Source organism: Pseudomonas sp. LBUM1663 (assembly GCF_059695905.1).
Window position 1 is genome coordinate 686,125 of sequence record NZ_CP166792.1, and the last position, 57,671, is coordinate 743,795.

Sequence of the window (57,671 nt, forward strand, 5' to 3'; positions counted from 1 at the left end):
TGAATCGCTGATGCCAGGACGCGACCCCAGTCGATACCCTGACCGCACAATGAGTATTCCTGAACAACACAGGACCGCATTAAACGAATTTGCACTTCAACGTCCGACGCCCTCCGACATATTTTCTGTGCCGGAGAATAGTCAAACGCCAATGGACGGCATGCGCATGGCAATTCAGATCAACAGTGAAATGAACTCCCATATCGTGGCGCATGCCGGCGCGGGCTCGACCCAGGCGATTATCGAGTTGATCAGGTTCAACTACGACTTCCTGTCAGCGTTTGAGTCTCGATTGAGCACGACGGGTGTCGACTGGAGCGACAGCGGTGCCGTACAAGATATTCTCGTGATGATGGTGAATGAAAAAACGGCTGAGGTACCTGGGCTGTCAAAAACGCGTCGAGGGTATTTAGGCAAACTGGTTAGCGCCATCGGCGCTTATTACAGTGACGGTATTCGCTATGAGTCCCGAGGAACCATTGATTTGACCGGACCCGGGGCCGCAATCACGGGCCTTGAGGAGTACGTGGAGAAGCATCTCCTGGTTGATGGAAAAAACGAAATACGAGATCGGTTGAAATTGTCGGATGGCTACAACGTGGCCACCGAAGAAGAGAAGGTTTCTGGCTGGACGATCAACGCAACACCGCAAGAATGGCTGCAAAAGGAGCAAGCAAACTGGAGCGACGGTAAATTAAAAACACGCTATCAGGGAAAATTTTCCGAGCTGTTGAAAGGGCAAACCATAAGCTTCGAAAAAGGCTGGCCGATCATTGAGGGACGACCGGTTTTGCTGACCGCCATCCTGCAGCGCGGGATGGATGAGTTGGGGGAACCCTTCATCCGTGCGATGAACGAAAAGCTCAGCGGTGAGCTGAACTTCGATAAACCTTTTTCCCTGAACTTTGATGAACGCCAAAAGATTCTGGCCCAGTCCGCAGCTGAGCTTCCCGTTTCCCTTGGTTTCTATCCGATTGGCAATCTGAATGAAATGCTCGTTCGCATCGGCCATGGGGTGCTGCCGCTCGATCAGTTGAGCCCGGTACATCGGGTGGTGCTCGGTGGCCTGTTCGGCGCACAGACGCTGGACGAAGCCGGTTTCGCCGCCGCCTGGCAGCAGCTCGGCGCGCTCGCGAAAAGTACGGCTGACCGGGGTATATCCGAGCGTTACATGGCTATCGAGCAGGTGTTGCTCACGCACAAAAGCCCCGAGTTCGAAACAGCATTTGCCGCTGTCAAAACGCCGATTGAACCCTCCAGGGAGAGCGCTCAGGTCCTCAAGATTCTCTCATTCGAGAAACCGTTGACGCTTCGTCAATGGGGCGAGAGCGTGGCTCGCATCAGGCACCAGACGGAGTACGAACTACGCCAATACATTCTCCAGCGCAGTGCCTCGGTGCGTAAAACGCTCCTGGAGGCGGGCGCGTCAATGACTAGGTTAATGCCTCAGGGATTGCTGGTCAGGGGCGATGGCGACCCCGGCAGACGCTGTTATCCACTGGCGTTGCTGATGGCTGCGGCGACTCATCAAGGCCGCGATGCAGTACAGGCACTGAGCGGCAGACTGGCCAATGCGCATTTCTCGCCCAGTGAAAGTGATACCCATGCCTTTCTTCAGGCGCTCGACGAATTGCGCGCCATACCCCAGGCCGATTTTGGCGACAAGCTCGGTGCGTTGAGTTTCGATGGCGTCTTTGAGGTGTTGGCGGCTAAACCTGCACCTTGCACGTTGATGCTCAATACCGAAAACCATTCAATGATGGTGGCCAGGACCGGGACGGCCGAACACAGTCGCTGGTCTTTCTACGATCCCAATTTTGGTGTCTTTGGTTTTGACCGGATAGACCACCTCAAGCTTGGGATGAAGAGCCTGTTCAGCACTTCCGACCTGGCCAGGCAGTATGCAATCGAGTCGACGGATCTCTCACCCTTCAACGTGATTGAGCTTGATGGCAATCGCCTCGCCAGCAAGCACCTGGCTTCGGAACTGCAAGTGTCGAAGCTGTTGGGCAATGAATCCCTGAGCTCAGGAAAAAATATCGCGCCATGGACCCATCACGCCCGGTTGCGCTCACGCGCGCTGTCTGAAAATGCCCGATTGGGACGTGGTCTTTCCGAACGGGATGCCAGTGTCTGGGCGACCAAAATGGATCAGGTCACAAACCGGGTGAGATCGGCGAATCGCCTGGGCAGAGAGTACGTTCCTGTATTCGCAACCCTGCAGGCTCAACCGGATGACGGTTACACACTGTCGTTCATGGACGTCAAGACGCAACAAACCCGCGTGGTGACAACCAAAGAACCGTTTCTCAGGCAAATCAAGTCGTTCCTGAACAAGAGTATCGAGTACCTGGCAGGCAGCAACGATGGACATAAACCTGTTGATCCAACGGATGTGTCCGAGGGTAGCAGGCTGAGCTTTGCGTTTGGTTTCCAGGCGTTGATCACCGAACTTCGCAACCGCGATCAAATGGCGCAGCCTGGAACAGAATCGAACCTGGCCGTCGCCGTTCGTCTTCATGGCTACCTGGGCCATGCTCAATTAGTCCACGGTATCGGCCTCGACACGCTGCAAATGGCGAACCTGGTTCGACAGCTGGTGAACGCCGAGCGAGCGATAGCGGTCAGGACCGCTTCGGCGGGCGGACGACTCCTGGCGCGTATCGCTGGCCCGGGGTTGGGGCAGGTATTGGGCGTGGTCAATATCGGGTTTGACCTTTACGAGTTCTACAACGCAGAAAACCACGAGCAACAAGCGCGTTTCGGCACTCAGTTGCTGTTCGATGTCAGTGCGCTTGTGCTCGACGGCGTTGCGCTGGTGGTCGGCGGAACGGCGGGCGCGGTCGCGGGTTTTTTGTCGGTGCCACTGTTGGGCATCGGAATTGGCGTCACGGCGATTGCCGGCAATCTCGGGCAAATCATGGACAAGGCAGAAAAAGTTGCCGAATTGTTTACCCGGTTCAAAACCGCGTACAGCCCGCAGGCTTTCTCGGTCAAGCAAGGGGTCGTGTCGATCATGCCCGAGTCGGTGGTGGACACGCTCGATCTTCGCGATGGGGTCATCGAGTTTGGCAGCCAGGGGCTCTTTCGCTCTTTGGGTGGCTCAGGGCTCCCGCGGCCCGATGGGAACAAGCACAACGCCATTGTTGTTCGCGAAAGCATGGGGCTGCCAAAACAGGTCGCGATTCCCGGCCCGCGTGTTCATGGTCGATTTAACGCTGTACCGGCAGATTCGGTCTTGCTGCTTCCGGGTACTCCAAAGTGTTATTACGGGTATGAGTATCAACTGGGTTCCGATCCGCAGGCCTTTGAGTGGAGCGACCTGCTTCTGAACGTTGTCGGCGGCTCGGTCTTTCTGCCTCGCAAGGTGTATCCGCAATATGACGTGTTGCGTGAACTTGAAGCCAGGGAGGAAGGTTTTTTCTTCACCCACGCCAGACCTTTCCCGCACATCCTCTACAAACTCAATCCTGTCTATGAGCCCACGACCATTAACGTGCGCATAGGAACCGAAACGCGGGCGCTGTACGTTCCTGAATTGCCGCGAGAGATGCGGGGCAGGGTTTCTTACCGCATCGACACGATGAGGGGGGCTTACTCTCTCGCCTTAAGGCCAGGGCTCGTGGCGGTCCACCTCAGCGCACTTGTGGGTGACGAGCAAGTGAGCTGGGTGTTGATCGCCGACTGGGTCACGCCACAACACATCAGTGTCGGCGATGCGGGGTTGAACATCGACGGTATCGAGCTGAGCATCGAGACCGACATCGACGTGTATGTTCGAACAAAAAACCTCGAAACGTACCGCGTTGATCGTGACCGTCGGCAATTGAACCTGGCTTCTATTCAAGTCGTCGACGGACATTTTTCGCAGGCGGAGCTAGACCGTTTGAAAGTGCTTCACCGGCAGCAGCGCATGGGCAGTGCTTTAATTCCTGCGGGCAAGTTTTTGCTGCCGTTTGGCAATCCAGAAAAGCCGCAATTCACCGTGGGTTGGTACGAAGTGGCAAAGGAACGGTTCGTCTATGGCCGTCAATTCCTGGGCTCGGTCAGCGAAAAACTTCAACTGGCAGCGGTGCAAGAAGATCACGCTTACTTCTATCACCCGGATCAACCCCTGATATGGCGCGTCGATGCCATCACGGGTTTGACCACCTGGCGCTACAGCGTTTTCAATCGTGGAAACGAAGAGGCGCAGATCATCGGTTGCCTTGATCGGGGAGCTGGCGTTGTTCAGGTCACCCAGCGGGTACGCCTGAACAAGACTCAGCGGTACCTGGTGATTTATCTGATTCACGGCGAGGAAATCTCATTGGTATCGGTGTCGAGCGAACCGCCTGACTATTTCGATACCTTGAAAGACGTCATTGCCCTGTTAAAGCAGGTTGATAGTGCGGTTGTTGCTGATGACGCCGAACGGCAAACGTCCTGGAAACCTGCGTCCTTTGTTACGGTGACGTCCGGCGACCTGGCCAAGCCGTCGCTGCCGCGATGGATCAACGGGCAGACCCACCAGCTCCTGACGCCGCGCTTGCCCGTCAGCGAAACCGCCTCGGCGCTGCCTCAGTTAAGCCTGCTGCCACCGAATGATCCTGATGTTGCAGGTTTTCTGGTTCACGACGCACACAGTCAAAACCTCTATCACCAACCCTTTGCCGGCAATGAGGCACAACGGGTTCCATTGCCAGGCAAGGTCAATCTCAGGATCAGCGACGGGGGGTACCTGGTCGTCAATGAGTCCGGACTGATGTTTGACGTTCGTCAGGACGCGAGCTTTTTCCTTAACGGCGTGACGGGGGAATGGCTGGATGCTCATCCGCTGTGGATTAGCGATCTGGAAGCCCTTGGCAAGGAGCATGCGGTTTCGCTGATTTCGCTTTCCGGATTATCGGACGTCACCGGCCAGATCCCTGTCTACGCGCGCTACTTGAACAATAAGCTGTTGATAACCGATCTGAGCGCCGAAAAGGGTTGCCGTCTGTTGTCCGTCACTCGTGATGGCAAGCATGCCTGGCTACTTGGCTTGAGCAGCGGCCACCTCTATCGCCAGGCGTTTATCGAGCCTGAGCAGCTGAGCCGTGCGTTCGGCAGCGGCAGGCTGTTGATCAAAGCCGACGCGCTGCCACGACCGGAAAAGGTCTGGGAGCCCTGGACATTTTCTGAAGTGCTGCCTTACGGCACCGGCTTGCGTGGTCGCACCCGGGACGGGGTCAATCTTGAACTGATTGAAGGTGAGCCGGCTCGAATCATCAGTGTCGAGAACGCCTGGTCGTATCGTGACAGGGAGTCGCCTGAAGCGCTGACGGAACGTCTGAACGATTTGGTGTCCGGTCAGGCTCATGCGCCTTACTTGCCAATCGGGCAGTCGGCCGACCGTTACGCTTACTACGTCCCCGAACTCAATCGTGTCTTTGAGGTTAACGGCAGAGCGGATGGGCAGTGGGCAAACTTCCTCGGCACAAAACAAGGGCGAGTTCCGCTGTTGTTTGATCCGGTGGACGGCTTGATCTTCAACCGCAATACCAAAGAGGTTTTGTGGGTTGCGGCGAACAAGGCCAGCCGAGAGGGTGACGTCATGACGCTGGAGGTCGCGGGAGAGGTAAAAGACCTGCTGGCCCTGGTGCCCGACGGTGTCAGTACATTGATTCTGGGTGGCGCTGAAACGGGGTCGATTTATCACGTGTCCGAGACCGTCTGGCAGCACCTCGATTGCATCGTGGTCGATTGCACTGACTGGCCGGACATTGACGCAACACCTTCGCGATTGATTCTGGCGGCCGGAGCGCAGGATGACTGGCGTGTCGATCGGGCAGACAACCATCTGCTGCTCACCGACCCGGAAAACGGCAACAGCCTGGTTTTTCGTTCGGCGCAATCTGAGGATTGGGCATTGACCCAGTCGCTGAACCTGAGTGTGCAAGTGCTTGGCGATACGCTTGAGGTCAGCGTCCATGAACTGTGGCAAACCCTGTTCGATCAGGGGCAAAGCAGCCTTGAATTCAAAGTGCTCGTCGAGCAGTTGAACTCGGTCTAAAAAAACCGGGGATAGCAAGTTCTGTATCAGTCTGATTAGTACGACGAGACTTCATCTTCGTGAGAGTCGGCGGCCTCTTTCTGTGGCCGCTTTTTATAAGCGTTCTGTCGTTTTTTATTTTTACAGGGAAGTATCTTTATGGGTGAGCAAGTAACTCGTCATGTGGACGTCTACGTCAATTTTATTGATTTATTTAAACTGTCCGATCTTGAGCAAGCGTTACAGGAACATAAAGGCACAGACGAATACGACGCGGTATTCCGATATTACTTTGCTTGTATCGCAGTGCTCGACTTTCCGAGGATGCTCGCACCGCTGGGTTTGCTGCGTGAGGCCCTCGGGTCTTTTGTTGAGCCAAAGCGCCGGCGTCGACGCGCGGCGGGCACAGAATTGCCAACGGCACAGCCGGTTGACGTAGCACCGGGGCTGAGCGAGATCCGCGACAGGGTCGAAGGCTTCCACTCGCGCCTGTCCAATAGCATTGAACAGTTGAGTATCGTGGCCACCGAAGTACCAAAAAATCTGCACTTCGTCTGGCTTGGCGGTGGCTTGGGGGCTATCCAGCACGACTATATTAATGTCTGGCTCAAGGTGTTGGCCGGTCAGGGCTATACCGTGAAACTCTGGTACGACAGCGATGCACTCCTGGCTTATGAAACCAACCGGATCATTGTCGAAGCCGCGAAGGCCGACGCAATGGTTAATGGCGGACATAGCAGCGAATCGTATCTTGATCTTGTTGATAAGTATGAGGAACGGGCCATTGTTCTAAAAAAGCAGATGTTCGCCCATATCAACAAAGCGGTAGCGCACGGTGTTAATGCGGATGAGGCACGCATTGATCTTCTGGTTCGTGGGTATGGCCAGAATGAAACGAACTTGAAAGCCTTGCGGGACAAGAATAACCAGAGTATCTCGGCCATGGCCGAGGGTGGTTTGGAACTTCGTAATATTGCAGCGAATGAAACACCGATGCACTTACAGGCCATTTACGAGCGGGAAATCAGTTTGCGAGGCAACTTTGCCGCGGCTTCCGATGTGGTGCGCATTGAGGCCTTGATGGCTGAAGGCGGTAGTTATGCAGATGTCGATAACCTGCCGCCGTTGCAGGAGAGTCTGGGCGATGTCGACATTCGTCAATTCAGAACGGATGCACGCGTGGGTGTATTGCAATTGTTGCTGGATCAGAACCCCGAGTGGATGCCGGGTCGTGAGGCATCAAGAAGCAAGTACACAAGTTACTTTGAGCGCATCCCTGAAGAGCATCGCGCGGAGCTGGAACGGTTCGCCAAAAGTCGTCCGCTGTTGGACAGTGTTTTTCGCGCACCCTTAGAACGTCTTGTTCGGGCGGACGGACTGCGAGCGGTTGCCGAAGGGAGCAGCCTGAGTAATGCGTTTCTGATGGCTCATGCCGGGTCGGCGATGGTCAACGCCGTGATCGATCGCTTCAAACTCAACTATGAAATCGTTGATGCCACGGCCCGCTTGGCTATGGAGAAGCAGGTCTCTGGCGATGTTGAGGCGGTAGGTCGTATTGCGCTGGAGGTCGTCGAAAAACAATTCGGTTCGTTGCAAACACTGCCAATGGATGTAGAGCTCGCTCTGTATTTTCTGGCAAAAGCTGCGACCTTTTACTACAGCGACGGCATTCGCCCACAAAGCGAAGAGACCATCTATCTGACCGGGCCCGCTGCGATGCGTGATGCGCTCGCGGATTACGCAAACACGCATTTCACCCCTCGCGCAGCGGGTGCCTGGCGAATGGATGTGGCGATTGACCCCACGGCAACGGTGAACCGGGCCACCGAGGAGGAGCTGGACCACTCCTGGAAAGAAAATGAAAGTGACACCGAGGCGTGGCTCAAGAACGAAAAACAACGGTGGGAAGCCGGGCAATTCAAGGCGCGTTACGTAGGTAAAGTGGATCAGTTGCTAAAGGGGCAAACGATTCATTTCGACCATGGCTGGCCAGTCATTGAAGGACGACATGTGTTGTCGACTGAATTGCTGCAATCCCTGGCGCAGCAGCTTGGCGAACCCTTTTTGCTAGCGATGAGTCAGCGGACCACCGGTGAGGTGACTTTCGACCTGCCGTTGCAGCTGAGTTTTGATGAGCGTCAATCCATCCTTGCGCAGGAGATCGTGCTACCGCCATCGCTGGTCGGTGAGCCGGCCACTGCGGATCTGGCGCTGGATGAATTGCTTCACCGAATTGGCCGAGGGACCTTGCAGATTGAGCAGCTTGACCCCCGGCAGCGGTTGCTGATCGGATCGTTGCTCGGCGCGCGGGCCATGGATCAACACCACTTTGATCAAGTCCGCGCGCGCCTGGAAAACCTCGCCAATAACGTGTCTGAATTGGGCGTGTCACACCGTTACGGGGCCATTGAGCGGGAGCTGTTCAAAGAAAATCACCCGGCGTTCGTTGACGGTTTGGCCAGCGCTTTGACACCTTCCGTAGCGCTGTCCGAGACAAGCATAGAGCTGAAAAAGCAGGCGCTGGAGCAGTCGCTGACCTTGCTGCAATGGGGACGCCAGGTTGCGCGGATTCAGCAGGTCGCAAAACTCGAGTTCCGTGACCGCATCAGCGAGCGCATGACCGATGTGCTGGAAAGCTTCGACCAAGGCACCTTCAAACTGGTGCCGCAGGACTTGTTGCTGCAGGGCGCCGGTGACCGGATCGCCGGGCGTTGCTATCCGTTGGCCTTGGCCATGGCGGCAGCGATCAGCAAGGGCAGTGAAGCGGGCAACCTCCTGCGTGAGCGTTTTTACCTGGCGGTCATTGAACCCGGTAGCAGCGATTCGAATGCATTCGTGAGCGTTATCGAAGAGCTTCGTGACGTCGACGTCCATGACTTCGGCGGGCCGGTGGTGCGCTCGGATCTGGCAGAGGTGATCACGACGCTTGAAGCGAAAACCGGCGGCAGCACGTTGATGCTCAACTCGGATAACCACTCGATGCTGCTGGCCAAAAGTGTTGTGGGCGAGCGCAGTACCTATCATTTCTACGATCCGAACTTTGGTGTTTTCGAGTTCGATACCGCGCAAGCGCTCAGCGTAGCGCTGAACCATTTTTTCGTTAGCCAAGAGATGGCCGGGCCTTATGCCGCTTATGGAGAACCCAGTCGTCCGGCCTTTGACTTGATTGAGCTCGACGCCGGCCGCCTCAATGCAAAGGTGTTGTCATCGGGTGTCCGGGTGTCGAGTCTTTCCGATTTGGGCAACCTGCCAGAACAGGCGCCTCGGGTCAGGCAGCGGCTGGCCAGCGCGCGAGGGCAGTCTCTGGTCAACAATGGGGTGCTGGGCAGTTCGTTACTGGAACTGGACGCGCACTGGTGGGGTAGACAGATCGCGCAGGCGACACGGCAGTTGCAGGCGCAACACGGGCTGTCGTCCGGCGCCGTTGCGTTGTTCGATACGCTGGAGATCACCCCGGCAGGCGAGTACAAAATCAGCCTGGTCGATACCGATCCAGCGCGGACCGTTGTGCGCGTCACCACCGATGATCCGCGATTCCTGAGGATCAAGAACTACCTCTCGGAGACCTTTCATACGCTGGCAGCGCAACCGCATGAGTCGGCCAGCTTGTCTGACCCCACGGAGGCCAGCAGCGTCCATACGCTCAATGCCGGTTTCACCGTGCAAGCCTTGATGAACGCACTGCGTCATCACGAAGGCGCGGCCAGCGGGGGTGACAAGGCACTGACCACGGCCATTCGCTTGCATGCCTACGTCAATTACGCCCAATTGGTCCACGGCAACGTGGTGGATGTGGTCGGCGTTGTGACACTGGTGCGTCAGGCACTGGACGATGAAAAGCTGATCGCCCGCACCAGCGCGCCGTTGGTGCAAAAGGCGTTGGGGCATGTCGCCAATGAAGGCGTCGGTACGGTGCTGGGGATGGTGAATGTCGGGTTTGATATTTACCAGTTGAGCCGTGCCACCAATGACATTGAGAAGGCGCAGTTCGGGACGCAATTGGCGTTCGACTCCGCGAGCGCTGTGTTGGGCGCCGCCGGGCTGGGTGCGGCATTGGCCGGGGCGGGTACCGTGGCGGCGGTGCTGGGCGGTGCCGGGGTGATTCTGGGCGGGTTGGCGGTGGGCGTCGCTGCGCTGGCCGAAGGGTTTGCCACCATTGCCGAGGAAGCCAAGGAGGTCGCCCTGTTTTTTGAGGGGCTGGAAAAGGCTTATCTACAGGGCGGCTATCATCTGGACAAGGCCTCGAATGCCTGGATTGCGCATCCCTTGCCGGTATTCGCCGAGCTTGATTTGCGCGCATCGACGGTCCGTTTTGACAGCCCGAAACTGTTCCCGCTTCGAGACCATTTCGGGGTACCTGATTTCGATGTCGATTACGTCCGCGCCATCGATATCCGCCGGGGCCTTGGGTTACCCGACTCGGCGCCTTTCTCGCCGCAGCCCGGGCAGTCGATCGTTTTGCCCGGCACACCCAAAACCTGGTACGGCTATGACTACAAGTTGCTGCCGTTTGTCACGTTTCGTCATGCCGGTGGCTTCGATACGGCCCGTCGGCTGGAGAAAAAAAATGAGCAGGGGCAATGGCAGTTTCTGTTTTCGTTTTACTCGTTTCCCGGCGAGTACGTGGTCAACCGGCTGAACCCTGTCTACAAGCCAACGGTATTCAACGTGCGTCTCGACAACATCGAACGCTCGCTGGTGGTGCCGGCCCTGCCGAAGGCCTGGCATGGCCTGGTTTCCTATCGCATAGAAGGTGCCGGTGCCCAGTGTTCCGTTCTGCTCAACCCCGGGGTGAACCTTGTCCTCGAGGCGCCCGGTCACACGGCCATGCGCTGGGTGCTGCAGGCTCCCTGGCTGGCGGAGGCAGACCTGCGGATAGCACCTGGCGGCAGGCTCGATTCGGGCACGTTGGGTGTGAAGTTCAGTGGCGGCGGCGTTCACGATGTGTTGCTCAAGCTTGCGGGTAACACCATCGTGCGCGTTGATCTTGTGGGCCTGAAATTGGAGGTGGTCGAGGAAGAGGCCGATCCGGCGCTCGGGGAGCAGGCGCTGCTGGATCACTTCAAGTCATTGGCCCGAGAACATCGACTGGCCATGCCGTACACCCCGGTTCACAACTTCGTGGTGCCGTTTGAAAAGCCGGACGAACCGAGGACGGTGGCTGCGTATTACGACTCGGCTCAGGATCGCTTTCTGTATATCCGCGACCCGAATGTCCTGCTGGCCGATGAGGCCGTGCTGGGCGCCGTGGTCGAGGGCTCGGCCTATTTCTATCACCCCGAGAGTTTCGATATCTGGCAGGTCGACGCGACCACCGGTACGCTGATTCGGCGCTATCGTCTGCTGGCCAAGGATGGCTTGAGCATTGCCCGCTGTGAGGCCGTGGCCAACGGCGGTATTCAAATTGTGCAGCAGTCCGTTCCAAAGGACGGTCAGCGCGATGAACTGACTTTCCTGATCCATGGGCAAGCCGTGTTGCTCAGCTCGATCACCCTTGGTCAGGATCCAGCGCTGCAGGCTGTTTTAGAGGCTGACACGCTGACGGACTGGAAACAGGTACTGGGCAATTATGTGGTGCCGGCAGCGTCCATCGATACCGTGGATTGGCGCCTTGGTGCGCTGGCTTCGATCTGTTGGCAGCGCGAAGACAAGTCCCGTGATCTGGTCTGGGTCCGCGATGTTGACGGGTTGATCATCCGTGCACCTGCCCGGCGTCACCATGTACGGGGTTGGAAGGATTCGATCAAGGCCTTGAACACCCTTTTACTTATCGCTCCCTACGGTGCCGAGGGCGAGGTCTTCGTTACATATGACAAGGACATTCAAAGCCTCGTGCGACAGCAAAGATCGATGGTCGAGGGGCGCGTGCAATGGTCTTCCACAGAAATTGCCCCCACAGGGCTGAAAAATGTTGTCGCGGTTGAGCAGGGTCATCTCGCTGTGACCGACTCGGGCCTGTTTTTCAATCTGACGCCGGACGGCTATTTGCACTTGGGCGGATTGACCGAAACCTGGTTCAAGGGTCGAGCCCAGTGGTGGTCCGAACTGCCGGCGGTGTCGACGCAATATCCGGTGTCGAGTTTCGCCCTCCTTGGGTTGACCCTCTTTACGGGGGCCGCCGGTTTGTGCGCTTGGTACCTGGAAGATCGGCTGTTGCTCGCGGACCTTGGCCATGGCAAAGAAGTGCGGTTGCTGAGTATTGTTCCGGACAATCAGGCCGCTTGGTTATTCGATCTTTCAACGGGCAAGATTTTCAGCCAGCGCTTTATCGAAACGACACACTTGAACGCCGCATTCGGCCAGGGGACTCGACTTTTGCAAGCCGAAGCATTGCCCGTTCCGATGCAGGAGTGGGCGCCCTGGACCTTTACCGACGTGAAAGTGGAGGGCGCTGGCCTGAGGGCAACAACGCTTGATGGTCTGGAAGTGGATTTACAGCACAACGCCCCGGTACGGATTACGGGTGTGGGCAGCCGCTGGGTCGCGGCACTGGAAGGGTCATTGAGTGAGGGGCTGGCGGCGCTGGCGAACGAATATCGCTGCGCCGATTTCCTGTCCGTCAAAGACCCTGACAACCTTCAGTGGTATGTGGTCCGCAGCGGGCGATTGATCCGGGTTCCGAAAGCCGCCGTTACTGCGCACTACACGCTGGTGGGCACCCGGGATCAAACCAGTGTGATGCTGCTCGAACGCGAAGATGGTTTGTTGCGCACCTATCCGCAAAAAAGCACGGTCGGGCCGCTCGACTATGTCCAGCGAAACGCCGAAGTGCTGGTGGTGGAGGGGCCGAAGACGGCCCATGATCTTCTGCCGTTGATTGCCGACGATGTCAGCATCCTGGTGCTCAAAATGGGTCAGGGGACCACGACAAGCCGACTGACCCGAGCGGCTTGGTTGAAACTTGAATCGGTCATCGTCGATTGTCGTTATCCACTTGAGCGCCCGCCGTTGATCCCGGGGAAACTGATTCTGGACGCTTCAATCATGGATCAGTTATGGGTCAGTCTGGTCGATGAACACTTGGTGATGAACGGCCTGGACAGCGGGCGTAGCCTGATTTTTCGCGGTGTTTACTCCGCAGATGTGGCGTTGCGAGGTGACGTGTTCCTTTCGCTCAATGGCTATCGATCACGTGCGGTTTCGGAAATTGTGACCGAGTTATTGAGGCGAAAAGGCGTTTCCGGCAGCGCAACGTTAGCGGAGCTGATGTCGAACTCTCAGGTCGAGGTGGTCGCAGAGCCGGCTATTCAGGACGTTGCGCTCCCTGGCTGATCAGGGCACCAGGTAACCTTTCACGCCCGTGAAGATAATCTGTGCCGCCAGCGCGCACACAAACAAGCCCATCAGCCGGCTGACAATCTGCAAGCCCTGGTCACCGAGAATCCGTTCGATGCGGTTGGACAAATAAAGGACCACGCCAACCGTAAAACTGGCCAGGGCAATGCTGAGAATGGCCGTGAGTTTGTCGTCCCAATGCGGCTGGCTCACGCCCATCACCAACAAGGCACCGATGGTGCCGGGGCCGACCGTCAATGGAATCGTCAGCGGGACGATCGTCACGTCCTGCTGCACATTGTCGGTCTGCACCGCCGACTTGCCTTGGGCCATGCCCAATGCCGAGATAAACAGCACGCTGCCTGCGCCGATTCGGAACGCGTCCACGGTGATGCCGAAGACACTGAAAATCACCCGTCCGAACAAGTACAGCAAGACGCTGGACACCAGCGTGGCGGTGGCCACTTTCCAGGCCAGCCGACGCTGTTCCTTGCGTGAATAACCGCGGGTCAGGCTGATGAAGCAGGACAACACGAAGAACGGGCTGTAGAGCACCAGCATCTTCAGGTAAACGCTGAATAACACGTGGAGCATGGTGCAGGCTCACAGTCTGGGAAGGTCGAGGAGGAGTCTATCAGGCGTTACAAGGTCTGTCGGCTCAAGAGGCCGGTGCCGCTGCCCGGTTGTGCTGATCGCGCTGGGCCACCCAATGCTCGATCAAGTCGCGCAACTGCGACAGCTCGACTGGTTTGGCCATGTGCCCGTCCATGCCGGCCTGGCGCGCGCGCTCTTTGTGCTCGGCAAGGATATGCGCGGTCAACGCCACCACCGGGGTGCGAATCCGTTGGTTGCCGACTTCCCAGGCGCGTAACTGCTGGGTAGCAGAGAAGCCATCGAGTATCGGCATTTCACAATCCATCAGGACCAGGTCATAACGTTGGGCTTTCATTGCCTGCAAGGCTTCTTCGCCATTGCTGGCGGTGTCCGGTTGCAGGTTGAGCTTGCCGAGCATGCCGCGGATCACCTTGGTCGAGATGTTGTTGTCTTCGGCCACCAGAATGCGGAAATCACTCGGGACCTTGACCGGAAGCGTCGGACCGGAGGGCAGGTGCGGCGAGACAGCCGGGCCCTTGTTGCGCTGATTCAGCTCGTCCGCCAGAGTGGTCTTGAGGGTGTAGCCGGCCACCGGTTTGGCGAGGATGCGTTTGATCCCGCAATTGCGCGCGATGATCTTGCTCGGCGCGTTGCTGATACCGGTGAGCATGATCAGCAGAATGTCGTGGTTCAGGCTCGGGTCTTCCTTGATCTTGGCCGCCAGTTGCATGCCGGTCATGCCGGGCATGTTCTGGTCGAGCAGGACCACGTCGAAATAATCGCGCAGGTGAGCCTTGGTGCGCAGCAGCGCCAGTGCCTCTTTGCCGGAAGGCACGGCGCTGACATTCAGGCCCCAGGCGCTGCACTGCTGCACCAATACTTTGCGGCAGGTGTCGTTATCGTCCACCACCAGCACACGCGCACCTTGCAGCGGCCCGTCGAGGTCGGAGGTCGGGTGCTCGAGACGATCAGGGTCCAGCGGCAGGGTCAGCCACAACGTGCTGCCTTGGTTGGCGCCACTCTTGATGCCGAATTCGCCCTGCATAAGGCGGATCAACTGACGGGCAATCACCAGCCCCAGGTTGCCGCCCAGGCTGGTTGCCGAGAGGAAGTGCTTGCTGTGCAGCTCGGCGTGCATCAGTGCCTCGCGTTCTTCGGCCTCCATCGGCACGCCGCTGTCCTGCACGGCGATGCGCAGGCGCGGTTGGGCGCTGCGTTCGTCGAGGGCGACGACGATCAGGATTTCGCCCTCGTCGGTTTTCTTCAGGGCGTTTTCCAGCAGGCTCAGCAAGGTCTGGCGCAGTCGCGTCGGGTCACCGCTGATGACGCGCGGCACTTGCGGCTGGATGAAACTGATCAGCTCGACGTTCTGCTGTTCGGCCTTGGCGCGGAAGATGCTCAGGCAGTCTTCGATCAAGGCATTGAGATCGAATTGCACGTCGTCCAGTTCGATCTGCCCGGACTCGAGCTTGGAGATGTCGAGAATCTCGTTGATCAGGGTCAGCAGTTCGTTGCCGGCGCTGTGGATCGTCTGCACATAGTCTCGCTGCTTGACCGACAGCGGTGTGCCCAGCAGCAGTTCGGTCATGCCCAGCACGCCGTTCATCGGGGTACGGATTTCGTGGCTGATCTTCGCCAGGAACTCGGCCTTGGCGTTGATCTCGGCGTTGCTGGCCGCCAGGTCGCGACTGACGCTGAAACGATCTTCGGTGATGCTGCGCTGGCGTTCGCTCAGCGCAATGCTCATCAACACGCCGCTGATGCAGATCAACCCCAGCAGCGTCATGATCAAGCCCTGCGGCGCGACCAGCGTCAGCCCCAGCAGGGCCGGCAACATGATCAGCGTGCCAATGTTGAACACGATCATCGCCGCGACGAACAGGCGCGCCGGGCGATAACCTTTTTGCCAGTGATAGGCACTGACGAACAACATGCTCAGACCTGCCAGGGCGACCAGGGCGTAGGTCATGATGTTCAGCGGCAGCGTATTGACGAACAGCAGCAGCAAGCCGCACATCACAATGAACAGAATGTCCCCCAGCAGCAGCTTGTTCATCGGGTGCGGGCCGAGTGGCGCGAAGAAGCGATAGGCGAACATCAAGCCGCACGGCGCCGTCAGCAGCAGGGCGAGGTAGGCGCCGGGTGTCTGCACCGCGTGCCAGTTTGGCAACCAGGGCCCCGCCAGATTCAGCAACAGCAACAGGCTAAGCATCAACAGTGCTTCGCATCCGGCCAGCCAAAGACTGCTGCGCGAGCGGGTATAGGCGTAGCGGACGAGGCTGTGCAGGATCAGCATCCCGAGGCAACCAAACAGAAGGCCGTAAATCAGCATCTGGTTCTGATTGGCCGCGGTCATGATCGCCGATTGCAGGGTGATATACGGCCGCAACTGGTGTTCGGACACCAGCCGCAGGTAGACGTCGAGGGGTTTGTCGCTTTGTGGCAGCGGCAACATGAATTCGCTGCTGGGCAGGGGACGGTCAGCCTGGGGCTGCTCGGTGCCGGTGTTCAATTGATCGATCAGCGTGTCGCCGTCGAGCACGTACAGATTGAGGTGCGACAGGTCGGGGGCAAATACTCGCAGCAATTGCTCGTGCTTGCCGGGTGCGAGCCGGAAGCGCAGCCACAACGCGCCTTCGGGCTCGGCCGCGGTGAGGCGGTCGAGTTCGATGGGGCTGAATTGATTGGTGTAGCGCGCGGAACGGATGTCGCTCAGCTGCAGGTCGCCCTGTTCGTCAAGCAATACCGCCCAGCCACTGCCTTGCGCGGCCTGGGCCGGAAGCATGCAGAGCAAGGTCAGCAGCGTGACAGTGAAACCTATGGCAATCCTGAGCCAGCGCACGGCGAAATCCCTTCGTAGGTTGATGCCAGATTATAACTATGCGCGGCGCCGGAACAGTCCGGCAAGGGCCTGAAGCACAAGCCCTGCCGAACGGATCGCTTATTCCTGATTTTCGCCACGTTCGCGGGCAATGGCACGGTAGCCAATGTCCTTGCGATAGAAACAGCCTTCCCAATCAATCTTTGCCGAAAGTTTGTAAGCTTGTTGCTGGGCAGCATCAACGCTGGCGCCCATGGCGGTAGCGCAAAGCACGCGACCACCGGCGGTCACCACTTGACCGTCCTTGAGCGCAGTGCCGGCGTGGAAGACTTTGCCTTCCAGTGCGGCGGCTGCATCCAGACCGTTGATGGCGACGCCTTTAGCGTAGTCGCCAGGATAGCCGCCAGCCGCCAGCACGATACCGACGCTCGGACGTGGATCCCATTGCGCTTCGACCTTGTCCAGGGCTTGCGCCAGGGCCGCTTCGACCAGCAACACCAGGCTCGACTGCAAACGCAGCATCACCGGTTGGGTCTCAGGATCACCGAAACGGCAGTTGAACTCGATAACTTTTGGGTTACCAGCCTTGTCGATCATCAGGCCGGCATACAGGAAGCCGGTGTAGACGTTGCCTTCATCGGCCATGCCGCGCACGGTCGGCCAGATCACCAAGTCCATGACGCGCTTGTGTACTTCAGCGGTCACGACCGGGGCAGGGGAGTAGGCACCCATGCCGCCGGTGTTCGGGCCGGTGTCGCCATCGCCGACGCGTTTGTGGTCCTGGCTGGTGGCCATCGGCAGCACGTTCTTGCCGTCGACCATGACGATGAAGCTGGCTTCTTCGCCATCCAGGAATTCTTCGATCACGACGCGCGAACCGGCGTCGCCGAACGCATTGCCCGCGAGCATGTCGCGCACGGCGTCTTCGGCTTCGGCCAGGGTCATGGCAACGATCACGCCTTTACCGGCGGCCAGGCCGTCGGCCTTGATCACGATCGGCGCACCTTTTTCACGCAGATAAGCCAGGGCCGGCTCGATCTCGGTGAAGTTCTGGTAATCGGCGGTCGGGATCTTGTGGCGCGCCAGGAAATCCTTGGTAAAGGCTTTCGAACCTTCCAGCTGGGCCGCACCGGCCGTCGGGCCGAAGCAATCCAGGCCACGGGAGCGGAACAGATCGACGACGCCAGCGACCAGTGGCACTTCCGGGCCAACGATGGTCAGGGAGACGTTCTTCTCGGCAAAATCGGCCAGCTGCTCAAGGGCCAGCACGTCGATAGCGACGTTCTCGCACTTGGCTTCAATGGCGGTGCCGGCGTTGCCCGGGGCAACGAACACTTTCTGTACACGCGGATCCTGAGCCACTTTCCAGGCCAGTGCGTGTTCACGGCCACCGCTGCCAATGATCAAAACATTCATTTCAAAAACCTCGGATGACGCTAATTCTGTGGAGCACCGCAGAGATGCTTTTCTGTGGGAGCTGGCCTGCCGGCGATGCAAACAACTCGGTTTATCAGCTAAGCCGAGGGGATGCTATCGCTGGCAGGCCAGCTCCCACAGTTGATCGTCGTATCAGTGACGGAAGTGGCGCATGCCGGTGAAGACCATGGCGATGCCGGCTTCATCAGCAGCGGCAATCACTTCCGCATCACGCATCGAGCCACCCGGCTGGATAACCGCGGTGATGCCGACCTTGGCCGCGTTGTCCAAGCCGTCGCGGAACGGGAAGAACGCGTCGGAGGCCATCACCGAGCCTGCCACCTGCAAGCCAGCATGTTCTGCCTTGATCGCGGCGATACGGGCGGAGTTCACGCGGCTCATCTGGCCAGCGCCGACGCCGATGGTCTGACGGTTCTTGGCGTAGACAATGGCGTTGGATTTAACGTACTTGGCGACTTTCCAGGCGAAGATCAGGTCGTGGATCTCTTGCTCGGTCGGGGCGCGCTTGGTCACGACTTTCAGGTCATCGGCGCCGATCATGCCGATGTCGCGGCTCTGAACCAGCAGGCCACCGTTGACTCGTTTGTAGTCCCAGGCAGCGGCGCGATCAGCCGACCACTCGCCGCAGGCCAGCAGGCGCACGTTGGCTTTCGCCGCCACAATGGCGCGGGCTTCTTCGCTGACGCTTGGGGCGATGATCACTTCGACGAACTGACGCTCAACGATGGCCTTGGCGGTTTCAGCATCCAGCTCGCGGTTGAACGCGATGATGCCGCCGAACGCCGACTCGGTGTCGGTGGCGTAGGCCAGTTCGTAGGCCTGGCGGATACCGCCTTCTGCGTCCGGGCTGACCGCAACGCCGCACGGGTTGGCGTGCTTGACGATCACGCAAGCCGGCTTGACGAAGCTCTTCACGCATTCCAGCGCGGCGTCGGTGTCGGCGACGTTGTTGTACGACAGCTCTTTGCCTTGCAGTTGGGTCGCGGTGGCGATGCCGACTTCGGCAGGCTTGGCTTCCACGTAGAACGCCGCACTCTGGTGCGGGTTCTCGCCGTAGCGCATTTCCTGAGCCTTGACGAACTGGCTGTTGAAGGTGCGCGGGAACTCGCTGCGACCTTCGGTGCTGAGAGTTTCAGCAGCCTGGTTCACGGTGCCCATGTAGTTGGCGATCATGCCGTCATAGGCCGCGGTGTGTTCGAAGGCCTTGAGCATCAGGTCGAAACGCTGAGCGTAGGTCAGGCCGCCGGCCTTCAGGCTTTCCAGCACGTTGGCGTAGTCGCTGGCGTTGACCACGATGGCCACGTCTTTATGGTTTTTTGCGGCCGAACGGACCATGGTCGGGCCGCCGATGTCGATGTTTTCGATGGCGGTCGGCAGGTCACAGCCAGGCTTGTTGATGGTGGCTTCGAACGGGTACAGGTTGACCGCGACCAGATCGATCGGCTTGATGCCGTGCTCGTTCATGATGGCGTCATCGATACCGCGACGACCGAGGATCCCGCCGTGGATTTTCGGGTGCAGGGTTTTCACTCGACCGTCCATCATTTCCGCGAAACCGGTGTAGTCCGCGACTTCCACTGCTGCAACACCGTTGTCGCGCAGCAGCTTGAACGTTCCGCCGGTGGAGAGGATCTCGACGCCCAGGGCTTCAAGCTCTTTGGCGAATTCGAGGATCCCGGTCTTGTCGGAAACGCTGATCAAGGCGCGGCGGATCGGCAGGCGGGTAGTCTGGTCGGTCATTTCAATTTCCATCAAAAGCAAAGGAGTCAGCAAAAAAGGCGACCGTTTTTACGCGGGCGCCTTTCTGGTTTGATTGAATGCTTACAGCAAATCGTACTGCTTGAGTTTCTTGCGCAGCGTGCCTCGGTTCAGCCCGAGCAGCTCGCTGGCCTTGGTCTGGTTGCCCTTGACGTAGTTCATCACGCACTCGAGCAGGGGGGCCTCGACTTCGGAGAGCACCAGGTTGTACACATCCGTGACGGCAGCGCCCTCAAGGTGGGCGAAATAATTGTGCAGCGCCTTCTCGACACTCCCGCGAAGGGTCTGACCTTCTTCGCTCGGCGTATTGAGGTGCTGTTTCAAATTCACGTTGTCGCTCACGGGTGTTGTTCCACTCACTAAAGTCTCGGTCATCATCGTCATGCGGCCACCCCTTCTCCGTCCCCTGTCAGGCTCTTGTAACGTTCGGCGAAGAAGCCCTGAACGTTGGCGCATTGTGCTTCCGTATCTTCCAAACGATTGAAGTGGGCGCGAAACTCCCTGGCGCCCGGCAAGGTTGCGAGATACCAGCCCACATGCTTTCGAGCGATACGGACGCCCATCACGTCTCCATAGAAGACGTGCAGCGCAGCCAGATGCTCTAGCAGAATGCGTTCCACCTCGATCAATTCCAGCGCCGGGAGTTTTTCGCCGGTACGCAGGAAATGATCGATCTCACGAAAAATCCATGGCCGCCCCTGGGCGGCCCGGCCTACCAGCAGGCCATCGGCACCGGTCGCATCGAGCACGTACCGGGCTTTCTCGGGTGAATCGATATCGCCGTTGGCAAAGACCGGCATCGACACCGCCTGCTTGATCGCGGCAATGGTGTCGTACTCGGCTTCACCGGTGTACAGGTCGGCACGGGTGCGGCCATGGACCGCCAGCGCGGTAATGCCTGCCTGCTCGGCGATCTTCGCCACCGTCAGGCCGTTCTTGTTGTCCCGGTCCCAGCCGGTACGGATCTTCAAGGTGACCGGCACATCAACCGCAGCCACGACGGCCTGCAGGATCTCGGTCACCAACGCTTCATCCTTCAACAGCGCGGAACCGGCGGCCTTGTTGCAGACCTTCTTCGCCGGACAGCCCATGTTGATGTCGATAATCTGTGCGCCCAGTTCGACGTTGGCCCGGGCCGCATCCGCCAGCATCTGTGCATCTCCCCCGGCGATCTGGACCGAGCGTGGCTCGGGATCACCTTCGTGAATCATGCGCATCCGCGATTTTCGGGTGTTCCACAAACTCATGTCGCTGGTGACCATTTCCGAGACTACAAGCCCTGCGCCCAGTCGCTTGCACAGCTGACGAAAGGGCTGGTCGGTGACGCCCGCCATGGGGGCGAGAATCAAGCCGTTGTGCAATGTATATGGACCGATGCGTACCGCCGACATAGGACTTCCCTGTTGTGGGGCCGGATCATGAGAGTTCGAAAAAGGGTTGGCATGATACCCGCTCTCGATGACTGGATAAAGGCTGAATTGAACAAAATCTGAACAGTAATTCTGTTATCGCCAGCGGTTTGGTATGAGCGGTCAAAGTCAGAAATATGCCGTCAATGCCGTAACACTGAAGCGTTTCACTCGGGCGAATGGAAGCTCAGGCTGTAATTCACCGCTTTGGAGCCTGGATCGAGGATATCCAGTGCGATGTGGATCGGCGTTTGCGGCGGCATCTCTGCCAGGCCTTCGAGGTCGCCGTTGAGGTACTCGCCGGGCTTGAAGCGCCGGCTGGCGATCAGGTGCCCGTTAAGGTCGGCGAAGCGCAGTTCCAGCAGTGGAAAGGGCTGGGAGAAGGGCGCACGGTTGTAGATGATTGCATCGACCACCAGCGCACCGTTGAAATCAGGGTGGCTGCGGACCACCAGGTTGCTGCTTTTGATTTTCGCGATATCAACTTTCGATGGCACCGTGCAGCCGACTTGCGGGCACAGTTGCTGGAACCACGGACGGTACTGATCCTGGCGCGCCAGTTCGTCGAAGTGGTAGGCGATGTATTGGCCGGCGAGAGCGCCGGCACCGAGCAGGACCAGCAGCAGCCAGAAAAGCCGTCGGCCCCAGGGGGAGCGACGTTTTTGCCAATCCAGTTGCAGCGGGTCGTCGGTCAGGTCCTGCAAGGCGTCGGCACGTTCGGTCGACTCGCTGCGTTCGTGTCGCTTGCGCAAAGGGGCAATCGGGGGCAGGTCATCGTCAGGTACATCGGTTGCCGATAGACGATCATGGTGCAGGGGCGCGTCGAGCGGGTCATTCAGGCGCAGTTGTGGCACCTGGGGCTCGTCGTCCAGATCAACCGGTTCCAGCGAGAACGAAGGTTCCGTGCGCGAGTGCTTGCCCGGTTCTGTCTGCGTTTCCCGTTGGTCGGCTTCGACCGCCTGGGCGCGATCGGCCGCCGATTCGCTGAAGAGGCTGTCGGACCAAGGTTCATCGTCGTGCTCGACAGAGTCGCGGCGAGCACTGAGGCCGTTTTCGTGGTGCCGGCCGAATTCCGTGGTGGGCTGGATTTCCCGCTGTTCGAGCCGGGCGAGTTCTTCGTCCAGGTCCAGGCTGTCCAGATCCATTTCGGCGGCGGACCATTGCTTTTGGCTGATGGCGCGCTGTGCCGGCGGTTCGGCAATGGCCGGGGCGACCGGTTTGACAGTTTCCTTGTCGGCCCGTTGCTCAAGCAGCTGCTTGGCGGCGTTGAACACCTGTAAGCACGAGCCGCAACGAACCACTCCACGGGCCACGCTCAATTGGGCATGGCTGACGCGGAAGCTGGTTTGGCAATGCGGGCACTGGGTGACGAAGCTGTCGGTCATGCGGCGATCCGGTTTATGCAGGCGCTCATTCTAGCGCCGACGGCCAGTGATGCGCACCCAGCCATCGCGATTGGCGATCGGGTCCAGATCGAAGTCTTGAGCGTAGGCTTTGGCGACTTCTTCGCCTTGCTCGGCGAGGATGCCCGACAACGCCAGACGACCACCGGGCTTGACCAGGCTGGACAATTGCGGCGCCAGGGAAACCAGCGGTCCGGCCAGAATGTTGGCCACCAGCACGTCGGCCTGAACCTGTGGCAGATCTTCCGGCAGGTACAGCGGGAAGAGTGCGTCGGCAATCTTGTTGCGCCCGGCGTTGTCGCGGGAAGCTTCCAGCGCCTGCACGTCGATGTCGGTGCCGACGGCTTCCTTGGCACCCAGCAGTAGGGCGGCAATCGCCAGAATTCCCGAGCCACAACCGAAGTCGAGGACGTTGCAGTCTTTGAGGTCCTGACCGTCGAGCCATTCCAGGCACAGTGCGGTGGTCGGGTGCGTACCGGTGCCGAACGCCAGGCCCGGGTCCAGCAGAATGTTCACGGCGTCGGGTTCAGGGGCTGCGTGCCAGCTTGGGACGATCCACAGGCGTTGGCCGAAGCGCATTGGCTGGAAATCGTCCATCCAGCTGCGTTCCCAGTCCTGGTCTTCGATCACTTCGCTGTGATGTTCGGGCAGCGGACTGCCGGTCAGCAGCTCAAGGTGGGCCAGCACGCTGGCCGCTTCGGTGCCGCCTTCGAACAGGGCCAACAGGTGAGTGTGCGACCACAGCGGCGTGGTGTTGAGTTCTGGTTCGAAGATCGGCTGATCTTCGGCGTCCATGAACGTCACCGATACGGCACCCACTTCAAGGAAAGCGTCTTCGTAGGTTTCGGCTTGTTCTGGGCTGATGGCGAGACGGACTTGCAGCCAAGGCATGGCGGGCACCTTTGAAAAATATTGATTGCAGCCTAGCGGGCTGCGAGAAGCGCGCAAGTTTACGCGAGCGCGCGGCAGAAGACGACCGGGTAGACGGAGTTCGGAAGTGAACGAATGACCTGTGGCGAGGGAGCTTGCTCCCGCTGGAGTGCGAAGCGCTCCCAAAATGGCAAAGTCGGATCTGTCAGATACAACGAAGTTGAATGGTCTTGCGGTTGCTGCGCAACCGAGCGGGAGCAAGCTCCCTCGCCACAGGGTTTCTGTGTGTAGCAATCTCCAGAAACAACAAAGCCGCCCGAGGGCGGCTTTGTTGATCGGGCTAAAGCTTAGTGCTTTTCGCCAGCCAGCTTGTGTTCCAGGTAGTGGATATTGATCCCACCTTTGCAGAAGCCTTCATCGCGGACCAGGTCGCGGTGCAGCGGGATGTTGGTCTTGATCCCGTCGACAACGATTTCGTCCAGCGCATTGCGCATGCGCGCCAGCGCTTCATCACGGGTTGCGCCGTAGGTGATCAGCTTGCCGATCAACGAATCGTAGTTCGGCGGAACGGCATAGCCACTGTACAGGTGCGAATCGACGCGAACGCCGTTGCCGCCTGGTGCGTGGAAATGCTTGACCGTGCCTGGGCTTGGCATGAAGGTTTTCGGGTCTTCGGCGTTGATCCGGCATTCCAGGGCATGACCGCGGATAACCACGTCTTCCTGGGTGTACGACAGCTTGTTGCCAGCGGCGATGCTGAGCATCTCCTTGACGATGTCGATGCCGGTGACCATTTCCGAAACCGGGTGCTCAACTTGAACGCGGGTGTTCATTTCGATGAAATAGAACGCGCCGTTCTCGTACAGGAACTCGAAAGTGCCTGCGCCACGGTAGTTGATGTCGATGCACGCCTTGACGCAGCGGGCGAGGACTTCCGCGCGAGCCTTCTCGTCGATGCCCGGTGCCGGCGCTTCTTCGAGAACCTTCTGGTGGCGACGTTGCAGCGAGCAATCGCGGTCGCCCAGATGGATGGCGTGACCCTGGCCGTCGGAAAGCACCTGAACTTCCACGTGACGTGGGTTGGTCAGGAATTTTTCCAGATAGACCATCGGGTTGCCGAACGCCGCGCCTGCTTCGGTGCGGGTCAGTTTGGCGAAGGAGATCAGGTCTTCTTCTTTATGCACAACGCGCATGCCGCGACCACCACCGCCGCCAGCGGCTTTGATGATCACCGGGTAACCGACTTCGCGACCGATGCGCAGAGCGGTTTCTTCGTCTTCAGGCAGTGGGCCGTCGGACCCCGGAACGGTTGGAACGCCTGCAGCGATCATGGCGTGCTTGGCCGATACCTTGTCGCCCATCAGGCGAATGGTGTCGGCTTTCGGGCCAATGAACGCGAAGCCGGAGTTCTCGACCTGTTCAGCGAAATCAGCGTTTTCCGCAAGGAAACCGTAGCCTGGGTGAATGGCGGTGGCGCCGGTCACTTCGGCCGCGGCGATGATGGCCGGTATGTGCAGGTAAGAGTGTGCGGCCGAGGCCGGACCGATGCAGACGGATTCGTCTGCCAGGCCCAGGTGCATCAGCTCTTTGTCGGCCTTGGAGTAAACGGCGACAGTCTTGATGCCCATCTCTTTGCAGGCACGCAGGATCCGCAGGGCAATCTCACCGCGGTTGGCGATCAGAACTTTTTCCAACTTCGCAGTCATCAAAGTTTCTCCGCGGTTCAAACGATGGTGAACAGCGGTTGGTCGTACTCAACCGGCTGGCCGTCTTCGACGAGGATGGATTCGATCACACCGCTGGTTTCAGCTTCGATGTGGTTCATCATCTTCATGGCTTCGACGATGCACAGAGTGTCGCCTTTCTTCACGGTCTGGCCGACTTCAACGAAGGACGGCGAGCTTGGCGAAGATTTGCGATAGAACGTACCGACCATCGGCGAACGGGCAACGGTGCCGTTCAGCGCTGGCGCGGCCGGAGCAGCAGGTGCTGCTGCGGCAACCGGAGCAGCAGCCACTGGCGCAGGCGCCTGTTGCATCGGAGCCGGTGCGTAGAACTGCTGAGCCGGGGTCTTGCTATGACGGCTGATGCGTACGGACTCTTCGCCTTCCTTGATCTCGAGCTCGTCGATGCCGGACTCTTCCAGCAGTTCGATCAGTTTCTTAACTTTACGGATATCCATGAATCATCAACTCCCAAGGGTCGGTCAGGGGCGTATAGCTTGTTGTTCAAGCTGTTCCAGGGCGGCCTCCAGGGCCAGTCGATAACCGCTGGCGCCAAGGCCGCAGATCACTCCCACCGCTACGTCGGAGAAGTAAGAGTGATGGCGGAAAGGTTCGCGTTTGTGCACGTTAGACAAATGCACTTCGATGAATGGGATGCTCACCGCCAGCAGCGCGTCACGTAATGCGACACTTGTGTGCGTAAAAGCTGCTGGGTTGATCAGAATGAAGTCCACACCTTCGCCTTTCGCAGCGTGGATGCGGTCAATCAATTCGTACTCGGCGTTGCTTTGCAGGTACAGCAAATGGTGGCCGGATTCACGGGCACGGCGTTCCAGGTCCTGGTTGATCTGCGCCAGTGTCGTAGCGCCATAGGTGCCCGGTTCGCGGGTGCCGAGCAAGTTCAGGTTGGGTCCGTGCAGAACCAATAGCGTCGCCATCTGCTGTTCCTTGTTATCTGTGTGCAGTTATCAGAACTCGGCGACTATGCCGCAAAGCCTTTGTGACTGTCCAGTTCTATGCAAAAGCCAGCACGATGGCCGATGTTTGCGCGAAATATGTGACCGGGTTGTTAAATCCGGTCATTTGCTTTCGCAACACGTTCGGCGAAGTCTGCTGCGTTGATCTCGCCGATCACTCGCACATCGGCGTGTTCGACACCGTCCTTGCCGAAAAACATCAGGGCCGGAGGGCCGAACAGTTTGTAGCGATCGAGCAAGGCGCGTTGTTCGACATTGCTGGCGGTGATGTCGAAACGCACGAGGCGATAGCCTTTCAGGCGTTCGACGACGGTGGCGTTGTTGAGCACTTCGCGTTCGATGACTTTGCAGCTGATGCACCAGTCGGCGTACCAGTCGAGCAGCAGCGGAGTGCCGGCGGATTTGGCCTCGGCGAGGGTGCGATCAAGGTCGGCCGGGGTGCTGATGGTTTGCCAGGCGCTGGTGTTTTGCGGCTGTTCGGTGCCGGCAATGATGCGCGGTTGGCCAATCGGGTTGAACGGGTCGGTCTGCCCGCTGAACGCCCCGAACCAACAGGCCAGTGCGTAAAACAGCAGAAACATCCCGAGCAGTTGGCCGAGGCGTTTTCGCGGCGGTTTGTAGACGAACTCCAGCGCGCCCATGAACAAGCCGACACCGCCGGCCAGCAAACCGATCAGCAGCAAGGTGATTTGCCCCGGCAATACGCGACTGACCAGCCCGATTGCCAATCCCAGCAACAACACGCCAATCGCATTTTTCACATAGACCAGCCACGGCCCGCTTTTCGGCAGCCAGGCTGCGCCGCCGGTGGCCACGAGTAACAACGGCGCGCCCATGCCGAGGCCGAGCATGAACAGTTTCAATCCACCCCCCAGCGCATCGCCGCTGGCGCTGATGTAAAGCAGCGCACCGGCCAGCGGCGCCGACACGCAGGGCGAAACCAGCAGGCTGGACACCACGCCCAGGACCGCGGCGCCCCATAGCGAACCGCCTTCGGTGCGACCGGCGATCCGGTCCAGGCGACTGCTGATGGCGTGTGGCAACTTGAGTTCGAACACGCCGAACATCGCGAGGGCAAACACCGCAAAAAACATCGCGAACGGCACCAGCACCCACGCCGATTGCAGGCGCGCCTGAAGGTTGAGCTGGGCGCCGAACATGCCCATCAACGCCCCCAGCAGGGCGAAGCAGGCGGCCATGGGTAGCACGTAAGCGAGCGACAGATTGAAGCCGCGCAAGCCGCCGACCTGACCGCGCAATACCACGCCGGAGAGGATCGGCAGCATCGGCAGTACGCACGGTGTGAAGGTCAGGCCCAGACCCGCAAGAAAGAACAAGGCGAGCTCGCGCCAGCTCCAGCTCTGGGCCGTGGCGGGCGTCGTTGCGCCAATGCCATCAATGTTCAGTCGTTCGGTTTCGGGCGGATAACACAGGCCTTTGTCGGCGCAGCCCTGATAGGTCACGGCCAGCGTGAAGGCGCGGGGATCGGTGCGCGGCACTTCGACGTCGAGCACGCCGTGATAGACCTCGACGTCGCCAAAGTACTCATCGTGCTTTTGTTCGCCCTTGGGCAATTGCGCCGCGCCAAGGCCAACCTCGGCCGGTTCGGCGCGAAACTGAAAACGGTGTCGATAGAGGTAGTAGCCCTCGGTCGCGACAAAACGCAGCTTGATCGATTGCGGCGTGCTGTCGACCAGGCTCAGCTGAAATGCCTCGCGCACCGGCAGGAAATCGGCGCTGTTGTTGATCGAGCCCAAGGTGGAACTGGGTCGACTCTCCAGCAACCCGGCGGCGTTTACCGGCAGGGCGAGCACTAAAAGCAGCAGGCAGAGCAAACGGCGCATGACAATCTCGCGTATCGGAATTGGGGGCATGATAGCGGACAGTCGCGCGGATTGCCCCGCCCCTGTAGGAGCGAGGCATGGCGGTGTGTCAGACCCGGAAAGCCTGAACGGCTGTATGCAGTCGCCCACCTAACACCAACAAGTTCTCCCCTTGCACGCGCCCCTCACCAATACGCAACAAGTTATCCCCACCCAATTGGTGAATCCGCTCGCTGTGATCGCGGATCTCACTGACGGCACCGCTCTGCTGCGCAGTGACATCGGCAATGCGCACGGCAGTGTCGGAAATGGTCTGGATCGCCCCGACGATTTTATCCAGTGCACCGTCGGCCGCTTGCGCCTGATTGGCCGTGGCTTCGGCGTGTTCGACCTGCGCGCGCATGCCTTCCACCGATTGCCGCGCGGCGGTTTGCAGGCCGGCGATCAAGGTCTGGATCTCTGCCGTGGCCCCGGCGGTGCGTTGCGCCAGTGAGCGAACCTCCTCCGCCACCACCGCAAACCCGCGACCCATCTCCCCGGCGCGGGCGGCTTCGATGGCGGCGTTCAGGGCCAGCAGGTTGGTCTGGTCGGCAATCGAGCGGATCACCGTCAGCACGCCGCCGATGGTTGCCGATTCTTCAGCCAGGTGCTCGATCATCTGCGCATTGCCTTGCACTTCACCCACCAACGCATGCAGGCCGGTGAGGCTCAGGCCGATGACTTTCTGCCCGTGCTCGACCGCCAGTCCGGCGTGACGACTGGCGTCGGCAGCCTGGCTGGCATCGCCGGCGACTTGTTGAATCGTTGCTTCCAGTTCACCCAGAGAATCGCGGATCAGCGCGGTGTCGCCCGCCTGGTGTTCGGCGCCGCTGTGCAAGTCGTTGCTTAATTCGGCCAGGGTGCGGCTACTGCCGGCGACCTGTTCGGCATTGAGACGAATAGTCCCGACCAGGTCCACCAGATACGCACGCAAGCGGTTGAGCGAGGCTTCAATGTCGTGCAGTTCGCGATTGGTTTTGCCCAATTGAATATCCTGGCTGAAGTCGCCTTCGGCCCAGGTCGAAAGGGCTGGGGCGAGGTTGGTCAGTGTCCGGGCCAGTTTTCGTTGCAAGGTGTCGATCAACAAGGCGATCAGCAGAATCAGGCCGATCATCACGCCTTGCATCAAGCGCACTTCGCCCTGAATCTGCCCGTGTTGGGCGCGGACCACCGGCTCCAGGCCGGCAATGGCCTGCTGCACGTCGGCGATTTTCAGGTGTGTCGCGGTGCTGAGGTCGGTGCGTTTCTGGATCTGCTCGCGAGTGCGCGCCAGTTCAGCGGGGTAACGCGTCAGCAGGCTGTTGAGTTCCCGTTTGAGGCCGACGCCGGCATCTTCGGCGACGGTTTTTTCGGTGTTCTCCAACCCCATCATCGCCGCGAAATCATCGGTGCCGGATTCGCTGCTGGCGGCCACGCCGAGCAGTGGCAAGGCGCCGATCAGCTCAGCCTGCGCGCGGATGCTGGCGACTTCGCGCTCGACATCGGCGGCCAGTTCACTGCGGCCGCTGCTGACCAGTTTGTCCCGCGCCAACGACAGTTTGCCCAGGTGCTGGGACGCGGCGAGCAAGGGCGCAAGGTACGCCGGGTTGCCGCTGGCGTATTGGCTGAGTTGGTCGAGGCTGGCGCCGAGTTCACGTTCGGCTTGCAGCAACAACGCTTGAGGATCACCGGCAAGTTTGCCGGCGGCCAGCAGGTCGGTCTTGCTGAATTCACTCAGGTTCGACAGGCTCGGGCGCAAGGTGTCGGCCAGGGCTGGGGGCAACTCACCGAGTTCCTTTTGCAGGCTGTCGATGGCCTGGCTGGCGCTGCTCAGGCGCAGGGCATCGCCGCTGGCGAGGTAGTCCTCGACGTTGCGCGCCACTTCATTTTGAAATTGCTGGGACAAACCGAGGTAGCGCTCCATCAGCAGATAGGGGCGTTCGAGGGCTTTTTGCGACCACCAGAGCGTCGCGCCAAGGGCTACGCACACGGCGACTAAAAGGAGGGTGTTGAGATTGGTCAGCAGCTTCAGGCGCATCGCGGGTCTACCAACGGCAGAATGGTAAGCGCCTGAAGTTATTGCGTTTCTGTTACAGGGTTATGACCGAATGGGTCCATTCCGATGAAAAAGTGGCACTTTGCTTTGACGTCCGCGCAGCCTGCACGCGGTTACGTCCACCGTCCTTGGCGCGGTACAGCGCTTCGTCCGCCTGGCTGGCCATCATCAGGCTGTCGGAGTGTTCGCACAGTTCCACCACCCCGGCGCTGAACGTGCACCACAAATCCTGGGGCTGGGCCGGGTAGTGGATTTCGGCAAACCGCTGACGGATCTCATCGAGCACTCTGTGGGCCGATTCGAGATCGGTGTCCGGCATGACAATGGCGAATTCCTCGCCACCGTAGCGGCCGATGAAGTCGGTTTTGCGCAACCGCTGCTTGAGAAACAGCGCCAGACTCTTGATGACCCGATCACCCATGGGATGGCCGTGGCTGTCGTTGACCCGTTTGAAGTGGTCGATGTCGAGCATCGCAAAACTCAACGGCTTGCTCTCGCGGCGGGCGCGGAAGCTGCAGTCTTCGAGCAATTGCAGGATGTGGGTGTGGTTGTACAAACCGGTCAGGCTGTCGCGGACCATCCGCGCTTTCAGATTGCGTGCCCGCGCTGCGCGGTTGCGCACGGTGGTAATCAGGTGCCGCGGCTTGATCGGCTTGGTCAGGAAGTCGTCGCCGCCTTCACTCATGGCGTCGAGTTGCTTGTCCAGATCGTCTTCGGCCGACAAGTAAATGATCGGTACGCTGACGTAGCGGTCGTTGTGCCGGATCACCTTGGCCAGCTCCGTGCCGGTGCAGGTCGGCATGTACATGTCGAGGATGATCAGGTCCGGCTGAAAGTCCGCCAGTTCGGCCATGGCCTGAATCGGGTCGATCAAGGTGCGCGTGACGATCCCGGCGCTGTTCAACAGGCGCTCGGTGTGCAAGGCCTGGGCGCGGGAGTCGTCGATGATCAGCACTTTATAAGGTTCGTACTGGGCGACACAGGTCAGGACTTCGATCTTCTCCAGCAGGCTCGAGGCTTCGAGGGTGCCGGTGAGAAATTCCTGGCCACCGGCGCGCACGGCGGCGAGGCGGGTCGGGGTGTCGGTTTCGAGCAAGCTGAAGAACAGCAGCGGTAAAGGCTCGTCCAGTCCGACCTGGGCTTCGGCGGCCAGTTTCAGGCCGATGCCGGTCCCACTGAAGTCCACGTCCATGACGATCGCTGCGGGCAAGCGCTCGATCATCGAGGAGCGAAACGCCGCAACGCTGTCCAGGGATTGGGCGCTGAGCCCGAAAAATTCCAGTTGCTTGGCCAGGCGCTCGGCGCGGTCGTGATCCTGCAACATCACGTAGATCGGCTTGCGCAACGGCGGCAGGAAGGTTTGTTCGAGCTGGTCGCCGTGGCGCAGGCCGGTACGCGACAGGCGCTGCATCAAGCGATTGAGGTCGGTGATCAGGCCGCTGCTCAGGCGTCCGCGATTGGCGTCGACAGCCTCCAGCGACTGGCCGATGTGGCGCGCCAGTTGCGTGTGTTCCGGCTGCTCGAAACGTTCGGCAAACCGCAGCAGGCGCAGGTTGGCCTCGCTCAGTTCCGATAAATCTGTGGTGGACCACTCGCTGCGTTGCAGGCGCTGCCATATCTCAAGAATCTGACGTGCCTGATGAATTACCCGCTGGGCAAAGTGGTGCTTGAGGCGCTCACGGCTGGGGTCTTCTGGCTCGGTCATATCCTGACTACTAGTTAGGGTGCATGCTGAGATCGACTGGTGGCTCTATGCTAGCACCTCTTTTCAATCCCATGAGCGTCGTGTGTCAATAATCTGCAAAGCGGCCTCATTCAGTTTCTGACTGGTTGGTCGCATAGGCTCGCCGCTGCGCTTCATTTATAGTGGCCCCTGATCGCGGTCATTGTAAGTCCCGCTGTTTCCCGCCGGATTTAATGCGCGGCAAACGAGGCACGATGGCGTAGGGTTGTGGTCGAACCGATGAACTCAAGTGATTGAAAGGATATCGCCATGCTGGACTGGAAGAATCGCGCGGGCAGCGCGCCTGAACGTGCCGCTGAACCGAAATCGGCCACCCGCAGTTACGTCGGCGGCCTGTTGTTCAGCCGGGCGCTGGCCACGCTGATTGGCCTTTACCTGCTGGTGGCGATCGGGCTGGGCTGGTATTGGAGCCAGGAGCCTGCGCTGTTCCCGGTTCAACAGAATGCGCAATTGGCGGCCGAGAAAGAAGGCAAGCAGATGGTCATCGGGTACACCACGGTGGAAACCCTCAAGACTGTCGCCGGTACGTTGCTGAGCAAGCCGGGTGGCTATATTTCCAACGACCGTTTCCCGCCGGGCCTGTGGATGGACAACACGCCGAGCTGGGAATACGGCGTGCTGGTCCAGGTCCGCGACCTGAGTCGAGCACTGCGTAAAGACTTCGCGCGTTCTCAGTCGCAGTCCACCGAAGACGCCGACCTGGCCAAGGCCGAGCCGCGTTTCAACTTCGACAACAAGAGCTGGGTGCTGCCCTCCAGTGAGTCCGAGTACCAGGAAGGCATCAATTCCCTGAGCCGTTACCAGGCGCGACTGTCCGACCCAAGTCAGAAAAGTGCGCTGTTCTATGCTCGCGCCGACAACCTGAATAATTGGCTGGGCGATGTCGGTACCCGTTTGGGTTCGCTGTCGCAACGGCTGTCGGCCAGCGTGGGCCGGGTCAAGCTCAACACTGCTCTGAAAACCGAAGTCCTGGCCCCGGGTCAGGTGCCGCAGGTCGATGAAGAAATCGTCGAAACCCCGTGGATGCAGATCGACAACGTGTTCTACGAAGCCCGCGGCCAGGCATGGGCGCTGTCGCACTTGCTGCGCGCCATCGAAGTCGACTTCGCCGATGTGCTGGCCAAGAAGAACGCCACGGTCAGCGTGCGTCAGATCATTCGTGAGCTGGAAGCCTCGCAAGAACCGGTCTGGAGCCCGATGATCCTCAACGGCAGCGGCTTTGGTGTGCTGGCCAACCACTCGTTGGTCATGGCCAATTACATCTCCCGGGCCAACGCCGCAGTGATCGATCTGCGTCAATTGCTCAATCAAGGCTGAGTCATGGTCGATAACGCCAAAGAGGCCGCCCATCGCGCTGCCTCGGATGCCGAACAGATCGCCTGGGTCGACGAGCAGGACAATCTGCTCGGCGCCCTGGTCCGTTCCGACCTGCGCGAACGCGGGCTGATCGGGCGCGGGACCTACATCATGCTGTTCAATTCGGCCGGTGAACTGTGCGTTCACCGTCGAACCCTGAGCAAAGCCATTTACCCCGGTTACTGGGACGTGGCGGCAGGCGGCATGGTGCTCGCCACCGAAACGTATGCCGAATCGGCTGCACGTGAACTGGAAGAAGAGCTGGGCGTGAGCGGCGTGGAGTTGACCGCCCACGATCACTTCTTCTTCGAGGACACCGGCAATCGCCTCTGGTGTTCGGCGTTTTCGGCGGTGTGGGACGGCCCGTTGATCCTGCAACCGGAGGAGGTGCTGGAAGCGCGCTTTCTTCCCATCGATCAGGTCCTGCTGGAAATCCAGCAAAAGCCTTATTGCCCGGACTCTCTGGCCGCGTTGAAGCGCTATCTGCGCGCCCGTGGCGAGGACGTCGCAAAAGAGCTGTAAATTGGCGCCGATTGGCTCTTAGCAAGTCGGCTTTTTGCCGTTACACTGCGCGACCTTTTCAAGCTGAACCAGCGTTGCCTGGCTCAGTAGCGCTGCCCCTGCCTGAGTGGGGCTTCGCGGTCGATGGCACTTGCCCAAGTGCCGCGACCAGTCTTTGTCCTCCCAAGAGGATTGCCGGTGGCCAAAAAAGCCGCATCCTTCGCCGCCCTTGGTGGCCTGGTATTTTCCACCGACGCAGGTCGTCATTGCCCCGATTGCAGTAAACCGGTGGACGCCTGCATCTGCAAACAGACCGTTATCCCGGCCGGCGACGGCATCGCTCGCGTGCGTCGCGAAAGCAAGGGCCGTGGCGGCAAGACGGTGACCACCATCACCGGCGTGCCGTTGGCGGAAGAAGCGCTCAAGGACCTGGCCACGACGTTGAAGAAACGTTGTGGGACCGGGGGAGCGTTGAAAGACGGAATCATCGAAATCCAGGGCGATCATGTCGAGCTACTCTTGGCTGAACTGATCAAGCTGGGTTTCAAAGCGAAGAAGTCCGGCGGCTAGCAGCCTCTGTGAAAACCACCCTCGGCTTGATCCAGTCCCGATTCAACTCTGGCCAGGCGTCGTCTACATGGTTTTCACAGAGCCTGTTCTGACCGGTTTCTAAACTCAGCGCTGAATGTGAGGTCTATGGCCCTTGCATGCAGGCTAATCGTCATTTTCATTCTTTAGACTGCGCCGGCCTGAACCCAGGCGACGCTCTATGACTTCTTTATAGGGGACTTCAATGTCCGTACGACGCACACGCAAAGACGATGGCAGCCAATGGACAGTTGCGGACAGCCGCAGTGTTTACGGGATTCGCCATTGGGGGGCCGGGTACTTCGCGATCAATGACGCCGGTCGCGTCGAAGTTCGTCCGAACGGTCCGACCAGTTCGCCTATCGACCTCTTCGAGCAAGTCGACCAGCTGCGCAAAAGCGGCCTGTCCTTGCCGTTGCTGGTACGTTTTCCTGACATCCTGCAAGACCGCGTGCGTCAGCTGACCGGCGCCTTCGATGCCAACATCGAGCGCCTGGAATACCAGAGCAAATACACCGCTCTGTACCCGATCAAGGTGAACCAGCAAGAAGCAGTGATCGAAAACATCATCGCCACCCAGGACGTTTCCATCGGCCTGGAAGCCGGCTCCAAGCCTGAGTTGCTGGCCGTATTGGCCCTGGCACCGAAGGGCGGCACCATCGTTTGCAACGGTTACAAGGACCGCGAGTTCATCCGTCTGGCGCTGATGGGTCAGAAGCTTGGCCACAACGTGTTCATCGTGATCGAGAAAGAATCCGAAGTTGAGCTGGTGATCGAAGAAGCCGCCTCGCTGAAGGTCAAGCCTCAGGTTGGCCTGCGCGTGCGTCTGTCGTCCCTGGCTTCGTCGAAGTGGGCGGACACCGGCGGCGAGAAATCCAAGTTCGGCCTGTCGGCGGCGCAGCTGCTGTCGGTGGTCGAGCGTTTCCGCGCGGCGGGCCTGGATCAGGGCATTCGCTTGCTGCACTTCCACATGGGCTCGCAGATCGCCAACCTGGCGGATTACCAGCACGGTTTCAAGGAAGCGATTCGTTACTACGGTGAACTGCGCAACCTCGGCTTGCCGGTTGACCACATCGACGTCGGTGGTGGTCTGGGCGTCGACTACGACGGTACGCACTCGCGCAACGCCAGTTCGATCAACTACGACATGGACGACTACGCCGGTGTCGTGGTCGGGATGCTCAAGGAATTCTGCGACGCGCAGAGCCTGCCGCACCCGAACATCTTCTCCGAAAGCGGCCGTTCGCTGACCGCTCACCATGCCATGCTGGTGGTGCAGGTGACCGACGTCGAGAAGCATAACGACGACGTGCCGAAGATCGAGAACAAGGAAGAGCTGCCGGAAACCGTGCAGTGGCTGGTTGACCTGCTGGGCCCGACCGACATCGAGATGGTCACCGAAACCTACTGGCGTGCCACGCACTACATGAGCGACGTCGCCACCCAGTACGCCGATGGCAAGCTGACCCTGGCGGAAAAAGCCCTGGCCGAGCAATGCTACTTCGCAGTGTGCCGTCGCCTGCACAACTCGTTGAAGGCGCGTCAGCGTTCGCATCGCCAAGTGCTCGACGAACTCAACGACAAGCTGGCCGACAAGTACATCTGCAACTTCTCGGTGTTCCAGAGCCTGCCGGACACTTGGGCCATCGGCCAGGTCCTGCCGATTCTGCCGCTGCACCGTCTCGACGAAGAGCCGCTGCGCCGCGCCGTGCTGCAAGATCTGACCTGCGACTCCGACGGCAAGATCAAGCAATACGTCGACGAGCAGAGCATCGAAACCAGCTTGCCGGTTCACGGTTTGAACGAAGGCGAGGACTACCTGCTGGGCATCTTCCTGGTCGGTGCCTACCAGGAAATTCTCGGCGACATGCACAACCTGTTTGGTGACACCGATTCGGTGAACATCTACCAGAACGCCGACGGCAGCGTGTACCACGCGGGTATCGAAACCCACGACACCATCGAAGACATGTTGCGTTACGTGCACTTGTCGCCAGAAGAACTGATGACCCACTACCGCGACAAGTGCGCGAGTGCGCGCATCACTGCCGCCGAGCGCACCCAGTTCCTCGACGCGCTCCGCCTGGGCCTGACCCGTTCGTCTTACCTGTCTTCTTGAGGTAAGGCACAGGTCTCATCAGGTTGTCGGAAAATGTTCCGCGTGCTGCGGAAATTTCAGATGACCTGGTGGGACACCTCCCTGATTTCACGCGAAATGACCCACATGCCCGCTATCCAAGCGATGTGGTCCTCTTTTCGCGTAGGTCATTTCCTAAGTTGTACTTCGGCTCTCTACTCGGCCAACTCTCTCGGAGAGAATCCCCGGCCGCCCCTCCTGTAGAGAATCGCCGATGTTCGATCCAGTCAACGAGCCGTCATTTCGTCTGGATGTAGAGGGTCTGCCCGACCCCGTTGAGGTCTTGGCCTTCACCGGCAGTGAAGCGATCAGCGAACCTTTTGTGTTTGACGTGGATCTGCTGATCAAAGACCCGACACTGGACCTGGCAAGCCTGCTTTACCGTCCGGCCTTTTTGCGTTTCGGGCCGCCGGGGGCCGGTTTTCACGGGCAGTTGCATGAGCTCGTCCAGGCGGGTCATGGTGCTGCGCCCAGGCTTTGTCGTGTGCGTCTGAAGCCGAAACTGGCTTGCCTGGCCCAGCGTTTCAGCCAGCGCATCTTCAGCAACCGTTCCGTACCCGAGATCCTCGCCCAGGTGCTCAAAGAGCATGGCATTACCGGGAAGAATCGACGCTTTGACTTGAGCGGCAATTACCCGCCGCGTGATTTCTGTACGCAGTACCGGGAATCGGATCTGCAGTTCCTCCAGCGCCTATGTGCCCAGGAACGGCTTCATTACCACTTCGAGCATCACCAGCGCTGGCACTGTCTGGTCTTTGGTGACGGGCCGGGGCCCTTTCAGCGGGACGCCGAGATGGTCTTTGAGCCCGACACCGAACAGCCTGGCGTGCGGCAGTTCAAGGTTCAATGCAACACGCAGACTGGCGAAGGTCAGACGAACCTGGCCACGTTGCGCAGCGGCCAGAGGGTTCTACTGTCCGGCCATCCGGTTACGGACTGGAACCGTCTCTGGCTACTGATCCATGTCGAGCATCAGGGCGGGCAAACGCCGGGGGTTGCTTATGGCAACCAGATCCGCGCTGTTGCCGGGGCGTTACCGCTCGCGGCGCCTCATTCGGTCATGACCCCCCGGATGCACAGCCTGCAGCGGGCGTGGGTGGTCGATGTCGATGAGCCGCAACCCGATTCATCCAGGCCGGTTGCCGTGCAATTTGACTGGGTCTATCAGGGCGAAGGCGCTGCGCCCAGCCACTGCTGGCTGCCATTGGCGCCGGAGTTGGGCGGCGCGCATGCCATGCCGTTGAGCGAAGGCGCGCAGGTGCTGGTGAGCTATATCGAAGGGGATCCGGATCAACCGTTAATCACCGGGTTTCTTCCCGGCCCTTCTTTCCCGCAAGCGTCAGGCTTGCCCGAACGTCCAGCAACCGCGACAACAGATGCCGACACTGCTGGCGACGGATTACTGCGTTTGTTGCAATCGAGCGAACCGATCGTGCTGCTGTGTCTGTTGCCTGGCGGGGGTAGTTTCAGCCATTGCGCGCAAGCCTTTTGCACCTGCCGGGCCGCGACAAGGCTTGGCCAGAGCGGTGCGGCATGATCGTCGCCCAGGCGCCCGACTCAATCGCGCAATGGTTGTTGCTCGACGTACCGGGGACGCCCCGGGCTGGCGCGAGGCTGATCCAGCAGTTTGCGCAGGCTCGACGGTTCTGGCTGTTCGATAACACCGAGTTGCAGCCGTTACGCGAGCACGGTCCGGTGTTGGTCGACCTCAAGGGCTGCCCGGCGCTGGCCGAACTGTGCCTGCGCGAACCGCACATCTGGAGTGGTTTGTTACTGGTCAGTGCGGCTTCGCCGTCGCAGTTGCTCGAGCATTTGCGTCGCATGCTGACCGTCACCTTTGGCCTGCATCACCGTGCTTTATTGAGTTACTACAACCCCCACACCGCCAGTTACTTTTTTGATGCCTGCGATGCACTGGAGCTGAGTCGTTGGCTGGGGCCGATCAGTCAGTTGCGCTGGTTCGGCGGAACCTGGGCCGACCGGGCAATCGGCAGTCAGGGCTGGCAGCAGCTGTTCAATCCGGGGCTTGCCGTCAGTCCGTTGGCCATCGAAGAAAACCTGTCGCCTCGTCAGCGTGACATCTTGCAAACCTGCCTGCTTGAACAGCACGTCTGGCATTGGAGCCGGTCCACCGGGACTGACTACAACAGTCTGTGGGCCCTCGTGCAGGAAGGGCTGGCGCTGGGTTTCAGCGAACGCCCGGTGCTCGATGGCTGGTTATGGCTACGCTTGCAGTACCCAAGGGCTACGCCCGTGCAGCCATTGCCGGGAGCAACCCAGCAGGAGCGTCTCGATAGCCTGCGCAACCTGTGGCAGAACGATCAACCCTGAACACGAGGTTCGACATTGATGGCGAGTAAAATCCGATGGCTGTTCGGCCTGGTCATGGGCGTTTTTGTGCTGGCCATGATGACGGCGTGTTCACCGTTGAAGATGCTCAATGCCCTGACCCCCGAGAGCACGTTCGACAAGACCGAGGGGATTGCCTATGGCGATGATCCGCGGCAGAAACTCGATGTGTATGTGCCTCGTCATTCTGTAGAGAGCGCCCCGGTGGTGGTGTTTTTCTACGGCGGCAGCTGGAACAGCGGTTCACGCAGTGATTACGGTTTTGTCGGCGAGGCTCTGGCGTCGCGAGGGGTTGTTGCGGTGCTGGCGGACTATCGGCTGTACCCACAGGTGCGCTATCCATTGTTCCTAGAGGATGGCGCCAAAGCCGTGGCGTGGACTCACGAACACATTCGGCAATTTTCCGGTAACCCGCAGCGGCTGTACCTGATGGGTCACAGCTCCGGGGCTTATAACGTCGCCATGCTGGCGCTGGACCCCGGTTTGCTGAGAGCGGTGGGGATGTCGCCGCACGATCTGAGCGGCTGGATCGGTCTGGCCGGGCCTTATGATTTTCTGCCTATCCAGAATCCGGATGTGCGGCCGGTATTCTTCTGGCCTGATTCACCGCCCCAGTCGCAGCCTATCAACCACGTCAGTCGAGGCGCGCCGCCCGCCTTGTTGATGGCTTCGCGCGACGATGAGGTGGTCAACCCGACGCGCAACACCGGTGGCCTGGCGCGCAAATTACGCCAGGCCGGAGTGCCGGTTCAGGACTTCTATTTTGCCCGTACCGGCCACGCCACGCTGGTGGCGACGCTGTCTCGGCCCATGCGGGGTTTGGCGCCGGTGCTGGATGCGGTCACCGCCTTCATCAGAGCCACGCCGACTCAGTGAGCTTTGCCCGCAAACCAGCCGTCGTTCTTGCGCAAGTACCAGGCAAACGCGCCGAGGGTCAGGCTACGCAACGCCATGAACAACAGGAACGTTATCCACAGCCCATGGTTGCCCAAACCTTGCAGTGCCCAGGCGAACGGCAGCAGCAAAACCACCGTCAGCAGCATGCCGTTGCGCATTTCCCGGGCCCGCGTGGCGCCGATGAACAGCCCGTCGAGCAGGTAACTCCACACGGCAATCAGCGGCAGGGCGGCCAGGTAGGGCAGGTAGATAAACGCGGTGTCGCGCACGCTCTGAATGTCGGTCTGCATCTCGATGAACAAATGCCCGGCGAAGGCGAACAGCACGGCAAAACCCAGGCTCGCCAGCAACGACCAGCCGCAGGCGACCACCAATGAGCGACGCAGCGCCTCTCGATCGCGAGCACCAATGGCGTGCCCGCACAGGGCTTCCACGGCATGGGCCAAGCCATCCAGCGCGTGGGCGGTCAGCAGCAAGCCGTTGAGCAGCAGTGCGTTGGCCGCGACGGTGGCATCACCGAGTCGCGCGCCCTGTACGGTGATCAGGAAAAACACCGATTGCAGCGCCAGGCTGCGGATGAAAATGTCGCGGTTGACGGCCAGCAATGGCCGCCAGCTCTGCCACAGCGCCAGTGCGGCCCAGGCGATGTGGCCGGGATAGGCACGCAGGGCTTTGCGAGTCATCAGCAGGCCGATCAACGCACCGATCCATTCCGCGATCACCGACGCCCGGGCCGCACCGACCACGCCCCAGTCCAGCCCGAGCACGAACCACAGGTTCAGCGCGATGTTCACCAGGTTGGTGCTCAGCAGAATCGCCAGTGGCGCCCGGGCGTTTTGGGTGCCCAGGAACCAGCCGACCAGCGCATAACTGGCCAGCGCCGCCGGCAGGCCGAATAGCCGTGTGTGGAAAAACTCGCGGGTGAGTTGGTCGAGCTCGGTCGAGGGTTGCATGAAGTGCAGCGCGACGCCGCTCAACGGAACGCCCAATGCGCCCAGGACAATGGCCAGCCCCATCGCCAGCAACAAGCCCTGCAACAAAATCTGCCGCAACGCCGCGCCATCCCCGCGCCCGGCGGCCTGGGCGGCGAAACCGGTGGTGCCCATGCGCAGAAAACCCATGCCCCAGGCCAGAAAGGTATACAGGCTGGCCCCGACCGCGACGGCGCCCAACTGATGGGCGTGGGGCAGGTGGCCGATGACGGTACTGTCGACCAGTGCCACCAGCGGAACGGAAATGTTCGAAAGAATCATCGGCGCGGCCAGCGCCCAGACCCGACGATGGGTAGGGCGGTCGCGCCAGTCGGCAATCAGGTTGGACATGCAGGCTCCTTGGGGAGCGGGCATTGTAGCGAGACATTCGGAATCTGCAGCGATCCATTGTGGGAGCGAGCTTGCTCGCGATAGCGGTGCGTCAGTCAAGGTAATGCCGGATGTGCCGACGCTATCGCGAGCAAGCTCGCTCCCACAGGGATGGGTGATGTCAGTGGATGATCCAGCTCAGCAACCAAAGGCCCAACACCAACCAGATGATCCCCATGATGATCGACGCATTCATGAACGCCCGGATCGCCGACCACAGCAGCATCAACCCCAGGATCAGCGCAATGATGCTGATGATCGAAGTATCCATCCCCAACGCACGGGACAAGCCTTCGACAAAATTGCTGCCGGCATGGCTCAACAGGTTGAACAAGCCGCTGAGACCATCAACGATAAACCGGATGACCGAACCGAGTGCCTGGCCGAGCCATTCAAAAAAACTTTCTACCTGCATGTCGTGAACGTCCTGATGTAAGTGGTGGCGTGCTTGCCGGACTTGAGCCTTGGGCCATGGATTGCGCTGGCGAGTTCCCCACAAGCATAGAGGGTTGCATAGCCGCTGTGGGAGCGAGCCTGCTCGCGAAGTCGGTGTACCAGGCAACTTCTATGTTGAATTCCAATCCGCTATCGCGAGCAGGTCGGATCGCCGCACCGTCGCTCCCACACTAAATCTGCCCACTTGCCATCCTCGGCCATCCCCCCGAAGCTATACGCCTTCAGGAGAGCCCGATGAACCTTGTTGAACTGACCGAACGCCTGCACGCCATCCGTGACCGCAATGACTGGCGGCAATTTCACAGCCCGAAAAACCTGGCCATGGCCGCGAGCGTGGAAATGTCCGAGCTGGTGGAGATTTTCCAGTGGCTGACCGAGGACCAGTCGCGCCAGTTGCCGGCGGACAAACTGGCCCACGCCGGGCAGGAAATCGGTGACATCGTTCTCTATCTATTGCTGCTGTGCAGCGAGTTGGGGCTGGACATGAATGAAGTGGTGCGCAACAAACTCGCGGACAGCGAAAAGAGGTTCAGCTGATGAGCGATCGTCATTTCGATCAACTGGCGACCCGGTTTGCCGAAAAAATCTACGGCGGCGCCAAAGGTGCGATCCGCCTGGCGGTGCTTCAGGCCGACCTGGCCGAAACCCTGCCGGACCGGCCGCTGCGCGTGCTGGATATCGGTGCGGGCCTGGGCCACATGTCGTTGTGGCTGGCCCAGCGTGGGCATGACGTCACGCTGGCCGAACCCGCCGAACCGATGCTCGACGGCGCCCGCCAGCGTTTCGCCGACGCGGGGCAGAGCGCCACGTTCATTCAGGCACCGTGGCAGGAATTGCTAGGTCAACTCACCGAACCCTACGACCTGGTGCTGTGCCACGCCGTGCTGGAATGGCTGGCCGAACCCCACGCGATCCTGCCCGTGCTGCATCAGTTGACCAAACAGGACGGCTGGCTCTCCCTGGCCTTCTACAACCGCGACGCGCTGATCTACCGAAACTTGCTCAAAGGTCATTTCCGCAAGATGCGCAAGAACGACATGGCCGGCGAGAAGCAGAGCCTGACCCCGCAGCAGCCCCTTGATCCGCGTGAATTGGCGGCGCAACTTGAGGGCCTGTGGCAGGTCGAAACCCAGAGTGGGGTGCGGGTTTTCCACGACTACATGCCGGTGGAATTCCAGGCCCGCGCCGAACTCGTGGACTTGCTCGAAATGGAGCTGGCCCACCGTCGTCATCCAAGTTTTGCCGGGCTTGGACGCTATTTGCACTGGATCTGTCGGCCGGTCTGATCGGAGCGCAACATGAAAAGTCGTTCAGGGTTACTGGTGATCTGTCTCGGGTTGGCGGCCTGCCAGGGCAGCAACCCTTATGTGGCGACCTCCAACCCCTTGCCGCCGGCACCGCCTCAGGCGGCCACCACTTTCGACCGCAGCGCCTACCCGGCACCGCCGCGTGACTACGGGCGCTACCGCAGTTGGGCCTGGCTCAACGGTCAACTGCCACCGGGCAGCGCCTGGGCGGACTCGGCCCAGGTCGCCGAAGCGGTCAGCAACGCCCTCGATCAGCGCGGCTTGCGCCCGTTGCACGATAACAACCGCCCGGCGGACCTGTTTGTCAGCGCCAATCTGCACCTGGAAACCCGTTTGCGCCAGGTTCGGGACGACTACGGTTATTACGGCGGTGGTTATGGCGGCTACAACCGTTACGGTAATGGTTACGGCATGTACAACACGGTGCCGATCGTGCGCACGTATCAGGAGCAGGTCGTAGTGGTGCGCGTGGACCTGTTCGATGCGGGCACAGGCCAGCCGGTGTGGAGCGCCAGCGCCGAAACCGGCAATCGGGGCAGCCAGAGTGAGCGTGCCGACGCGATAAGGGACGCTGTAGAAAAGGCCATGTCGGCGTATCCTCCCAGTTAGCTTCTGTCGTCTGGATGCCTTTCACAGGTTCATGTCTTCAACCGGAGAACCATCATGATCCGCCGTTTCGCTTTACTGGCTGTGGCCGCGCTGCTCAGTGCCTGCGCCGCCAATCAGGTCAATAATGACTTCGATGCCAGCCGCGACTTCGCCGCCTATCGCAGCTGGACCTGGAAAGAGCCCGCCCTGCAATATCGCCCCGATGACCCTCGGATCAAGAGCGACCTGACCGAACAGCGCATCCGCCAATCGGTGGCCGATCAGCTGGATCAGCGTGGCCTGCGCCCGGCCGCCGCCGGCAGCAAGGGTAATTTGAACGTCCAGACCTACCTGATCGTTGAAGAACGCCAGCAACAGGTGACCACCAACTATGGCGGCGGTTGGGGTAATCCCTGGAACGGCTACTGGGGCGGGCCGATGTACAACGAAACCCGCAACGTGACCTATAAAGTGGCGACCATCCAGATCGACCTGCTTGATGGCAAGGACGGCAAACTGGTGTGGCGTGGCAGCGATGAGCAAATGCTCAGCCGCACCACGAATCCGTCGGATCGCAGCACTGCGATACGCGAAACCGTGGGGCGAATCCTCGCCAACTATCCACCGCACTAAACACCGGGTCCTTGTGGGAGTGAGCCTTGATAAATTGACGCCATCAATTTGACATTTTTGTAGTGTCTAAATGATGGCTCATGTACATTTGCCGCGCCCGAACAAGCAGCCTGCTGACGGGCCGGTAGGGATGCCTCATTGAAAGTGTGAACCCTGCTGGAACATTTACGTTTCGGAAGGGATTCTCGATTGAACACCTCGCCACTGCGCCGCTCTTTGCTGGCGCTGTCTGTTTGTATTTCCACTGTTCACGCCCCTGGCGTTCATGCGGTTACGTTCACCTACGATCTGGGCAACGGCCCGCTGATCAGCAACAACCAATATTATGATTTCGTAAGCCTCATCGGCAGCGCGAACGTGGTGCAAACCTCGCCGTCGGCGCTGACCAGCGCGGCGCAGTTCACCAGGCCGATGGCCAATTACGATGTCACCAACAAAGCGTCGATCACCATCGATGGCGCCACCCACGGTGTCGGTATCGGCTTGAATTCGGGTGGGGTGACGTGGGCAAAAATCAACAACAACCTGTTCAATGAGGGAACGATCACGATCAATGGTCTGGCCGATAGCGGCGAGTCGATTGGTATTGCCGACCAGGGTGTCCAGCTTGGCGGTAATTTCCTTAACACTGGCGTAATTGCCATCACCGGCAACAACGCTACCGGCGTCTCGCTCATAGACTCGCGGTTTGGCAACGGGGTAATCAACAACGGCACAATCACGGTCAGCGGTACAGATGCCCACGGCATTTATCTGGAAAACACCACGCAAGCGTTGTCGGTCTATAACAGCCGGATCATCAGGGCTACGGGTACGAATGCCGAAGCGCTCACCCTCAAAAATGCGATGTTCAGCTCGCCTGTCGGTGTAAAAAGCAGCAGCATTGTTAACTCAGGCACGATCTCGGGCGAAGGCATCGGCATTCATGTCAGCCATCAACCTGTCGGCATGGGCCCGCTGAGCATTTATCATTACGGCCGTCTGGAAGGGGGCAGGGCCGCCATTCAGGTCGACGATGGCCAGAGCTATCTTTACTGGACCGGTGGCGACGTCAAAGGCGATTTACTCGGCCTGTCCGGCGTATTGGTCAACGGTGAATCAAGTTTTGACGGCTCAACCATCAAGGCTGGCTACGTAACGATTCAAGAAGGCCAGCTGACGCTGGTGCAGCCTCACACGATGATCATCGGCGACTTCGACATGGAAGAGGACGATTCGATTCTTGCAATGTCCGTGGGCAACGATACCGACATCAATCGACCGATTCTGACCGTCACCGGCACCACCGATATCAGCCCCGGCGGACACCTGCAATTGCAGGCACGCTCCAGTGATTTCCGGACCGCTGCCGGCGGCAATCGCTACACGTTGATCCGCTCGGGCACACTGGTCGGGGGTGAAAACCTGGCAGTGGTGTCTTCATCCGCATTGCTCGACGTGAAGAGTTATGGCGTCGAAGGCAATGATGTGAAAGCGTTGGTCAGCACCAAGGCGGATGACGTGGTTGCGCAAAACACACTTGATGCTGGCGGTACACCTAACGCCGCAGTTGCGGTGAGACGCCTTTCCAATTCCTTGATGGCCAGGCTCGACGAACAAGACCCGGTCTTCCAGGCCTTCGCCAACGCCGGCACCGATGCCGAGCTGGCAACGCTTGCCGAAAAACTCAGCCCCGACGTGAGCCGTGGTGTTCTGCACGCCGCCACCAACAGCCAGACGCTGGTGTCGAGCGTGATCAACGATCGTTCCAGCCGCGCGCGCGCACTGAATTCATCCACTGAAAAAGGCGTGTGGCTGCAAGCGCTGACGAGCAATGCCGACCAGAACACCCGCCGTGGAGTCGATGGCTACGACGCCGACAGCCAGGGTATCGCCGTGGGTGCTGATGGCCAGTTGAACGCCGACACCGCCGTCGGCCTGGCGTACAGCTACCTCTCGACCGATGTGAAATCCGACGCCGGCAGCAAAACCGACGTGACCGGCCATGCGCTGACGCTGTACGGCAACTGGACTCACGACAACTGGTTCGTGGACTCATCGCTGATGTACGGCTGGAACGACAACGAGTCCAAGCGCTACATCGCCGGTACCCGCGCCAAGGGCGATTACGACAGCGACATCTTTGGCGTGAGTGCGTTAGCCGGTTATGGCTTTCGCCTCAATCACAGCCTTCTGCTGGAGCCGCAGATTGGCGCGCGCTACGCCAACGTAGGCCTGGATGCTTATCACGAGAAGGGCAGCTCGGCGTCGTTGAATGTTGGCAGTCAGCGTTATGAAGTCGGCGAGATGGGGGTTGGTGCGCGGCTGGCCGCTGCCTTCGACGTCGGCGCCGGCAGTCTCGAACCTGAAGCCCAGGTTATGGCCTGGCACGACTTCATCGGCGACAAGACCGCCACCACCTCGGCGTTCGTGCTGGGGGGCGATTCGTTCACCACGCGCGGCACGACCCCGGTGCGTGACAGCTATGAAGTGAGTCTCGGTGCCAACTATCGCGTTGGCGCCTGGAGTGTGGGTGGTTCGTACAACTACGTGACCGGCAGCGATTTCAATGCGGATACGTTTACGGCGAAGGTGCGGTACGCGTTCTGATCCTCTTCGGTGGTGCCTGAGCCACCGCCATCGCGAGCAAGCTCGCTCCCACAGTAGATCTTCAGTGTTCACAACATTTGTGGACGACAAAGATCAATGTGGGAGCGAGCTTGCTCGCGATAGCGATCTGACAGACACCAATGAGCAATCAGGCAATCGGCCGCCAATGCCCCACCATATGCTCCAGATCCCCCGCGCCCATTAACTGAAAGTCCCCACTGGACCCTGCCGCACTGGCCAGCAATATCACCTCGCTGGGCAACCGCACCGGTTTCCTGAACTGCACCGCGATCTCGACATTCGCCGTGGGCAGGTGCTCACTCAACGCCGCCAATGTCCGGGCCTTGTTCCACAGTCCATGAGCGATGGCCGTGGGAAACCCAAAGAGCTTGGCGCTCGCCGCACTCAGGTGAATCGGGTTGTAGTCGCCTGACACTTTCGCGTACTGCCGGCCAATGTCTGTCGGCGCTTCCCAGCGAGCCACTTCGGTCAGCGCCGTTGTCGATGCCAGGACTTCCTCGACTGGTTCCCCTTCCAGCTTGACCCCGCGGCACAGCATCTGGCTTTCAGCCTCCCACAGGGGCCCCAACTGATCGTCGAGCGACGTCACCAAATCGAACGTCGCACCCTTGGCATGGGGTTGCAGATTCTGCACCTGCACGCTGACCCGCACGCGGTTCACCCCGCCCATGGGGCGCAAGACGCGGATGCGATTGCTCAGATGAATCAGCCCCAGCAGCGGGAACGGAAAGTCCTTGGCCGTGAGCAATTGCATCTGTAACGCGAACGCCAGGATGTGTGGATAGGTCGGTGGCAGCAACCCGTTATCGGCAAAACCACAGACCTTGCGATACGCCGCCAGGCGTTTCGGATCGACTTCGACCCAGCAGCGCAACCCGGTATCGGGCAACGTGGTGCCGGTGATTTTGCGCCGCGTTGCCGCCTTTACGTACAGCCCCGTCAGGCTCGGCTCGCGGTTGAGGGTGTGCCAGTCGGTGATCATTTTCATGCCCCCAGGACGCTTTGGCCGCAGACTCGCAACGCTTGCCCGGTGAACGCGCCAGTCCCCGGTTGAGCGAGCCACGCGACTGCTTCGGCAACGTCTTGTGGCAGGCCGCCCTGGCCCAATGAACTCATGCGTCGCCCGGCCTCACGGATGCCGAACGGCAGGTGCGCGGTCATCTGGGTTTCGATGAACCCCGGTGCTATCGCGTTGATGCTGATGCCGTGTTGATCGAGCAGCGGCGCCCAGGCCTGGGCCAGCCCGATCAGCCCGGCCTTGCTCGCCGCGTAGTTGGTCTGCCCGCGATTGCCGGCAATGCCGCTGATGGACGCCAACAGAATCACTCGCCCGTTGTCATGCAAGGCGCCGCTGTCGAGCAGGGCCTTGGTCAGCACTTGCGGCGCGTTGAGGTTGACCGCGAGCACCGCGTCCCAGAACTCCGGGGTCATGTTGGCCAGGGTTTTGTCGCGGGTGATACCGGCGTTGTGGACCACGATGTCGACGCCGTCGGGCAGCAGTTCGATCAACTGCGCGGCGGCGTCTTCGGCGCAAATGTCCAGGGTGATGCTGCGCCCGCCCAGGCGTGCGGCGAGTGCGTCGAGATCGGTTTTGGCCGGTGGCACGTCGAGCAAAATGACCTCGGCGCCGTCACGGGCCAGGGTTTCGGCGATGGAGGCGCCAATGCCGCGCGCGGCACCCGTGACCAGCGCTTTACGCCCGGCCAGTGGCCGAGTCCAGTCCGACACCTGCGTATCGCAAGCCTTCAAGCGGACCACCTGGCCCGACACAAACGCACTTTTGGGCGAGAGGAAAAACCGTAGCGGCCCTTCGAGTTGATCCTCGGCGCCGTCACCGACATAGATCAGCTGCAAGGTGCCGCCGCTGCGCAATTCCTTGGCCAGCGAGCGACTGAAACCTTCCACCGCACGCTGTGCGCTGGCGGCGAACGGGTCGGTCAACGTCTCTGGCGCACGCCCCAGAATCACCAGGTGTGCGCTGTGATCGAGGTTTTTTATCAGCGGCTGGAAGAACTCGCGCAGCTGTTTGAGCTGATCGGTCTGCACCAGGTCACTGGCGTCGAACACCACGGCTTTGAGCTTGGGGCCGTGGCCGGGAATCCACGCGGTGGCCAGGGAAGGTTCGGCGCCGTAGCTGTAGATCGCGTCGGTCAGGCGGTTGGCGAAGGCACTGACTTTCTCCGCCAGCGGGCCGCCGCCAATCAACAGCGACCCCTCGACAGGCCGCAGCCGGCCTGCTTGCCAACGTTCCAGGCGTACCGGAGACGGCAGCCCCATGGCACCGACCAGACGATGGCCGATGGAGGAATTGGCGAAGTCGATATAACGGTCAGACATGGAACGCACTCCGGCAGCTGGGGTTCAAAGTGTGGACCACGAATGGCAATCAGTCGTTCGATCCACGAGATAAGGCCTACGCTTGAACTCAGCAGATTAGTTGGAACACCGGATTTGTGGGCAATGAGATCACTGTGGGAGCAAGCTCGCTCCCACAGGGTTCTGTGTTCATATTTGAGTATTTTCAAGGAGCTTTTCATGACCCAGCTGCGCCGCGTCGCGATTATTGGCGGTAACCGTATCCCCTTCGCTCGCTCCAACGGGCCTTACGCCACCGCCAGTAACCAGGCGATGCTCACCGCAGCGCTCGAAGGCCTGATCGAACGCTACAACCTGCATGGCCTGCGGATCGGCGAAGTGGTCGCGGGGGCGGTCCTCAAGCTGTCCCGAGACATGAACCTGACGCGCGAGTGTGTGCTCGGTTCACGTTTGTCCCCTTATACGCCGGCCTATGACATCCAGCAGGCGTGCGGTACGGGGCTTGAAGCGGCGTTGCTGGTCGCGAACAAGATTGCCTTGGGACAGATCGATTGCGGCATTGCCGGTGGCGTCGATACCACCTCGGATGCGCCAATCAGCGTCAGTGAAGGTTTGCGCAGGGTGCTGCTGCAAGCCAATCGCGCCAAGACCACCGGCGACAAACTGAAATCCTTTCTGCAGCTGCGTCCCCGGGACTTGATCCCGGAGTTCCCGCGCAACGGCGAACCGCGCACCGGTTTGTCCATGGGCCAGCACTGCGAATTGATGGCCCAGACCTGGAACATCCCCCGCGAAGAACAGGATCAACTTGCGCTGGAGAGTCATCAAAAACTCGCGGCCTCGTACACCGAAGGCTGGCACAACGATTTGATGACGCCGTTCCTCGGCCTGACCCGCGACAACAACCTGCGTCCGGACCTGACCCTGGAAAAACTCGCCTCGCTGAAACCGGCCTTCGAGAAAAGCGCCAAGGGTACGATGACGGCGGGCAACTCCACGCCGCTCACCGATGGCGCGTCGCTGGTGCTGCTGGGCAGCGAGGAATGGGCGAAGGAACGTGGTTTACCGATCCTCGCGTATTGGCGTGACGGCGAGGCCGCTGCAGTGGATTTCGTCAACGGCGCCGAAGGGCTGCTGATGGCGCCGGTGTACGCGGTGCCCCGTTTGCTGGCGCGTAATGGCCTGACCTTGCAGGACTTCGACTACTACGAAATCCACGAAGCCTTTGCCGCGCAGGTGCTCTGCACATTGAAGGCCTGGGAAGACCCGGAGTATTGCAAAACCCGCCTCGGTCTCGATGCGCCACTGGGCACCATCGACCGCAGCCGCCTCAACGTCAAAGGCAGTTCACTGGCGGCCGGGCATCCATTTGCCGCGACCGGCGGGCGCATCATCGCCAATCTGGCGAAGTTGCTCGACGCGGCGGGCAAGGGCCGAGGCTTGATCTCGATCTGCGCCGCCGGTGGGCAGGGCGTGACGGCGATTATCGAGCGCTGATCAGTTCGGCGTTCTGCTGCGCGATGCGTTCGCGGTGGCGGTTGGCGTAGCTCTCGGCCATGACCGAGCAGACGATCAGCTGCAACGGGTGATAAATCATGATCGGCAGCAGAATCAAGCCCAGGCCCGGGTTGGCGCCGAAGATCAACGCGGCCATCGGCGCGCCGGCCGCCAGGGATTTTTTGCTGGCGCAGAACACCGCCGCGATCTCATCGGCCGGGCCGAACTTCAAGGCGCGGGCGGTGCGGGTGGTCATCCACAGGATGACCGCCAGCAGGATCGCACTGCCGATCAGCGCGCTGAGAATTACGCCGTTACCCTGTTGTTGCCACATCCCCGAGACCATCGAGTTGCAGAACGCCGAGTACACCAGCAACAGAATCACCAGCTTGTCGACGATGTTGGTGTAGCGCTTGTGGCGGGCAAAGAATTTGCCGAACAACGGCCTCAACAGTTGGCCGAGCACCAGCGGCAACAGCAGCATGGCGCAAAGGTCGAGCAGGGTTGAGCCCAGATCGATGCCGCCGGCACCGCTTCCGACTACCAGACTCACCAGCAACGGCGTCAGGAAAATCCCCAGCACGCTGGACAGGCTTGCGTTGAGAATCGCCGCCGGCACGTTGCCGCCTGCGCTGCCGGTCAGGGCCACGGAAGACGAAATGGTCGACGGCAAGGCGCACAGGTAGAAGAAGCCGAGCATCAGCAGCGACGGAACGTGCGAACCCAACAGCTTGTCACTCAGCCACCAGATCAGTGGGAACACCGCGAAGGTGAAACCCTGAACCATCACGTGCAGCTTCCAGTTCTTCAGGCCATGGCTGATCTGCTCGCTGGACAAGTTGACCCCGTGCAGGAAAAACACCAGGAACACGCCGATGTTGATTACATACTCGGCGTGCATCCCGCCGCCTGTGGCGCCGAAGACCGGGAAAAAATACGCCAGCAGCGTGGCAATCAGCATGCCGCACAAGAACCAGTCGGTGACCACGCGTTTGAGGTGTTTGAAGGCATGCATAACAGCCACCGATTACATTTGTAAGAATTGATGACTTAGCCTAACGTCGGCCCTATCTGCCGTCTTGCGACATAAGGCCAATCAATGCCGACTAACGGACAAATTTCCCTCGAACGGGCTATCCCGACGCTGAAGGCGTTGCCGCGTCCGCTGTTCGCACGGGCGGAAAGTCTGAATGCCGGGTCGTGGACGCCCCCTCATCGCCACGATTGGGTGCAGTTTTCCTACGCCATCAGCGGTGTTCTCGGCGTGCACACGGCGGAGGGCAGTTTCTTTGCGCCGCCGCAGTGGGGGATCTGGATTCCGGCGGATCTCGAACACCAGGTGGTAACTTCGATGCGCGCCGAAATGCGCAGTCTTTACGTGCGCCGCGAGGACTGTGAATGGGCCGACGGGCGTTGTCGGGTGCTGGAAGTCACGCCGCTGGCCCGGGAGCTGATCAAGAGTTTTTGCTTGCTGCCGGTGGAGTACCCGCAGGGCGACAGCCAGGAAGCGCGGTTGGTGAATGTGCTGCTGGATCAGTTGGCGAGTCTGCCGGAGGTGGGATTTTCCCTGCCGTTGCCGCGGCATGAGCGGCTGCTCGGGTTGTGCAATGAGCTGATCGAAAGCCCGGAGCACGCCGTAACGCTGCAGGAATGGGCGCAGCGCCTGGGCACCTCGGAAAAGACGCTGATGCGCTTGTTTCAGCGCGAGACCGGGTTGAGTTTTCGCGGGTGGCGACAGCGGATGCGGTTGCTGTCGTCGCTGAGTTTGCTGGAGGAGGGTGACAGCGTGACCAATGCCGCGCTTTCTTGTGGGTATGACTCGACGTCGGCGTTTATTGCGGCGTTCAAAAGCCTGTTCGGCTTCACGCCCGGTGAATTGTTCAAACAGTAATTGTGGCGAGGGAGCTTGCTCCCGCTGGAGCGCGAAGCGGTCCCAATTCAGTAAACACGCGGCATCAGGTATTCCGTGTTTACCGGTTTGCGACCGCTTCGCGGCCGAGCGGGAGCAAGCTCCCTCGCCACAGGTATCGGTTTTCGACCCGTTAGATCAGCGACCTCAGGTCCTGAAGCGGCGAACCAGTCCATCCAGCTCATTCGACAACCCGGCCAGGCTCTGCGAATCCAGCCGCGCCGAGTTCGCCAGTTCCGCCACCAGTTGCGCATCGCCATGGATCTGGCTGATGTGCCGGTTGATGTCCTCGGCCACGTGATGCTGTTCTTCCGCCGCCGTGGCGATTTGCGTGTTCATGTCGCGAATCACATCCACCGACTCACGAATCAGCCCGAAACTGCTGCGCGCTTCACCGATGCGGGTCACCGATTGTTGCGACACTTCCAGGCTTGCATGCATCTGTTGAGTCACTTGGCTGGTGCGTTTGGCCAGGTTGCCCAGCAAGCCATCGATTTCCGCCGTGGAATCCGCCGTGCGTTTGGCCAGTGCCCGGACTTCATCCGCCACCACCGCAAACCCACGACCTTGCTCACCGGCCCTGGCCGCTTCAATGGCGGCGTTCAGTGCCAGCAGGTTGGTCTGTTCGGCAATCGAGCGAATGGTCCCGAGGATCGACTGGATGTCGTTGCTGTCGCGTTCAAGCTGTTGCATCGACTGCGCCGACTGTTCGATTTCCTGGCTCAAGCGATCAACGCTGGTCACGGCCGCATCAATCTGTTGCTGACCTTGGCGCGCCTGACGCTGGCCACTGTCGGCGGATTCCGCCGCCTGGCTGCACGAGCGCGCGACTTCGTTGGCGGTGGCGACCATTTCGTGGAACGCCGTGGACACCATGTCCACCGCCTCACGCTGGCGCCCGGCGGCTTCAGCCATGTCGCTGGAGACCTGGGTCGAGCTCTTGGAGGTGGCGAGGATCTTGGTCGCAGCGCCGCCGATGCTTTGGATCAGGTTGCGAATCGCCGTCAGGAACTGGTTGAACCAGTTGGCCAGTTGCGCGGTTTCGTCGCTGCCACGGATTTCCAGGTTCTTGGTCAGGTCGCCTTCACCTTGGGCGATGCCTTCAAGGCCGCTGGCCACGCTGCGGATCGGCCGCACGATGACACTGGCGAAACTGGCGCCGAGGACGGCGAAGACCACCGCCAGAACGGCGGCGATGATTGCGATCAGCCAAGTCAGTTGAGTCGCGGAGCTCATCACATCGTTTTGCTTGATCAGGCCGATAAAGGTCCAGCCCAGTTGCTCCGACGGCCAGACGTTGGCCATGTAGCGTTCGCCGTTCAACTCGACTTCCACCAGGCCTTTGCCGGCCTTGCCCAGTTGTGCGTAACCCTCGCCGAGGCTGCTCAAGGCCTTGAAGTTGTGTTCCGGTTGCTTCGGATCGACCAGCACGGTGCCGGTGTTCTCCAGCAACATCAGATAGCCGGTTTCACCCAGCTTGATCTGTTTGACGATTTCGGTGAGCTGCTTGAGCGTCACGTCGATACTGACCACGCCGCCGTTGGTGCCCAATTTGTTGTCGATGGTGCGCACCGTGCTGACGTAGGTCGCATCGTCCTGAGCCCAGTAGTAGGCCTCGGTGCGGAATGGCTTGCCCGGCTTGGCCTGGGCCGCTTTGTACCAGGGGCGCTGGCGCGGGTCGTAATTGTTCAGCTTGGCATCGTCCGGCCAGGACACGTAACCGCCGGCCGCGGTGCCAAGGATGGCATAGGCATAGGACGGATGGCTGTTACCCAGGTCCTGCAGGAGGCTGAAGACCTTTTTGTCCATCTCGCCCTGGGGAATGCTCTCGGCGTTGGCGCTCATGTAGGTCTTGAGGCTGTCGTCGGAGTTCTTGATCAGCGGTTGTCTGGCCAGGTAGTCGACGTTCTGGCTGATGCCGTCGAAAAACAATTGCATGGCGTTGCTGACCTGACGAATTTCACGACCACTGCCGTCGACGAAATTCTCCTTGGCGTCACTGCGCAAGTTCAGCACCACGAGGGTGGCGACCAGCACCACGGGCAGGCAGGCGATGATTGCAAACGCCCAGGTCAACTTCTGTTTGATGTTCATCCGCGCTCCAGATTTTTCTTGTAGGCCCACGCAGTGCAGATGACTCGCGGAACATTGGCAGCCGTAAACGTATTTGATCAACCCGGATCCCTGAGCGCGCGATCGTTTTTGTTGTCGGAACGATTGTCGGACAAATCACTCTGTCACTGAGGACTTCGGCTGAATTAAGGGGAAATTGAGGCTGGGTGAGAAATATCCTACGAAGGGTGTGAATTCAGGTGTCAGCTTCTGTCGCAAATGCCTTCACACCCCTTAGCCACAAAGTGGCGCTGGCTCAGCTATGATCTCGGGCGGCCGATGACGACCGAAAGGGGGGCCGATTTATCCGGCACATTGTGTGCATCACGATGTTCATAGGTCGGCAACCCCTCCCCCGAACGAGTGGATTGCCGTATAACGAATGACTTTCGCGTGTTTGGTAATAAAGGACCCACAATAAAAGCTGATGAAGACTCCAAAACGCATTGAACCCCTGATCGAGGACGGTCTGGTCGACGAGGTGCTGCGCCCACTCATGAGTGGTAAAGAAGCAGCTGTTTATGTGGTGCGCTGCGGTAACGAGCTACGTTGCGCGAAGGTCTACAAGGAGGCGAATAAACGCAGTTTCCGTCAGGCGGCCGAATATCAGGAAGGTCGCAAGGTGCGCAACAGCCGCCAGGCTCGAGCGATGGCCAAAGGCTCGAAATTCGGCAAGAAAGAAACCGAAGACGCCTGGCAGAACGCCGAAGTGGCGGCTTTGTTCCGTCTGGCCGGTGCGGGTGTCCGGGTGCCTAAGCCTTACGACTTCCTTGAAGGCGTGCTGCTGATGGAACTGGTGGCCGACGAGTACGGCGATGCCGCGCCGCGTCTGAACGACGTGGTGCTGGAGCCGGACCAGGCGCGCGAATATCACGCGTTCCTGATTTCGCAGATCGTGCTGATGCTGTGTACCGGTCTGGTGCACGGTGACCTGTCGGAGTTCAATGTGCTGTTGACCCCGACGGGCCCGGTGATCATCGACTTGCCGCAAGCGGTAGACGCGGCGGGCAACAACCACGCGTTCAGCATGCTGGAGCGGGACGTGGGCAACATGGCGTCTTACTTCGGCCGGTTTGCGCCAGAGTTGAAAAAGACCAAATACGCCAAGGAAATGTGGGCGCTGTACGAAGCCGGCACCTTGCACCCTGCCAGTGTGTTGACGGGCGAGTTCGACGAGCCGGAAGAATTGGCCGACGTCGGCGGTGTCATACGCGAAATCGAGGCGGCACGCCTGGATGAAGAGCGTAAACAGGCGGTGCGCGCGGCAGATGACGCGCCACCGGGCAAAACCGAAGAACCGCCTCCGCCGTGGATGCAGTGATCGGTTGACGAAAAACCCGGCTTCGGCCGGGTTTTTTGTAGAAGCCTTTTTTGGAACCGCATCGCCTGCATCGCCCGCGAAGGCGTCAGACCAGACAATCCACAACGACCATGCTCCCCACACTCAAGGACTGAATGTGATCACCTCCACCCGCAACGCCCAATTGATCATCGCGGCCCGCCTGGTCTCGGACTTCGGCGCTTTTCTCAACATGGTCGCCCTGGCCACTTACGTCTACTTGCTCAGCAACAGCGCCATGAGCGTCGGCATTTTCCTCGCCAGCCGCGTGGGCGGAGGGGTTTTCGCCAGCCTGATCGGCACTTCGTTCTATCGTCGCTGGGCCGGGCGCATTCCACTGATTGCCTTTGATTTGCTGCGCGCAGGGCTGTTGGGCCTGTTGCTGGTGCTGCCGGTCGCCCAGCAAGCGCTGCTTCTACCGTTGATCGCGTTCGGCCTGGGGTTTGGCAACTCTATGTTCGCCATCGGCCTCAACAGCCAGTTGCCGCACTTGATCGAAGGCGAGCACTTGCTCAAGACCAACGCCTGGATCACCTCGGCGTCGTCGGCGGCCATGGTCGGCGGGAGCCTGGTGGCAGGACTGTTGGTGGCGGCCTTCGGCTTTGAAACGGTGTTTGCATTGAACGTGGTCACTTATCTGCTGGCCGCTTTGTTCATCCTGCCGTTGCGGTTTTCGAGACCGGCGTCCGGTACCGAGCCAATCGCGCCTCGTGGTGAATGGCACGCCTTGCGCCAAGGCCTGCGCAGTACACCCGTGGTGGCCGCGATGCTCGCCGTCACCATGGCCGACACCTTGGGCAGCGCTGCACACAACGTCGGCTTTCCGATCATTTCCCGGCTACTGACGCCCGAATCGGCCAGCACCACGCTGGGCCTGATGCTGGCCGTCTGGGCGTGCGGAAAGCTGATCGGCGCGCGAATCGCCAGTCGCCTGAAAGGGTCGGACAATGCACACCTGGAGCGGCGATTTTTCTTCGGGGTATTGCTGATGTCCTGCGGCTTCATCCTGATGTTCCAGCAGCAGACCCTATACGGTTTGCTGTGGTTCTCGTTACCGGCCGGACTGGGCGACGGCTTCTCCGAGGTCGGCCTGATGTCGCGACTGCAACGTGAACCGGACAGCCTGCGCCTGCCGATCTTCAGCTTGCTGACACTGCTGCAGATGACCGGGTTCGGCATCGGCATGTTGATCGCCGCGCCGTTCTATTCGTGGTGGACGCCGGGGGCCGTGGTGCTACTGTTCCACGGCATTCCCCTGACCACGTTGCTGGTGGTGAAGGTGCTCGCGATCAGGGGCGAACGGGTGGCGCGCAGCAGCCCGACTCCAGGTTCTTGAGGATCGGGCAGTCGGGGCGATGGTCGCCCTGGCAGTGTTCGACCAGGTCCTGCAAAGTGTCGCGCAATTGACCCAGCTCGCGGATCTTCTGGTTCAGCTCGTCGATGTGCTGGCGGGCCAGGGCCTTCACGTCGGCGCTGGCCCGCTGGCGGTCCTGCCAGAGGGTCAGCAGCTTTCCCACTTCTTCCAGTGAAAACCCCAGGTCCCGGGAGCGTTTGATGAACGCCAGCGTGTGCAGGTCATCGTCGCCATAAACGCGGTAGCCACTGTCGGTTCGATGGGCAGCCTTGAGCAAGCCGATGGACTCGTAATAACGAATCATCTTCGCGCTCAGGCCGCTGTGCCGGGCTGCTTGGCCGATGTTCATCGATTGTCCTCCAGATCCTTGGGTTTCCAGGTTTTCAACAGTAACGCATTGCTCACCACGCTGACGCTGGACAGCGCCATCGCCGCGCCGGCC

Annotated in this window: 40 protein-coding genes and 1 pseudogene (2 of these 41 only partly in view); 18 read left to right on the top strand and 23 right to left on the bottom strand. The window is 60.0% G+C overall.

What is annotated here, in order from left to right:
* Nucleotides 1-6,031: the 3' portion of a TcdA/TcdB pore-forming domain-containing protein gene (locus ACA075_RS03040; RefSeq protein WP_497297233.1), read on the top strand. Its footprint begins 1,058 nt before the window's first position; 6,031 of the gene's 7,089 nt are visible here — the last part of the coding sequence; its start codon lies beyond the left edge, outside the window; its stop codon occupies nt 6,029-6,031.
* Between the two features lie 138 nt (nt 6,032-6,169).
* Nucleotides 6,170-13,282: a TcdA/TcdB pore-forming domain-containing protein gene (locus ACA075_RS03045; protein WP_497297234.1), complete on the top strand. Its 7,113-nt coding sequence runs from the start codon at nt 6,170-6,172 to the stop codon at nt 13,280-13,282.
* On the opposite strand, the gene ACA075_RS03050 is transcribed toward ACA075_RS03045, so the two are convergent.
* The 14 genes from ACA075_RS03050 to gcbA all read right to left on the bottom strand — a co-directional run bounded on the left by ACA075_RS03050 (nt 13,283) and on the right by gcbA (nt 31,880).
* Nucleotides 13,283-13,879: a MarC family protein gene (locus ACA075_RS03050; protein ID WP_007937197.1), complete on the bottom strand. Its 597-nt coding sequence runs from the start codon at nt 13,877-13,879 to the stop codon at nt 13,283-13,285.
* A gap of 64 nt (nt 13,880-13,943) precedes the next feature.
* Nucleotides 13,944-16,721: a hybrid sensor histidine kinase/response regulator gene (locus ACA075_RS03055; protein ID WP_497297235.1), complete on the bottom strand. Its 2,778-nt coding sequence runs from the start codon at nt 16,719-16,721 to the stop codon at nt 13,944-13,946.
* Nucleotides 16,722-16,820: 99 nt separating this feature from the next.
* Entirely contained in the window at nt 16,821-18,116 is a 1,296-nt protein-coding gene (purD, locus tag ACA075_RS03060; RefSeq protein ID WP_497297236.1) for a phosphoribosylamine--glycine ligase, read from the bottom strand.
* A gap of 153 nt (nt 18,117-18,269) precedes the next feature.
* Nucleotides 18,270-19,877: a bifunctional phosphoribosylaminoimidazolecarboxamide formyltransferase/IMP cyclohydrolase gene (purH, locus tag ACA075_RS03065; RefSeq protein ID WP_497297237.1), complete on the bottom strand. Its 1,608-nt coding sequence runs from the start codon at nt 19,875-19,877 to the stop codon at nt 18,270-18,272.
* Nucleotides 19,878-19,958: 81 nt separating this feature from the next.
* A complete protein-coding gene (gene fis, locus ACA075_RS03070; RefSeq protein WP_007907419.1) occupies nt 19,959-20,279 on the bottom strand; it encodes a DNA-binding transcriptional regulator Fis in 321 nt (106 codons plus the stop codon).
* Nucleotides 20,276-21,286: a tRNA dihydrouridine synthase DusB gene (gene dusB, locus ACA075_RS03075; protein WP_010463890.1), complete on the bottom strand. Its 1,011-nt coding sequence runs from the start codon at nt 21,284-21,286 to the stop codon at nt 20,276-20,278. The genes fis and dusB overlap by 4 nt, the downstream gene beginning before the upstream one ends.
* Nucleotides 21,287-21,471: 185 nt before the next feature.
* The gene (locus ACA075_RS03080) at nt 21,472-22,689 is read right to left on the bottom strand and encodes a DUF3426 domain-containing protein (protein ID WP_497297238.1); all 1,218 of its coding nucleotides are present in this window, start codon (nt 22,687-22,689) and stop codon (nt 21,472-21,474) included.
* Between the two features lie 30 nt (nt 22,690-22,719).
* Entirely contained in the window at nt 22,720-23,598 is an 879-nt protein-coding gene (prmA, locus tag ACA075_RS03085) for a 50S ribosomal protein L11 methyltransferase (RefSeq protein ID WP_497297239.1), read from the bottom strand.
* A 326-nt stretch (nt 23,599-23,924) separates the two neighbouring features.
* A complete protein-coding gene (accC, locus tag ACA075_RS03090) occupies nt 23,925-25,283 on the bottom strand; it encodes an acetyl-CoA carboxylase biotin carboxylase subunit (RefSeq protein ID WP_008153754.1) in 1,359 nt (452 codons plus the stop codon).
* A gap of 17 nt (nt 25,284-25,300) precedes the next feature.
* Nucleotides 25,301-25,759: an acetyl-CoA carboxylase biotin carboxyl carrier protein gene (accB, locus tag ACA075_RS03095; RefSeq protein WP_219093787.1), complete on the bottom strand. Its 459-nt coding sequence runs from the start codon at nt 25,757-25,759 to the stop codon at nt 25,301-25,303.
* 24 nt (nt 25,760-25,783) lie between these two features.
* Nucleotides 25,784-26,239, bottom strand: coding sequence for a type II 3-dehydroquinate dehydratase (aroQ, locus tag ACA075_RS03100; RefSeq protein WP_219093789.1), 456 nt, complete (start codon nt 26,237-26,239; stop codon nt 25,784-25,786).
* A 131-nt stretch (nt 26,240-26,370) separates the two neighbouring features.
* The gene (locus ACA075_RS03105) at nt 26,371-28,122 is read right to left on the bottom strand and encodes a protein-disulfide reductase DsbD (RefSeq protein WP_497297241.1); all 1,752 of its coding nucleotides are present in this window, start codon (nt 28,120-28,122) and stop codon (nt 26,371-26,373) included.
* An 88-nt stretch (nt 28,123-28,210) separates the two neighbouring features.
* Complete coding sequence (locus tag ACA075_RS03110) at nt 28,211-30,157, bottom strand: methyl-accepting chemotaxis protein (RefSeq protein ID WP_497297243.1); 1,947 nt, start codon at nt 30,155-30,157, stop codon at nt 28,211-28,213.
* Between the two features lie 52 nt (nt 30,158-30,209).
* A complete protein-coding gene (gene gcbA / locus ACA075_RS03115) occupies nt 30,210-31,880 on the bottom strand; it encodes a diguanylate cyclase GcbA (RefSeq protein WP_497297244.1) in 1,671 nt (556 codons plus the stop codon).
* A gap of 288 nt (nt 31,881-32,168) precedes the next feature.
* Here gcbA and ACA075_RS03120 point away from each other — a divergent pair, with 288 nt between their 5' ends.
* The 7 genes from ACA075_RS03120 (at nt 32,169) to ACA075_RS03150 (ending at nt 39,726) form a co-directional block, all read left to right on the top strand.
* Nucleotides 32,169-33,236: a DUF2333 family protein gene (locus ACA075_RS03120; RefSeq protein ID WP_497297245.1), complete on the top strand. Its 1,068-nt coding sequence runs from the start codon at nt 32,169-32,171 to the stop codon at nt 33,234-33,236.
* A gap of 3 nt (nt 33,237-33,239) precedes the next feature.
* A complete protein-coding gene (locus ACA075_RS03125) occupies nt 33,240-33,797 on the top strand; it encodes an NUDIX hydrolase (protein ID WP_497297246.1) in 558 nt (185 codons plus the stop codon).
* A gap of 177 nt (nt 33,798-33,974) precedes the next feature.
* Nucleotides 33,975-34,346: a translation initiation factor Sui1 gene (locus ACA075_RS03130; RefSeq protein ID WP_010463867.1), complete on the top strand. Its 372-nt coding sequence runs from the start codon at nt 33,975-33,977 to the stop codon at nt 34,344-34,346.
* A 223-nt stretch (nt 34,347-34,569) separates the two neighbouring features.
* Entirely contained in the window at nt 34,570-36,483 is a 1,914-nt protein-coding gene (gene speA, locus ACA075_RS03135) for an arginine decarboxylase (protein WP_497297247.1), read from the top strand.
* A 232-nt stretch (nt 36,484-36,715) separates the two neighbouring features.
* A complete protein-coding gene (locus tag ACA075_RS03140) occupies nt 36,716-38,038 on the top strand; it encodes a type VI secretion system Vgr family protein (RefSeq protein ID WP_497297248.1) in 1,323 nt (440 codons plus the stop codon).
* A complete protein-coding gene (locus ACA075_RS03145; protein ID WP_497297249.1) occupies nt 38,035-38,832 on the top strand; it encodes a DUF4123 domain-containing protein in 798 nt (265 codons plus the stop codon). Before ACA075_RS03140 ends, ACA075_RS03145 begins: the two co-directional genes overlap by 4 nt.
* Nucleotides 38,833-38,850: 18 nt before the next feature.
* Nucleotides 38,851-39,726, top strand: a complete 876-nt coding sequence (locus ACA075_RS03150) for an alpha/beta hydrolase (RefSeq protein ID WP_497297250.1) — start codon at nt 38,851-38,853, stop codon at nt 39,724-39,726.
* Here the strand turns inward: ACA075_RS03150 and ACA075_RS03155 are convergent.
* Together ACA075_RS03155 and ACA075_RS03160 are read right to left on the bottom strand one after the other, a co-directional pair.
* Nucleotides 39,720-41,069, bottom strand: a complete 1,350-nt coding sequence (locus ACA075_RS03155; protein ID WP_497297251.1) for an MATE family efflux transporter — start codon at nt 41,067-41,069, stop codon at nt 39,720-39,722. The genes ACA075_RS03150 and ACA075_RS03155 overlap by 7 nt on opposite strands.
* A 160-nt stretch (nt 41,070-41,229) precedes the next feature.
* A complete protein-coding gene (locus ACA075_RS03160) occupies nt 41,230-41,523 on the bottom strand; it encodes a hypothetical protein (RefSeq protein WP_010463857.1) in 294 nt (97 codons plus the stop codon).
* Nucleotides 41,524-41,798: 275 nt separating this feature from the next.
* Here ACA075_RS03160 and ACA075_RS03165 point away from each other — a divergent pair, with 275 nt between their 5' ends.
* The 5 genes from ACA075_RS03165 (at nt 41,799) to ACA075_RS03185 (ending at nt 46,681) form a co-directional block, all read left to right on the top strand.
* Entirely contained in the window at nt 41,799-42,101 is a 303-nt protein-coding gene (locus ACA075_RS03165; protein ID WP_497297252.1) for a MazG-like family protein, read from the top strand.
* Entirely contained in the window at nt 42,101-42,850 is a 750-nt protein-coding gene (locus tag ACA075_RS03170) for a methyltransferase domain-containing protein (RefSeq protein ID WP_497297253.1), read from the top strand. The genes ACA075_RS03165 and ACA075_RS03170 overlap by 1 nt, the downstream gene beginning before the upstream one ends.
* A gap of 12 nt (nt 42,851-42,862) precedes the next feature.
* Nucleotides 42,863-43,480, top strand: a complete 618-nt coding sequence (locus tag ACA075_RS03175; RefSeq protein WP_497297254.1) for a DUF4136 domain-containing protein — start codon at nt 42,863-42,865, stop codon at nt 43,478-43,480.
* Between the two features lie 54 nt (nt 43,481-43,534).
* Nucleotides 43,535-44,092 (top strand): DUF4136 domain-containing protein, encoded by a 558-nt coding sequence (locus ACA075_RS03180; RefSeq protein WP_497297255.1) that lies wholly within the window; start codon nt 43,535-43,537, stop codon nt 44,090-44,092.
* Between the two features lie 189 nt (nt 44,093-44,281).
* On the top strand, nt 44,282-46,681 hold the full coding sequence (locus ACA075_RS03185; RefSeq protein WP_497297256.1) for an autotransporter family protein: 2,400 nt from the start codon (nt 44,282-44,284) through the stop codon (nt 46,679-46,681).
* Between the two features lie 148 nt (nt 46,682-46,829).
* Here ACA075_RS03185 and ACA075_RS03190 read toward each other — a convergent pair whose 3' ends face one another.
* The gene (locus ACA075_RS03190) at nt 46,830-47,684 is read right to left on the bottom strand and encodes a MaoC family dehydratase (RefSeq protein ID WP_497299195.1); all 855 of its coding nucleotides are present in this window, start codon (nt 47,682-47,684) and stop codon (nt 46,830-46,832) included.
* Between the two features lie 2 nt (nt 47,685-47,686).
* A complete protein-coding gene (locus ACA075_RS03195) occupies nt 47,687-49,039 on the bottom strand; it encodes a 3-oxoacyl-ACP reductase (protein WP_497297257.1) in 1,353 nt (450 codons plus the stop codon).
* Between the two features lie 198 nt (nt 49,040-49,237).
* Between ACA075_RS03195 and ACA075_RS03200 the strand changes: the two genes are divergently transcribed.
* Nucleotides 49,238-50,515, top strand: a complete 1,278-nt coding sequence (locus tag ACA075_RS03200) for an acetyl-CoA C-acetyltransferase (protein WP_497297258.1) — start codon at nt 49,238-49,240, stop codon at nt 50,513-50,515.
* On the opposite strand, the gene ACA075_RS03205 is transcribed toward ACA075_RS03200, so the two are convergent.
* Nucleotides 50,502-51,530: a bile acid:sodium symporter family protein gene (locus ACA075_RS03205; RefSeq protein ID WP_497297259.1), complete on the bottom strand. Its 1,029-nt coding sequence runs from the start codon at nt 51,528-51,530 to the stop codon at nt 50,502-50,504. The genes ACA075_RS03200 and ACA075_RS03205 overlap by 14 nt on opposite strands.
* Before the next feature lie 84 nt (nt 51,531-51,614).
* On the opposite strand from ACA075_RS03205, the gene ACA075_RS03210 reads away from it, so the two are divergent.
* A complete protein-coding gene (locus ACA075_RS03210) occupies nt 51,615-52,406 on the top strand; it encodes an AraC family transcriptional regulator (protein ID WP_497297260.1) in 792 nt (263 codons plus the stop codon).
* A gap of 165 nt (nt 52,407-52,571) precedes the next feature.
* Here the strand turns inward: ACA075_RS03210 and ACA075_RS03215 are convergent, their stop codons facing one another.
* On the bottom strand, nt 52,572-53,339 hold the full coding sequence (locus ACA075_RS03215) for a methyl-accepting chemotaxis protein (RefSeq protein ID WP_374039700.1): 768 nt from the start codon (nt 53,337-53,339) through the stop codon (nt 52,572-52,574).
* A gap of 90 nt (nt 53,340-53,429) precedes the next feature.
* Nucleotides 53,430-54,518: pseudogene (locus ACA075_RS03220) on the bottom strand (HAMP domain-containing protein); the annotation flags it as partial.
* A 445-nt stretch (nt 54,519-54,963) separates the two neighbouring features.
* Here ACA075_RS03220 and ACA075_RS03225 point away from each other — a divergent pair.
* Entirely contained in the window at nt 54,964-55,857 is an 894-nt protein-coding gene (locus ACA075_RS03225) for a PA4780 family RIO1-like protein kinase (RefSeq protein ID WP_010463815.1), read from the top strand.
* A 139-nt stretch (nt 55,858-55,996) separates the two neighbouring features.
* Nucleotides 55,997-57,211, top strand: coding sequence for an MFS transporter (locus tag ACA075_RS03230; RefSeq protein ID WP_497299196.1), 1,215 nt, complete (start codon nt 55,997-55,999; stop codon nt 57,209-57,211).
* Here the strand turns inward: ACA075_RS03230 and cueR are convergent.
* Both cueR and ACA075_RS03240 read right to left on the bottom strand, forming a co-directional pair.
* Complete coding sequence (gene cueR, locus ACA075_RS03235) at nt 57,165-57,578, bottom strand: Cu(I)-responsive transcriptional regulator (protein ID WP_219093816.1); 414 nt, start codon at nt 57,576-57,578, stop codon at nt 57,165-57,167. The genes ACA075_RS03230 and cueR overlap by 47 nt on opposite strands.
* Nucleotides 57,575-57,671 carry the final stretch of a heavy metal translocating P-type ATPase gene (locus ACA075_RS03240; RefSeq protein WP_497297262.1) on the bottom strand. It continues 2,297 nt past the right edge of the window, so only the last 97 of its 2,394 coding nucleotides appear in the window; its start codon lies off the right edge, out of view; the stop codon is at nt 57,575-57,577. Before ACA075_RS03240 ends, cueR begins: the two co-directional genes overlap by 4 nt.

Coding starts and splice junctions, on each gene's coding strand:
- ACA075_RS03045 (WP_497297234.1), top strand. CDS start 6,170: ATGGGTGAGCAAGTAACTCGTCATGTGGACGTCTACGTCAATTTTATT.
- ACA075_RS03050 (WP_007937197.1), bottom strand. CDS start 13,879: ATGCTCCACGTGTTATTCAGCGTTTACCTGAAGATGCTGGTGCTCTAC.
- purD (WP_497297236.1), bottom strand. CDS start 18,116: ATGAATGTTTTGATCATTGGCAGCGGTGGCCGTGAACACGCACTGGCC.
- purH (WP_497297237.1), bottom strand. CDS start 19,877: ATGACCGACCAGACTACCCGCCTGCCGATCCGCCGCGCCTTGATCAGC.
- fis (WP_007907419.1), bottom strand. CDS start 20,279: ATGACGATGATGACCGAGACTTTAGTGAGTGGAACAACACCCGTGAGC.
- dusB (WP_010463890.1), bottom strand. CDS start 21,286: ATGTCGGCGGTACGCATCGGTCCATATACATTGCACAACGGCTTGATT.
- ACA075_RS03080 (WP_497297238.1), bottom strand. CDS start 22,689: ATGACCGACAGCTTCGTCACCCAGTGCCCGCATTGCCAAACCAGCTTC.
- prmA (WP_497297239.1), bottom strand. CDS start 23,598: ATGCCTTGGCTGCAAGTCCGTCTCGCCATCAGCCCAGAACAAGCCGAA.
- accC (WP_008153754.1), bottom strand. CDS start 25,283: ATGACTGCGAAGTTGGAAAAAGTTCTGATCGCCAACCGCGGTGAGATT.
- accB (WP_219093787.1), bottom strand. CDS start 25,759: ATGGATATCCGTAAAGTTAAGAAACTGATCGAACTGCTGGAAGAGTCC.
- aroQ (WP_219093789.1), bottom strand. CDS start 26,239: ATGGCGACGCTATTGGTTCTGCACGGACCCAACCTGAACTTGCTCGGC.
- ACA075_RS03105 (WP_497297241.1), bottom strand. CDS start 28,122: ATGCGCCGTTTGCTCTGCCTGCTGCTTTTAGTGCTCGCCCTGCCGGTA.
- ACA075_RS03110 (WP_497297243.1), bottom strand. CDS start 30,157: ATGCGCCTGAAGCTGCTGACCAATCTCAACACCCTCCTTTTAGTCGCC.
- gcbA (WP_497297244.1), bottom strand. CDS start 31,880: ATGACCGAGCCAGAAGACCCCAGCCGTGAGCGCCTCAAGCACCACTTT.
- ACA075_RS03120 (WP_497297245.1), top strand. CDS start 32,169: ATGCTGGACTGGAAGAATCGCGCGGGCAGCGCGCCTGAACGTGCCGCT.
- ACA075_RS03125 (WP_497297246.1), top strand. CDS start 33,240: ATGGTCGATAACGCCAAAGAGGCCGCCCATCGCGCTGCCTCGGATGCC.
- speA (WP_497297247.1), top strand. CDS start 34,570: ATGTCCGTACGACGCACACGCAAAGACGATGGCAGCCAATGGACAGTT.
- ACA075_RS03140 (WP_497297248.1), top strand. CDS start 36,716: ATGTTCGATCCAGTCAACGAGCCGTCATTTCGTCTGGATGTAGAGGGT.
- ACA075_RS03145 (WP_497297249.1), top strand. CDS start 38,035: ATGATCGTCGCCCAGGCGCCCGACTCAATCGCGCAATGGTTGTTGCTC.
- ACA075_RS03150 (WP_497297250.1), top strand. CDS start 38,851: ATGGCGAGTAAAATCCGATGGCTGTTCGGCCTGGTCATGGGCGTTTTT.
- ACA075_RS03155 (WP_497297251.1), bottom strand. CDS start 41,069: ATGTCCAACCTGATTGCCGACTGGCGCGACCGCCCTACCCATCGTCGG.
- ACA075_RS03160 (WP_010463857.1), bottom strand. CDS start 41,523: ATGCAGGTAGAAAGTTTTTTTGAATGGCTCGGCCAGGCACTCGGTTCG.
- ACA075_RS03165 (WP_497297252.1), top strand. CDS start 41,799: ATGAACCTTGTTGAACTGACCGAACGCCTGCACGCCATCCGTGACCGC.
- ACA075_RS03170 (WP_497297253.1), top strand. CDS start 42,101: ATGAGCGATCGTCATTTCGATCAACTGGCGACCCGGTTTGCCGAAAAA.
- ACA075_RS03175 (WP_497297254.1), top strand. CDS start 42,863: ATGAAAAGTCGTTCAGGGTTACTGGTGATCTGTCTCGGGTTGGCGGCC.
- ACA075_RS03180 (WP_497297255.1), top strand. CDS start 43,535: ATGATCCGCCGTTTCGCTTTACTGGCTGTGGCCGCGCTGCTCAGTGCC.
- ACA075_RS03190 (WP_497299195.1), bottom strand. CDS start 47,684: ATGATCACCGACTGGCACACCCTCAACCGCGAGCCGAGCCTGACGGGG.
- ACA075_RS03195 (WP_497297257.1), bottom strand. CDS start 49,039: ATGTCTGACCGTTATATCGACTTCGCCAATTCCTCCATCGGCCATCGT.
- ACA075_RS03200 (WP_497297258.1), top strand. CDS start 49,238: ATGACCCAGCTGCGCCGCGTCGCGATTATTGGCGGTAACCGTATCCCC.
- ACA075_RS03205 (WP_497297259.1), bottom strand. CDS start 51,530: ATGCATGCCTTCAAACACCTCAAACGCGTGGTCACCGACTGGTTCTTG.
- ACA075_RS03210 (WP_497297260.1), top strand. CDS start 51,615: ATGCCGACTAACGGACAAATTTCCCTCGAACGGGCTATCCCGACGCTG.
- ACA075_RS03215 (WP_374039700.1), bottom strand. CDS start 53,339: ATGGCTGAAGCCGCCGGGCGCCAGCGTGAGGCGGTGGACATGGTGTCC.
- ACA075_RS03225 (WP_010463815.1), top strand. CDS start 54,964: ATGAAGACTCCAAAACGCATTGAACCCCTGATCGAGGACGGTCTGGTC.
- cueR (WP_219093816.1), bottom strand. CDS start 57,578: ATGAACATCGGCCAAGCAGCCCGGCACAGCGGCCTGAGCGCGAAGATG.